The organism is Methylobacter sp., from assembly GCF_036845245.1.
Classification (GTDB): Bacteria; Pseudomonadota; Gammaproteobacteria; order Methylococcales; family Methylomonadaceae; genus Methylobacter_A.
The window spans coordinates 1-57,671 of the sequence record NZ_DAIUEH010000036.1 but is presented as its reverse complement, the minus strand read 5'-3'; the positions used below and the strand labels follow the sequence as shown (position 1 = coordinate 57,671).

Here is a 57,671-nt window from a genome sequence, read left to right as displayed (position 1 = left end):
AAGTGGGTGTTAAAATTAGCCATGTGAGGCGATAATCCATTAAATTATAATAGTGTAACCGATTACATTTAAGCCGGAGTCAATAAAATAAACCCCGTAGCCCTATAGATTGCGCGGTGTATGCTATTTTAATAGCTTAACAAGACCGGGGACCTCACAATCAACCTGGCTTTTTAATCATCAGAATACCTTTGCCCGACCACGGCAGATTAAAGAATATCATCCGCAATGCAGCATTAAACATTTTCAAGCACACAGCAAACAGACGCTTAAACATCCTCTGTTTGCTGCGATTGAGGCTTGGCTCATCTAAATCCAGGATTTCAGCCTGCTGTCGGCCTAACCCTATCTTTATAATTTTCTAGATATCCGAGTATCCGGCAAAAACTCATGCTCATCACGCGTGGCCATTTCCTCATAAAGCGCCCATTTTTGATCGACTACCTTCTGCGCAAAATCCATCAGCTTGTCGGCTTGTTCCAGATTCGTACGCCTTAAACTGCTATAGCGTGTTTCATTGTAGGCATACTCTCTCAGCGGAATGGTCGGCCGTAGAGAATCCAACAAAAACGGGTTTTTGCTTTCGCCGCGCAAGGTCGGATTGTAACGATAAAGAGGCCAGTAGCCTGATTTAACGGCCATTTCCTGTTGTTCCAACCCGTTTTCCAGGTTTATACCGTGTGCTATGCAGGGGCTGTAAGCAATAATCAAAGACGGACCATTGTAGGCTTCGGCTTCGCGGAAGGCTTGCAGCGCCTGTTGCGGACTCGCACCCAGCGCAATTCTGGCGACATAAACGTTGCCGTAGGCGATGGCTTGCAGCGCCAAGTCTTTTTTTGCCGTTACTTTACCGCCCGAGGCGAATTTGGCGACCGCACCTGTAGGCGTGGACTTGGAAGCCTGACCGCCGGTGTTGGAATAAACTTCAGTGTCCATAACCAAGATGTTGATATCCGATCCGGTTGACAACACCTGGTCGATGCCGCCGTAGTCTATGTCATACGCCCAGCCGTCACCGCCGATAATCCAAATACTGCGGCGCACAAAATGATCGATGATCGACAATAATTCTGCGGCCTTGTGGTTACCCAGTGCATCCAGTTGCTCACGTAATTGCACAACCCTGGCCCGTTGTTTGCGGATATCGCTTTCTTTGCTTTGGGGCGCATCAAGTATTTCCTCAACCAGCGTTGCATCCAAGTCATCTTTTAATTCAGTCAACAGCCGTCGCGCCATCGTGACATGTTGATCGGTCGTCAGCCTGTAGCCATAACCGAATTCCGCATTATCTTCGAATAACGAGTTGGACCAGGCGGGGCCTTTTCCTTCCGCATTTTTTGACCAAGGCGTGGTGGGCAAGTTGCCGCCATAAATAGAGGAGCAGCCGGTCGCATTAGCCGCCAGGATACGGTCGCCGAATAACTGGCTGATCATTTTCAAGTAAGGCGTTTCGCCGCAGCCTGAACAAGCGCTTGAGAACTCGAACAGCGGTTCCAGAAATTGCACGCCGCGAATATTTGAAAAATCGACGCGGGCGCGGTCGTTGTAAGGCAAACTTTCAAAGAAAGCCACGGACCTTTTCTCGACTTCAAGGTGTTCAGCCTTGGGTGTCATGTTAATGGCTTTGATGCTTGCGTCTTTTTCCGACACGGCCGGGCAAGCTTTTACGCACAAATTACAGCCGGTGCAATCTTCCGGGAAAACTTGCAATGTGTAGCGGGTGTCGGGAAAGCCGCGCGAAGTGACATTGGCTGTTTTAAAGCCTTCCGGTGCTTGCTCCAAAAGGTCTTTTGTGTAGAACTTGGCGCGGATGGCCGCATGGGGGCAAACGGCTGAACAATTGCCGCATTGAATGCACAGGTTGGACTCCCAAATAGGAATATCCTGGGCGATATTGCGTTTTTCCCATTGCGTGGTGCCGGTTGGATAGGTGCCGTCGACCGGCAGGAAGCTGATCGGAATCCAATCCCCCTTCCCTGCGATCATTTGTGCGGTCACTTCCTGAACAAAACGCGGTGCGCCTGCAAATTTTCCGGCGCCGATATCGGCAAGCGCGGTGATTGCTGTCGGCAGCGTTACTTTTTCCAAATGCGCCAATGACTGGTCTATCGCTTCAAAGTTCTGTTGTACGACTTCAGGGCCTTTGCGGGCGTAGGTTTTTTCGGCGTATTGCTTGATTTTCTTGATGGCTTCATCTTTGGGCATAACGCCCGACAAAGCAAAGAAACAGGTCTGCATCACCGTGTTAATGCGTCTGCCCATGCCGGTTTGCCGTGCGACTTTGACTGCATCGATCACATAAAACTGGATGTCTTTGTCAATCAATTGTTTTTGCACGCGCGCAGGTAAATGCCGCCAAATTTGCTCGGCATCGAACGGGCTGTTTAGCAGGAAGGTTGCACCTTGTTTGGCACGCTCCAGCATGTCGGTGGTTTCGATAAAGTTAAAGTCGTGACAGGCGATGAAGTTGGCCGATTCAATCAGGTAAGGCGCTTTAATGGGTTCCGGGCCGAAACGCAAATGCGATATGGTTTGCGATCCGGCTTTTTTCGAATCATAAACAAAATACCCTTGCGCAAAATATTGCGGTTCGCTACCGATAATTTTGATGCTATTTTTATTGGCGCCGACCGTACCATCGGAACCCAGTCCGTAAAACATCGCCCGCACGACGTTGTCCGACTCTATATCCATATGTTCCGTAACTGCCAGACTGGTAAAAGTCACATCGTCGATGATGCCAATAGTAAAACCGTTTTTCGGCTGTTCGGCTTGCAGTTCCTGGTAGATCCTCGCCACCATTGATGGCGTAAACTCCTTGCTGGACAGGCCGTAACGGCCGCCGATAATACGCGGCATGGTAAGGAGTTGGCCGTGGGCAAAAGCCTGACTCAACTCGGTGATGACATCTTTGTACAGCGGTTCGCCGCTACTGCCGGGCTCTTTGGTTCTGTCCAACACCGCAATGTGGCGCACCGATTCAGGCAGCGCCGCCAGAAAGTTCTTCGTGCTAAATGGACGGTACAGACGCACGTTCAGCACACCGACGTTCTCGCCTTTCTGATTAAGTTTTTCTGCGGTAGTTACCGCCGTTTCAACACCGGAACCCATCATGATGATAATGCGTTCGGCCGTTTCCGATCCGAGATATTCAAACGGTTTATAACTGCGGCCTGTCACTTGTTCGAACTGTTTTAATACCTCGTCAAATACCTCAACAGTGCGTTCATAATAGATATTCGAGCTTTCGCGGGACTGGAAATAAGTGTCCGGGTTTTGCGCTGTTCCCCTCATCATCGGCTTATCGGGATTTAACGCCCGATCCCGGTGTGCAAAGACCAGCACATCGTCGATCATGGCCCTGATTTGCTCGTCTTCCAGCAGGAAGATCTTATTGATTTCGTGCGAAGTCCTAAATCCGTCAAAGAAATGTAAAAACGGAATCCGCGCTTTCAAGGTCGTGGCCTGAGCGATCAGGGCCATATCATGGGCTTCCTGGACATTACAGGAGGCCAGCAACGCAAAACCGGTCATGCGCACGCTCATCACATCCTGATGGTCGCCGAAAATCGACAGGCCTTGCGTCGCCAACGAACGTGCGGCGACATGAATGACGGTCGAGGTCAGCTCGCCGGCGATTTTGTACATGTTGGGAATCATCAGCAACAATCCCTGGGACGCCGTGAAAGTTGTAGCTAAAGCGCCGGTTTGCAGAGCACCGTGCAAAGCTCCGGCAGCGCCGCCTTCGCTTTGCATTTCGGCTATAGTCGGAATGCCGCCCCAAAGGTTTGTTTTATGTTCCGTCGTCCATTGGTCGCAAAACTCGGCCATCGAGGAAGACGGAGTAATAGGGTATATCGCACAGACTTCATTGGTTCTGTACGCAACATAGGCGGCTGCTTCGCCGCCGTCGATAGTCACTTGTTTGGTCATGGTAAGTTTCCTGTCAGCTGACGCTTATTTATCAATCATATGGATAGCAGCGGTCGGACACTGCAAGGTGCAGGCAGTGCAGCCAGTACAAAGCGCATAATTCACATCGTAATACTTTCCTTTACCCAGCTTGACAATGGCTCCTTCCGGGCAAGCGCCGTAACAACCGTCGCATTCGAAACAATTACCGCAGGAATAACAACGACTGGCTTCGTAAGTTGCCTCATCAAGAGTCAGTCCGCCCAACACTTCGTCGAAGTTTTTGTTGCGTATTTGCGGCGACATTGTAGGTTGTTCGGACTGCTCGGCATCGGTGCTGTACCAAAGATTGAGTTCTTCGTGAAGGACTATGTGTTTCTTGCCGGGATACTGGTATTGGGTTCCGCGCAGATAGGCATCGATATTTCTCGCGGCTTTTTTACCGTGTCCGGTGGCAATGGTAACGGTGCGTAAACTGGGAACCATGTCGCCTCCCGCAAAAACGCCTTCTGCAGCGGTCATCATGTTTTCGTTAACGGGAACCACACCGTCGCTTTGTGCTTCAATTTCCGGAAAGGTTTTTAATAACTCGGAATCGATATTTTGCCCAAGCGCCAAAATCAAGGTATCGGCTTCAATGATTTCAAACTCGCCTGTGGCTTGTGGACGACTCTTGTCATCCAGGGACATGATTTCAACCTGAATGTGGCTGCCATCAATACCTACGATGGAGCGCAACCAGTGAAACACCACACCTTCTTCCATTGCTTCGGCCGCTTCAAAATCATGCGCCGGCATGTTTTTGCGGTCGCGCCGGTAAATGACCATGGTTTCCGCACCCAGCCGTTTGGCGGTTCGCGCCGCATCCATTGCGGTATTACCGCCGCCATAAACGGCGACCCTCTTGCCGATTTTGGACGGTTTGCCCAAACCGATGTTGTGTAGAAAAGTGACCGCATCTCGTGTGTCGCTTTCTCTGTATAAGGGAATATCAATCGAGCGTCCGATATGGGCGCCGACAGCCACAAAAACCGCGTCAAAGCCCCCCGCTTCTCTTTCCGCTTTTAAATCTTCAACTTTTTGGTTCAGCGTGATCTTTACGCCCATATCTTCAATACGTTTAACCTCGGCCGCCAACACCTCGCGCGGCAAGCGGTAAGATGGAATACCGAAATGCATCATGCCTCCGGCTACCGGCCCCGCGTCCTTGATTTCAACTTCATGGCCCAAGCGTGCAAGATGATAAGCCGCCGACAATCCGCTAGGCCCTGCCCCGACCACTAATACTCGCTTGTTGGATTTTTCAGCAATAATCTGTGGTATCCAGCCTTGTTCAAAAGCCAAATCACCTAAAAAGCGTTCAACGGCATGAATACTGACTGCACCGTCTACAGCCACACGGTTACAGGCAGACTCGCAAGGATGGTAACAAACACGGCCATGCACGGCGGGCATCGGGTTATTTTCCAGTAAGCTATTCCAGGCTTCCTGATAGCGGCCTGCCTGAGCCAAATCCAACCAGGCCTGAATATTTTCACCGGCCGGACAGGCATTATTGCAAGGCGGCAGGTAGTTTTCGTAAACAGGCATACGCCCCTGCTGCGGCCCGGTACCGGAACTTAATGTCAAATCCGGTGGAGTGGTCATATCTTGGTATTTCATATGCGCTTAACTCATGGTGGCGTTGTTGAATAAATCGAATGCAATTAATATCTGATGTTACGCAGTTATTGGAATTTTAGGTTGCATTAATATTTTTATTCTTAAGGTGTCGCTACCGCGACGGCTATTTGGATCGGGTTTGTCGCACCCGAGGGCGAGTTACTTTCTTTTGCATCGCCAAAAGAAAGTAACCAAAGAAAAGGCGACCCGGTTGCCGCTTGCTTCCTGTGCTCCTCGCTTTCGACGGGGGTTGCCAGAAGGGCCATCCCTGGCCCTCTGACAACGCGCTGCATCCATGCAGCGCCCCTGCGGGCTATTCCCGTCGAAAACTCCGGTGCTCGGCGCGGCAAACGGGAGAAATACGGTCCCGTGCGTAACATCAGTTAATATTAATAAATCAAAATGTTGAATATCAATGAAAGCTCAGTGTTAAACACAATGAACATAATTTACTTATTTTTTATCATAGATCTAGTTTAGACTGAAATGGCCTGATTAAACAGGACAACTCTAAACACAGATTTATAATGTTATTAGAGATAGACATGAATTCTCCGCTTCGTGCAAAGGAGTTATATTGTTTGTAAACTACAAGCGATGATAACCAACAAGTAATTTTGGGGTATTGTTTATGACGAAACTATTGAAAATACTGCCCATTCTGTGGTTGCTTACCGGTTGCGCTGCCGCGATCCCGGCGCTCCCTGCGTTATCCGGACTGCTCCCTGCACCTGGCGGAACTCAGATATTAACGACTACGTCGGTTAATTTATCGAAAAAGAATTTTAAAGTCATAAAAGCTAACGCCGTGGGTCACAGTGTCGGGTTTAGCTTTCTGGGACTTTTCAGCCTAAAATCTCCAGGTTACGAAGAGGCAATCACCCATCTCTACCAATCTTCCGGTGTTTCCGAGGGAAAATCACAAGCTCTTGTCAACGTGATGCATGAACAAACCTCGACTTATTTCATTTTATTCGCTCTGCCCAAGATCACGGTTCGCGCGGATGTTATCGAATTCATCGATGACATGACGCCGATAAATGACCAAGACTCCCGGAACATGCGCTAAAGAAACCGCAAACGGAAAGGTATCCTCATCAGCTGTTTTAAGATTCAATGGCTGTTGCCGGATTACCGGCATATTAAGGGAGACACTTCGGATTAACCCTACAGTAATAGGAGACCCCATGTTGACCACCATCAGAAAACTCAAATGGCTTTTAGCGCTAGTGCTGATTTTCGGCGGATTTACAGTCCATAAGCTTTTTGATGAGCTGGCTGCCAATATTGCCTATCATGAATATCAATGGCTATTTAAAATCATTGCGGAATTTGGTCTGTTCGTATCCGTTATCGTTTCGGTCGGTTATTTCCATCACTGGTTTATCGCCGCCGAAGAAAGCAGGGAATACGAAATAAATTTACGCGAAACACTCGCCAAGTATGTCGATAGTATTCTATTGAATTCTGTTAAAAGAGGATTTTCCGGAATCACCAATAAAGAATTCGATTTCAGCCAGATCATGCACGGCTTAAAGCCGGGAGATTATGTCTATTGGCTCATTACCTTCGATCCACGTTTCAAAAACAAATCACGGGAACTGGAAAATGCGATAAAAAATGGCGTTCATTTCAGAATGCTGATTTTAAAAGCCGATTGCCGAATCGGCGAATTACGCGCAACGGAAACCACAGGATTTAATACTCACGAATTCAATCAATATTCCAAATTATTTAAAGTCTCATTGGAAGATGTGATTAGCCGTATAGACGAGACCATAACAGGCTCATTGGGCGTTTTTATCTATGATGGCTTACCCTGCATTCCACTGTTTATTATTATCCGCAACGAATCCAAAAAGATGGAAGTTTACAACAGCTTCTATTTGACCGAACCGGTTTCAAAAATGCCTTATCTGCATTGGGAAACGGAGCTAAAGCTCAATAGCGAAGCTTCGTTTGAATCAGATCAATGGAATATAGCCGACCTGTTTTTCGACTATTTTAAAAAACGATGGGAAATGGAAAAAGAAAAGCTGTCTGCCAACACCGGAAACGAAATCGCTGAAAACGGCGACTTTATCTATGCTCCAACCTCAGCCAGAAAAAAGTGCTCTGACCTTTTTTAGTCTTGTATGGGAACTGGGTGAGCATACGCCCGCGGGTACAGCAATAAACCATAGTCAATTTTTATTGCCGTTACCCACTGCCATCAATGCAATCATCAATAAAATAATAGCAAGCACCGGCCAGAAATAAGGCGCCATGATAAAGATCCCAATCAATGCAAAGGACATGGCGAACAAAAACATAAATATACCGACGCCTAAAAACAGCAGCACCATCAGTACGCCGGTAATAATCATGATCAACAAAAATGTAGGCGCAGCGGCAAAGCGAACCAGCGGCCCCGAAACCGGTTCGCCGTTGAGCATAATGCTGAACTGCCCGACGCCGGGATGAAACAAATAGCTCAAAATGGCAATGACTGCACCGACTACCAGCACTTTTACGATCAGATTTTTATTATATTTTTGTTTCATAAACAAACAGCCTACTCTGCCTTATGATGCAAGCTAATTTGAACCATCGACCAACCCAGAAAAACCATATTAATGCCTAACAACAGGCCTAACAGCCAATGCGCCGATTCAGCCCAACTCATCCAGATGACCAGTGCAAAAACCAATGCGGTAATACCACTAAACAGAATAAATCCCCAGTTAGCCAAAGGCCGCATCATGAATGCCAGCGAAATTTTGGCAACGCCTTCCAGAGCAAAGAATATCGTCAATAACATCGTTAATGTTATTGCACCCGCAACCGGTTTGGTGATAAACAAATAGCCGATGATAGCCTGCAAAAAACCCATAAATAACCACCAGCCGAAACCGGGCATATTCGACACAAAAAAAGCCCGGCTAATATGAACTATCCCGCCAAATAGTAAAAGCCATCCTAAAAATATGACTGTCGCCACCGTAAAAAGTTGGGGTATAACTATCGCGCAAATTCCAAGGAAAATGAAGAACGCACCTTCAGCTAGAAACAGCCGCCAATGCGTTTGCAAATAACTCTGCATTTGTTGTTGGATATGCTGTATTTCAATATTGATGTCATCTATTTTGTTCATAGTTTTTCTCCTGTCATATTTGAAAAATACCGGCAGCCTAATCGCAGGCCATCTTTAAAACCTTAACAATACAGTAAGTCATAATCATAATTCGGAACGCAGACAGTATCACGCATCAATACTGATTTGGAATAATAGCTGTATTTTTCAGCTAACTTTTGATTAACAGTGTTTTCCGGCGGATCCAACGAGCCGTCAAGCTGAGCGTATATTCGCCGAAATTTCAGCTTGGCTTATAGAGATCTCTTGCTAACGCCTAGCAAGAGATATTTAGGGTTGGCTTATTTTTGTTGTTCTGCTGCTGTTTCCCGTAATTTTTGCCGAGTTTGCTCGAATAATGCAGTCAAACCTACGCAAGAATTTGGGCTGTCCAGCGCTTTTAGTAAGGCGGCTGCTAAACCAAAATCGGGATCATTGCTCGTGGACTTGTTAGTGCCGCGCTTTGCAATACCTGCCGCAATTGCTGGATCCGAGCAAGCCAATTCGATCAGTTTAGGACGTAGCACGTCAGTACGATACCGATCCAGGTGCAACAAATTATTGTATTCGCATTCCAGTAAGGTTGAATTATCGCTGTAGCAGCCTGTTCGACTGACTGGTTTTCCCGACGGCAATTTCGTGGAGATCAAACTCATACGTGTCTGGAATGCGCTGAATTTTTCACTATCCAGTATCTGCTTGAGTGTCGATTCCAGCTTGCGTTGTTGGTTCTCGTTCCAATCCGACATCAAGCTTTCGGCAATAAATACGCCATCAAGATTGGCTTGTGCCCAGTCAACTCCCAGCAATTCCGCTTTGCGTAGTTCCGCACCCTGTAATCCTGCCAAAGCCAAGTCCGAGCCCTCTAATTTCGCATAAACCAAATTTGCTCCTTGAAAATTCGTCTCGCGCAAATTCGCACCCTGCAATTTTGCGCCGCGCAGGTCCGCGGCCTGAAGTTTTGCGCCGTTCAGGTCCGCACCTTGTAAATCCGCCCCGCGTAGATCCGCACTTTGAAGTTCTGACCAACCCAGGGCGGCGCCCTGTAGATTTGCCCCACGTAAATCCGCACCTTGCAGATCCGCCTCGATCAGCCCCGCACCCTGTAGTTGAGTACCCCCCAAAATTGCGCCCTGCAATTGTGTCTTGTCCCAGCCGATCACGCCCTGTAGCTTCGCTTTTAACAGGATCGCGCCCTGCAACTGGACATGGCGAAGATCAGCTTTGGGCAATACCGCACCAAAAAAATTGGCAAAACGCAGGTCGCGGTTTTGTAAATTGAGCCCGTCGAATTCCTTGAAAGCAGCGTCACGCACCTGTTTATCAGGGTCGATCGCACGGGTCAATAGCGACAAAGACACCTCTTTGGGCACCAGTCTGGCTTCTCTGAGATTCAGGTTGCGTGGAAAAAAGTCCAGATTGAACAATGAGCAGGGACCGAGCATTACCTGAAGAATAGACGCCTCCGACTTTTCAGCTTCCGCTAGCGAGGTACAGGAAACAACATCATATTTATGAGCGGCAACGCTCAGCCATGACTCAGGCACTCGGCGGATCAACCAATTCTCGAAGTAGCGGGGATTATCCTCTGATTTTTCTTTCTCTTGGGCATAATAAGTCTGTACGGTAACGCTACCGGGTATCACTGCGATGATACTGACCAAGACTATCGCCGGCACAGAAACTAGCAGGAAAATCATACCTTTCGGTTCAATTCCAGGTTGCAACATGGGCCGATGAGCAATTTCACGCGCGGACAGATTCGGCCAGAGACGCTGAATCAATTTCGTTAATCGGTTCCATCCGATGGTGCTCAAATACCGGAGCCAGGCAGGCCAATAACCAAGCAGCTGAAAACTAAAGTTTCGCCACCATTCCCTTGCCCGATCTTGGGGAGAGGCGATTAACGGCCACAAGGTCAGCAGCATGGCTGCATCGAACCAAACCGCAAGGCGTTGCGACCACGTGATCGCTTCGTCATGAAACGGCAGGAAGCGGATTTGCGCAGCCAGCAGCATTAATAAGGGCAAAGCAATGACAGTGATACCGACTACCAATGACAGCAGCCAACGAATCAGCCAGACTTCGGAACGTCCTACGATCAGATGAGTAAAAGGAAAGATAAACAAGCGGTTGCGCACTTGTTGCCCGGCCGGGGTATCAGGAAGGTCGCTGTCCAGATTCCAAAGTTTGCAAGAGAGCAACTCCAATTGCATCAGCAGGTTGAAATGCAATAAGACGACCATCCACGGTACGAAGCCGTAAAAAGTGGTGAGCGGCAGTTCCACATCAAGAATCGGCAGCTTGACCGGGCTGATGCGCAACAGGTCATCGTGTGTTGTGCCCCAGACGATGACGCCAAGATAGGTAACAAACGCCATAAATGCGACATGTAGCGCCGCCACCGTCTGAGACGCAGAATTAGCTGCCTCCAGAAGTTTCTCTATATGCGATGAGAGCTCGTCGTTGCTTTGCGGTACCGGATCAGGCATGGCCGTTGTTTAATTTCGTGAAAGATAAATCAACGGCCGTTGCTTATTTTCGGCAGACAATGTGCTCACCTCAGCTTGATGGGTTAGCACCATTCTCGCCCTGTTGAACAATCATTTCTCTTTATGAAAAAATTGCTCATCACAGTTCAAGCAAAAACCGAAATTAAAAACTATCAGCCTTTGCCCGCGCTTCTTTTGCTCCGGCAAAATCCTGTTGCATTTCCCTAGAGTGGGCTATCAACAACCAGCAATGTTTTTTCAAGGTATTATCTGTAGAGGCCAATAACGCGGATTTTTTTGCCAAGTCTTCCGCCAAACGAGGCTTTGACTGTTGCAACCTTAACAACGCCAACTTATAAAACAAGTTCGCATTTCTTGGTTCAATCCTGATGGCTCTCTCAATAGATGCAGCAGCAGAATCAAGATCACCGCCTTTACTATTTTGATTAGCCGCTGAAACCAGGGCGCCTACGACGGGCGACAACGGAACTGTAGGTCCTATTGGTTCAAACGGCGTTAATTCCGAAGGCTGCGGCGGGGGTGGCGAGGACGGTTCCAACGCTTCTAATGTAGCAGGCTCTGTCGGTACGGGTGTCGTCGGTTCCGGAAGCGGTAACTCTGGAGCCAATGGCTCGGATCTTATTGCCGAGAAATCTTTAAGAGGCTGAGTCTTAACAATTTCTTTAGACGAAGAGTCAGGTGTCTTGGCTTTACTTTGTGTGCCGACTGAAGGTTTTTGAGTCTTAGGTTGGCCACCGTACACTGGAGCGGGAGGCTGTGAACCATAGAACTCAGCGCAACCGGCAAGAACAGATGGCAGCGTACAAATTATAACTAATCGTTTGATTGACATCGTTTATTAAAAAAGCTCTATATTGTCGGACTGATCTTCTTCTTGATGCGCATTTTTTATCGCCAATGCTTCATTTACAGACTTACCTTTTACAATTGCATCGAACATCAGTTTTTCAGATTCCATCGTGTATCGAGAACGAATTTGATGTTGGAATTCCCGCCATTCAGCCGGATTATAAAGACGATCCGGATCTTGCACTAATTCAGACAAGCCCTTCAGATTTGAAGTGACATGTTGCAAACATTGCTGCATCCGGTCATAAAACTGGAAAGCAATAATGGAAGCCTGAATTCTGCCGGTTGTTTCCGAGCAGCAGGTTAGTGCTTCATCCCTTATTTCACAAGAATCAAGAGCGAGCAGATGATCATTAATAGCCTGCATATGTTCAACAATGGACGTAAATGACTCTGTCAGCGTATTGACCGATAAATCAGATTCATTCAGCATGTCTTCTACTTGAATGGCCGATAAAATGAGCATTTTTGATGTTTCCCTTACTTGGGTCCAATCAAGGTCAGGATTGTACGAGTTCGAATTAGACATGCTTTGACACCAAGTAAATATCTGTATAAGTAAAGACTGAAAAACATTGACGCTTTTTAGACTTAAATTATCGCTAAAAAAATTTGCCGGAATTATAGCAAGTTTAATGCCCTACGGTGCGATATAAATAACCTTGAATGTCCGGAAGATGATTAACCACATGGAACGTTGTTATTCATTATCGCTCTTTACATCAAAGTCGGCTTAATAGCATTTAAAATGCGCCTAGGTTTTAACCGGGCAGCCATTTACAATAGTTGCACTTTGTAGAAATTTTCTGTCGTTATATGTCCAAAAGATACCTCCTTTTATTAATGCTCTTAATACCTGCATTAATCGCCATTGCCGCTTATTTTGTCCCGACCTTGTCACAAAAAGCCGATATTACGCCGCCTGCAACCGTTTTTAACCGCTCAGCGGAAACCGCTTCGGTAGAAAAGCCCTGCTCTAATGAACATCCCGAATGGCGGCAGGCCCAAGTTATCGATGGCGTAAAAATCGATGAATCATTGTCATGCGAGCCGGATAATCCTTACGATATTGCCGTTGCCGTTAAAGGCGCCAACAACGTATCGATGCAAACCTTGATGCAGACGCATCTGGCCCAGGATGCTTTAACCATGACCGATGACCTGGATGGCGATGGTGATCCCGACATCATCCGTATCAAGCTGGAAGTCGTCGAGTTAAACGGCGCAAGTCCCGACGGCGATTTTCTGATTAACACTTACGATATCGCTCCGGGCATCCAGCCGGGGCTTTGGGTTTTCGCGCCCAAATCCAGCGGCATGGCGCTTAAAAACTTCAACTCGCTAGTCGCCAATCCCCTGCTGCGTGCACCATCGCCGGTGATCCGGGTTGAACAGGGCGACAAGGTTTATGTCACGCTGGAAAACACCCATTATTTGCCGCATACCATTCATCTTCACGGTGTCGATCATGCATGGCTAACCGCTGCCGGTGACGACAATGACGGCATGGAAGAACACCCGGTGTTCCCCGGAAAAAGCCACACCTATGAAATCCAGCCCCGGCATGCCGGAACCATGTTTTATCATTGTCATGTCCAAACCGCCCAGCATTATATGATGGGCTTGAACGGCATGTTCATCGTTGAAGAAAACCAGCCGAATAACTGGGTGCAAACCTTTAATATCGGCGCTGGACAAGTACGCCACCCAGCGGTTGCTGTGCAGAAAGCTTACAGCCAGGAATACGATTTATATTACCAGTCCATCGATAAAAAACTGGCGCAAATCATCCAGGGTGCGAACGACCCAAGGCTGATCGCACACCGGATGAGTCGCGAATACAACATGACCGAATCGTTTGAAAATTACTTCATGCTGAACGGCCATTCATTCCCGTACACATTAAGGGACGCGGTGGTTGTCGCTAATGGAAATGAAGACATAAAACTGCATGTCGCTAACGCCCAGCGTTCTTTGGTAGCGTTACATATCCACGGACATAAGGCCACCATCACGGCTTTAGACGGCGTTGACCAACCGGCAGCAACACAGGTAACGCGGGATGTATTCGATATCGCCCCGGCGCAACGGATTGATTTACGCCTGCGCACCAACAACAACGGCCTGGACAGTTACGGCCCCGGCCTGTGGATGTTTCATGACCATGTGCCGACCGGCACCACCACCGATGGCATGGAACCGGGCGGTAATATGGCAATCCTGGCCTACAAGCCTTTGCTCGACGGGCAAGGCATGCCGAAAATGCACGAAGCCCTGCTCGATCAAGTATTTAACAAAGATTACTACGCCAAAAAACAGGCAGTCTGGGGTGAAGGCGATTTTGCACCGTTACTCGGTGAAGCCGGATTAATTGCGCCCGACTATGTCCATATCATCATAAGCGGCTTGGCGGCCGGTTTGGCCCTAGGACTGATTATTTTTGTGGCGCTGGTTTATAAACGGAAACAAAAGCTATGAAATATTTAGTGGCACTCCTGATCATGCTGGGCTTGCATGCTCACCCGGCGCTTGGCGATGAGACCATGGCCATGATGCATTACGGCAGCATGATGATGGATGAAAAAGGCATGATCATGAATGCCAATAGCGACAATTTGCCCAAGGATTGTCCGAAGATTTCGGGCGATGTGAATATCACCATCCGTGCCGGTCAGAAACACGCCTTGAAATTCCCCGGCAAAATGTTCGCTTTCGACAACCAGCAATGGGATGTTAAGCCCTGCTCCCGGATCAACATCACTTTCATCAATGATGACCAGATACGCCATCAATTAATGATTCACGGCTTACCGGGCTATTTATACCCTCAGGGCATGTTTCACCTGGAACTCTACGGCCAGGGCGAGTTAAAGGCTTCATTGATTGTGCCCAGCCAGAAAAAAACCTATCTTGTGCATTGCGAATTGGCGCAGCACATGGAAAAAGGCATGAAGGCGCAATTAAAAGTCGACGGCGGCGATGTCGATTTACCCAGTATTCCCGGCATCAGCAAACCGGTCAAAGCCGATATTTATCCGGTAGATTGGCAGCAAATAACTTGGGCGGTATTGATTTTGTGTGTTCTGATAGGCTGTGTTATCCCGTTTTTTGTCATAAAAAATAAATTGCAGGAATAACTGCCCATATAATTATTGCTGCCGAGGATCTTATGAAACAGTTTTTGTCATTCATTGTAATTTTCATGATGCTTGTTGTTTGCCAGAACGCATCGGCGCGTGAACAAACCGCAAAACCTGCCAAGAAAGACGCGTTACAATGCGCCGCCTTTAGCCCTTATGTAGGCCAACTCAATCCCGATTACGGCGCGCATCCGTCCAAAGAGCTAATTGACCAACTGCTGGACAAATTAATCAAAGACACCCCATTCCGTTGCATTATGACTTACGGAGTCATGAACGGTCTGGAATACACTTTCGCCGCCGCCGAGTCCCGGCATATTAAAGTCATTGCGATCATCTGGCTGGATAATGATATCGCGGTCAATTCGCGGTCGATATCAGCAGGTATTGAAGTAGCTAAAGCCTTCCCCAAAACCATTATCAAATTAAGCTGCGGTTCCGAAGTCAGGACCCGTCACGATTATGCGTTTGATGGCGAAATCAGCCGTTGCATCAGCGCTCTGCGCGAAGCGGGCGTATCCCAGCCGATCACTACCATAGACACCTGGTGGGAATGGTGTAATCGCACTAAGCCCTGTCACCAGACCAATTTTGGCGCACAAGTCGATTGGATAGGAACCAATATTTTTCCTTGGTGGGAAAACAAGCATTCCGGCGTTTTTCCGTGCACTCCGGCAAACAAAGCGGCTGATTTCCATATTGCCCGGCTTGAAGATATTCGCCGAACTTATCCCGGCAAAGAAGTGATTCTGACTGAATTCGGCTGGCCGAACGGACCCGAAGGCGGGACTGATATCAATAAACGTACCCAGCAGCAGTGTAGTGTTGCCGGCAAGAAAAACCAAGTGCTAGTCGTTAAATCGACATTCAAAAAACTGGCTGAAAAAGGCTGGTCCGGCGTAGTCTTCGAGGCCTTTTCAGAAAGTTGGAAGCCCAGCAATGAAGGCGAATTCGGCAGCTTCTGGGGAGTTTGCCAGGGAGAGCCGCCATATACCTGCATAAATTTTTAGTGTGTGGATGTTACTGAAAACGCACTGAAGCTCATTAATATCAAATATCTATATAAATAATGCGCTTTTTGCCTCTGCGCGTCCCTATGCCCTTGCTCACTAAAAACTAAAATCCGATTATTCATTACAATCATCGCAGTTTATAATTAGTGCCTTCGAATCTTACCGTGCATAGGATGCGCTTGGGTGCCACGCATATCCTGTTGTACTGAATATTAACCCTTGAGATATGTGGCTTGACCTGCTGCTCGGATAACATGGCCAACCAAATGAAGCCGACACACGTGCTTTTGATTATCTCTTTTTTTGAGAACGGTTTTAAATGACTAAAGTTAAACTAACGCTACTTATCTTAAACGCCGTCTGGCTGCTTGCAGTATCCGAGGTCAGTTACGGCCGTCATGCAGCCATCATTATCGACGCAGATAACGGCAACGTCTTACATGAAGTAGAAGCAACTCAGTCATGGTATCCGGCCTCTTTAACCAAATTAATGACGCTGTATATGACGTTCGACGCATTGAAAGCGGGTCAAATCCAATTGCAGGATAGCTTAACCGCATCAACTCATGCTGCACAGCAACCCAATAGTAAGCTGGGCTTAAGACGCGGCGAACATTTGACCGTCGAAGATGCTATTTTGGCCATTATTACCCGTTCTGCGAATGACGCGTCTGTGGTTCTTGCCGAATACCTGGCCGACACGGAAGAGAACTTTGCCGCCGATATGACCGCAAAAGCGCACTCATTGGGCATGTACAATACCCATTTCATGAACGCGACCGGCCTTCCCAATAACTGGCAAGTCACCACGCCCAGGGATATGGCCGTTCTGGCATGGAAAGCACAGCGTAATTTTCCGGAGTATTATCATTACTTTGCTGCGCATAGCTTTAATTTTAAAGGTACAGAGTTGCGAGGCATCAACAAGTTTACAGCTAACTATCCCGGTGCCGAGGGCATGAAAACAGGGTTCACCTGCGGTTCCGGTTTCAACCTGATCGGCGCGGCGCATCAGAACGGTAAACATTTGATCGGTGTGGTCATGGGCGGCATGACCAGTAAAGAACGCTATCAGTTGATGATGCAAAAAATGGATGCAAGTTTTGCCAACCTGACCAGCTTTGATCCAGTCAGAAACATCAACACCATGTCCACAAACTCAGCGGGTACTCCGCCCTACCAGCTGGATTGCGGTAATGGAGCCGTTACACGCTCAATCCCAAGCACTCATCAGGTTAGCTATACACCTAGACACAAAAATATCAGCCATATCAAAACTACAGCCAGAGGCCTTAATACGGTTCACGCTGGAACGCTCACTCGAGCCAAGGCCGCCATCAAGCCCACCAACAAGAACAAGGCTTTGGCTAACGCTGTCAGACAAGCCAAGGTCACTATAAAACCAGCCGGCAAGCTCCCGGCTAAAAGCAAAAATTTTCATAAAGCCAAAGCCGACATCAAAGCAGCCGGTAAAATAAAGAATGTGCAAAGAGTTGCACTCCATTGAGCTAATGAGCCAATTTCAATAGACTTGTGTGAGAAGCCATGGATGGCAATACTAAATCGGTTCAGAAGGCCCAAATTATTAATGCATGGCTGATACCGCCCCAACAAATCAACCTATGTGAAAAATAAAGACTGAGCCCGTATTCTGCAAGATCCAGCTTTATTTCCTCTTCAAACAACCTTCCCTTTTCTAAGCTCTTCCCAGTTTTCCTGAAGACGCGCAAAGAACGACACGACGGCTGATTTTCCACCCCGTGTATTAAACAGTTTTTTATCGCCTACAATCGACCGACATTTTTATTTAAATAATTGTATTAGTTTACTATTTTGCTATAATATGAATATATTCATATCGAATGTGGCGTCTGTTTCCTGCTACTCATTCAGGATAAATAAACGGAAATAAGCGGGGACAATTTTCGAGGTCGTTGTTTTGTGGATTAAAGCGATTTGCAAGTCATCAGCCTCCCCAGCATATGAATATATTCATATGCTGTTGGATTCAAGTCTTCGGAGACTTTATGTTAGTTCAAATTATTGATAAACATCGTCACGCGGTCAATGTCATTAAATCCGCTCTTTTATCGGCCGGCATTAGCGGACGCGCTGTTTGCGTGCTAATTGATAATCCGCGCGATCAAAACGAAGCAGGAGAAAACTATTCCGTTTTTGTATCGGCACCTACCGGAGCCAATATTGAACCGTTTTATGTGACAGGAAAAACCCTTGTAGAGGCTGTTAAAAATATGATCTGTTCAATCAAAACAGGGAAAAACTGCATTAAAACGGAAGCGTCCGCTTTAGCGCCGTTCTAATGCATTTTCGTATGAGCCAGGGTAGCCGCCCTAGCCTGCGTTTCCCAAAGTTTGCTCATTAAAAACATTTAAATTATGTCATCCCGACACACCGATCAAGTTAACCAGCTTTCTCAATCAAGCCGCCAAAAATGGCTGCTGGAGAGGTCTGGACAAACAACCCCATGCTCAAACCCTGACGCTTGGTGACTGCGTTTTATCTATATGGAATATTCAACACACTGGCGGGCTTGTAACCGCTTGCCTGCCTTTTATTTCATCTGCACATTAGGTATTTGTCATGTATTCGACAGAACAATTCGTTGACCGGGCAACACCGGTTAAAGATCAAGATACACAACTCGCGGTTATTTCCGCCAACCCACTGGATCTTCCGGCGGCTACCTTTCAAGAAGGTTTGGATCGTCGCAAGCAAAACCGAGCCGCTCTCATGGTTTGGATTCGTGACGCACTGGTTGATGGTTCCGACTTCGGTAAAGTCCATACTGTCAGCCGTTCAAAATGTCAGGCCGGCAAAAACTGCCAAAACCCAAACCATTTCAGTAAATCGAGCCTATTCAAGCCAGGTGCTGAAAAAATATGCGGCATGTTAGGTGTGACTGTGCGTTATCCGTCATTACCGGAGTATGAAAAAGCCGCCCTCACCGGCACAAACCTAAGCCAAATCATCATACGTTGCGAAATTGTCGACGGTTCCGGCCGGGTAGTGGCGGACGGTGTGGGCGCCCGCATTATTTCCCAGGACAACGGCGACATTAACAAAAGTCTGAAGATGGCCGAAAAGTCCGCTCACATTGATGCCACGCTAAGAATGGCAGGCCTTTCCGAAGTATTTACCCAGGATATTGAGGATATGGTTCGGCTCCGCGAAGCCGAAAGCATCCAACGCGCCGAAGCCGAGCTGAATACCGGCTTTGATGGTATCAGTAAAACTCAGCATCAGCAGCTTGAAACCAAAATCAAGGAGCTCGGACTTGACCGGGCCAGGGTTAAAGAGTGGATGGCTAAAGCATCGCACAACCGCTTCACCAGCTTCTTAGAGCTCAACCAGGAGTTTTACCAAATTCTTTACAACAAGCTCGACCAATTCGCGGAGAGTGGCTCAATGAGCGTTAAAGAAGCCTTATCGATTTTGGGCCTTAGCGCTTTTGCCGATCAGGAAGCGATCAAAGCGGCTTACCGTAAAGCTTGTATTACATATCGTCCAAACAGGAATCAGGCAGGTCCGGAAATGATAAAAGCAGTCAATACCGCTTACCGTCTATTGAAAGAAATTGCTTATGACGGAGTCGAGCATCCGATCCAGGAAGAAGTAAACAGCGATTTCGGCGACATGTTAAACGATGCAATAAATGCGGTTATCGGCTTTGACGGTGTCAATGTTAAGACTTTCGGTGCTTGTGCTTGGCTCTTTGGTAACACCGAGGCACATAAAGAATCGATAAAAGCCGCCGGTTATCGCTGGGCTAATAAAAAATCCGCCTGGTACTTTAGCTCAACCGTTAACAGTGAAACGCCCCATAAAACTGTTTTAGAGCACTAAGTACAAATCAAGAGCGGCGTTATCAATCGCCGCTCGACCAAGCTGAGAAAATTATTATGAATAGATTATCTTTATACGAGTTAAGCGCAAACTATCTGCAAGCCTTGGATTTTTTGACAGACCCGGAAATGGATTTGCCCATTGAGGCTGTCAATGACACCTTGGAAGCTTTAGGTGGAGAACTTGAAGATAAAGCCATCAACGTTGCCAAATTTTTCCGTAATATGGAAGCCGCTGCCGATGCCATCAAAACTGCGGAGGCAAATATGGCTAAACGCCGGAAAGCTTTGGAAAACCGGGTTCAATGGTTAAAAAATTACATAAAAGGAAACATGGAACTGTGCGGCATCAGCGACATTGAATGCCCTCACTTTAAGCTTTCAATCCAAAAAAATCCGGCCGTCGTAAATATTATTGATGAAGACGCGATACCGGAACAATTCAAAGAGAAAGTAATTAGCTGGAAAATTGATAAAACTGCGATCAAAGACGCGATTAAATCCGGTTCTATCGTGCCCGGCACCGAGCTGATCAACGGCACACGCCTAGCCGTTAAGTAAGCGTTTCAACCTAAAAAGAGCCGCAACAGCGGCTCTTTTTTTTGCTCAAATTATGGATTCATTCATATAATAACCAAAATAATTCTAAAACTTCACTCATCAACGAGTACCCCTGATGCAAATAGGCGACATTGTAAAATGTAAGCGACTTGATCTTAGCTTGATTCAAAAAGAACTTGAATCCCGGTCCGGCGTGACTCAATCGATGATTAGCAAAATCGAAAACGGCAGTGCAGAAAATGTTTCCATTGATGTACTCAGAAAGCTGGCTAAAGCTTTAAACTGCGCCTTGGTTGATTTACTGCCCGAAGCAGACAAAAATACAAATAAAAAAGACTTTTTATAACACGGCACTATATACCGTCTTTTGTTTCGTATGCGTATCAGGCTCCGCCCCCCATTTTTTTAATGGCCGTTTAACTGGCGGCTCCCTCTCGACAAATTACTGTCAACTATTTCTAGGTCTTGTGCAGCAGATTAACAGCTTGTCCACGCACAACAAAGACCTGCCCTATTCCTCCCGATATCAAGAGGCGCGGCGATTCGATTATGCCGTTTAACCATAAATTAGGCGTCGAACGGAGTTGATGATGAAGTCAAAAATTAATCGTAATTTTTATAAAACCTGTGTTTGTTTGGCGTGTTTAAGCAATCTGGTTTGGGGAGTCGACACGGTAGCGGCTAAAAGCGGAGCCAAAGCACACCCCATTAAAAAAATCGATACCACCCCGAATACTCGCGATGATGACATATGGGCCTTTACTCTTGAATCAAATACTTATCGTAATACGGTATATTTAAGCCCGGTGCTGGATTTTTCCTCAAAAAATGGCTGGGACATACAGATTGCCTCCTATAACATACCGGTTTACGGCGGCGGCGCACAGAACTATGAATGGGACAGCTATATCAACCTGTCGAAGACCTTTGATATTAATACCCAGTTTAAAGCGCTTTTGGGAACCCAGAATGGCACGACGTTATTTTCATCGCAACGCCAATTTCATAACGTAGAGTATGCATTGGCACTCTATCAGCCCATTCCTACCGCGAATATTCACGCGGGCCCTTACTGGGCGAATAAAGCAATCACTACAACTACCGATGTATTCGCGTATACCGTTGGCTTTGGTGTGGAGCTCATCAAAAATAAGCTGGCGGTTCAAGGCGATTACTTTAGCGGTAACAGCAATGTATCCGGCGCTATTGTCAACGTGATTTATCGAGTATTACCCAAAGTTCAAGTCTATGTCGGCGTCGGCGTACCTGAAAAGGATTCCGGCAATGAGTTCTATGGCACCGTGGGCCTGAGCTTGTTCTCAAAAGGTAGTGCCGAAGAGCTTGATAACTCAACAGTTGCCCAGTAAATCGGTATTAACCCTGCCCTTCTTTTCAAGATAATTTTGCCCAGTTGACCTCCTCAAATATATGCAGTTTACTATCAGCCCTCTCTGTATCTCACGCAATCGGTGGGCTATACAAATTTCATTTCACCCTCTAAAGAATAATTAAATGATGTTGCGGCATATCAAGGTTCGTCCACGACTGATGTCTACCCTAATGGTTATAGGTACTCTTCATTTTTTATTGTTGCCGGAAAGCTGGCGAACCGTAACGCGGTTATTAACGGCATGGGATTTTGGCATTTTCCTTTACCTGATACTGATATCAGTCATGATGAGTAAATCGGATGTAGATACGATACGCTCACGTGCAACGGCACAAGATGAGGGCGCCATAATAATTCTTGTCTTCACCATCGTGACTGTCATGGCAAGTCTGGTTGCCATTGTGGCAGAACTGGCCACCGCAAAAGCACAAAACGATACCAGCCACGCCCATATTATTTTAACGGGTGTTACGGTCATCTTATCGTGGATGTTTATGCAAGCCATGTTTGCACTGCATTACACCCATGAGTATTACATTAGGAGTTCAAAAACAGACAATGGCGGACTGGAATTCCCCGATAAGAACCTGCAACCCGATTATTGGGATTTTATTTATTTCTCGTTCATCATCGGCACGGCGGCACAAACGGCTGACATAAACATCGTCTCGCAAAGCTTTCGCCGTCTGGTCACCCTTCATTGTGTGATCGTATTTTTTTTCAACCTCATCATTTTAGCCTTGACGGTTAATATAGGCGCAAGCTTACTCGCTTAACCGGCGCATCTCTCTCGACAAATTACAATCAACTGCTTTGGTTGTTGCAATGTTAGTACAGGCCCTTGTCTTAATGCATATTCTTTCGTTGCTGTTTGTTCGGTAGCGAACTGATCTTAATCTTATCGGAAGCTATTATTCGCTTTTGTAACCAAAGGGCGTCATTAACACGAAAAATCCTCATCGGGCATGTGAGCAGAACTTAATCAACCAACCTGCTCGAAAGCCTCTTCACCAAAGGCTTTGCTGAAAATATTTTCGAAAACGACCGTTTGTGAGAATTTTAACTGCGAACTTTTGAAGAGATAAAACAATGGCACAAGAAATTGAACGAAAATACTTGGTGCAGTCAGATGCATGGCGCGACCAATCGCAGTCAAAAGCAAATATCCGGCAAGGCTATTTGTCCATCCATGAAAAGCGCAACGTGCGCATCCGCATCGAAGAGGATCAGGCCTTTTTGACCATTAAGGGCAAGCCAAATGGGCATACGCGCGCCGAGTACGAGTATCCGATTCCAATCGAGGATGCCAAACAAATCGTCGACAACCTCTGTCTCAAGCCGCTGATTACCAAAACCCGCCACAAAATCCCGATGGGTAAACTTACTTGGGAGGTCGACGAATTCGCAGGGGAAAACAGTCCGCTGGTGTTGGTCGAGGTCGAAACACGTACCCAAAAACCGCCGCCGGGGAAGCCGGATTGGGTAGGCGATGAGGTTTCTGATGATTCACGCTACCTGAACATCAACCTGGTCGATCATCCCTATAGCGATTGGGCAGACAAAGCGGGTCAGCAAAAAACCAAGTTCTATTTAAAACGAAGCGAGTCGGTTGCGCATGGGCTAAAACGCATTTTGACAGAGCAGCTGGAAGCCGCAATCGATCAACTGAAACAATATGAAAGCTCACCGGAAGAGTCGGTTCACGAAGCGCGCAAATCGATCAAAAAGGTGCGCTCCACCCTCCGTCTGATGCGCCCTGTGTTCAACTCGGGTTTTGCCAAGGAGAACGATGCGCTACGCGACATCGGCCGCAAGCTCTCTGAAATTCGCGACGCCTACGCCCTTATCGAAACTTTTGATTACTTGAATGCCAACTATCGCAATGAACTCGGCGATGATAGCCTGACGAACCTGCGGCAAGTGCTGGTCGACCAAAGACAAGCTCAAACAGAGGGCTTCGACAGTGCGTACCGGATTCCACAGCTCGTTGAAGATCTGCAACAAATTTGCAAACACGCAAAAACTTGGCCATACAAAGAGGCCAGTATTGATTTGCTGGCCGAAGGAATTGCTACAACCCTGCGTCGCGGCCGTAATCGATTTCACGAGGCCTACGATACTCAACGCCCGGAGATTTTCCACGAATGGCGCAAACGCACCAAAGACCTGCGTTACCAATTGAGTTTGCTTCAAAAGCTATGGCCGGACGTGTTTCAGGGCTACTTGGAATCGACCAAAACGCTGGAGAAGCTATTAGGCATGGATCACAATCTGGTGGTATTACGTGACACGCTGCTCAAGTCCGACAATAGGGTGGAATTTGATCAAGAGCGCCGGCAACTGCTGCCGATCATTGACCGGGAACAGAATGCCGGCAGGAAGAAAGCAAAGAAGCTTGGAGCGCGCATCTACAGCGAGAAGCCGAAGCAGTGGATAAGACGTATCGAGCAGAGTTGGGATGCTTGGAAAAAGAATTGATTCGAAGAACCCACTTAATGACGGGATCGTATTTGCGCTCAACTGAGACTATCGAAGGATTTAATCAGTCCTTTCCTAACATAGGTTTTCGTTTCGTTGGACTTCACCCCTCTATTTTGCAATGGTGATATCAGGTACACCGGCTTTGGGAAGCTCGGACATCGTCATCTGAAAAATCTGTGAAAGTACCCGAAAAGCTGTTTGATTCCAAGATGAAGAGCGGCTCGATTGAACAGCGTAATAGTTATCCCGATATTTCACAGGAAGCTCGACATCCGCCGGTTCACTGTCGGATTTTAAAATGGCGATGACCGAGACTGGATTTTCAGTTACCGGTGGTGTTCTCGGATCTTTAGCAACATCTATTTCGGGCTCTGTGGTAAAAGTGCGTCCGATGAAATACATGATATTACTAAAGCTGCGCAACCTGAATTTGCCGTGCAAGGGATACTCGCCGCCAGGAAAACCCGGTCGAATATCAACCAGAAGATCGTTAAGCGCGTTTTTCTCAGCCTCATCGTTCAGGGCGATTCTCTCCTCGTTACTCAGGATAGACGGATCGTAGTTCGTTAGAACCGTTCGGCCGATGACCTGCTTGGTCAATTTATAGATCGATTCTTTTGGATCGCCGGTGATCGAATATTTCGGTTCCAATGCCTGGAAGGCCTTCCCGTCGAGCGATGAAGAAGGCAGTGACCAGCGTCGCTCGAAAATCAAAGGTTCTGCGTACAACTGGTCTTGATCCTGAATAGAAGACAGATGCAGTACGATGCGTCGAAAAGTGGCGTAATCCTGCAAGTTTCGTGGACGATTGTGGTATACACCTTCCTTGCTTTGAGTGCGAAACTCCAGAGTCACCAGACGCAGCAACAGATCGACATCAATGTTCTGACGCAAAAGTAAAGTCAGTTTGTCTTCGGTTAACGGGGTGAGCATGCGTTGCGTAAACTCCTCCCCTTCCATGGGTACAATACTGATGGTCGGATTTTCCGAAACGCTACCGCCGAAAATCGGCATCAGAATGGCGCCGTTATTCCCGGCCAACGCCGGAGTGGCTCCCGCATTGGCCTGAAAGTTCAATGTCGCGGCAATATTCGAGATACCCGAAAAATAGATCGGCTGATTAAGGCTGGCGCGAGCAATATTGAGCAGCAATTGCTTCGATACCACGTCAGAGATCGATTCGTTGTAGGCAATCGCCACATGATCAAGAGCCATCGGTGAAAAACAGCCTGGAAGCCAGGAAGCGAAAAAGAATAAAGCAAGAAGGCGAAACCGGGCATCCGCTTTTAGCCTGCTACGAACATAAGAATGCGCTTGAAGAATCAGTTCAATCATGAGGGCTGTCAACTTAATGCTCAATTTAGAATAGATGGATCACAGTCAGCTCTATCCTATCATTACAACATTATTTATTTTCATATTTCCTTATTGCCGGTCTAGTCTGCCTACATCGGTTATGTGTGCCATCGTACAGACGGATACTTAACAAATTTAGTATTGTTGCCAAGCAGGCTAATTATTGGCTTATAACACTATTCATTATTTATTCCGGGAAAAGAAATGACACAAGGACAAAGCAAAGCTCACGATCAAACGACGCCACAGCAACAACAGCAGGAGCATCATCATTATCATCAGAACGCGGCACAGTCGCATGATCAGGCAGCCGAGCACCATAAGAAAGCCGCTAAGTGTCACGAATCCGGGGATCATAAAACAGCGGCACACCATGCTCATATTGCGCATGGGCATTCGATTCAGGCGACAGAACACGAAGCGGAATGTTGCAAGGAATATTCAAAAACGCACAGCTGCTGTGAAAACTCGCAAGATGAATGAAACAGGTACACAAAGTTAGGAAATAAGTAGGCGTTTATATGAAAAAATTTGTGCGCGGCTATAGCGCACTAACCACGATTATTCATATGGCGGCAGATTTTCAGAAACACTTCCAGATCTCGCCTTTGCGCCGATGCTGTAAACATTACCGGGAACGCGGCGGGTCGTCCGGGTTCATTAAAAAACTCATCATTTACCAGTACCGGAGCGGGATTTTACGATTTTGGATTGTGTTGGTTTAGAGGCGGTTACTTGCAAATGTGCTCAAACGAATAAAGAAACCTACCAAAATATTTTAGGTAAGGCTCACAGATAATCACTTAAAACATGTCGAAGCAAAAATGAAAGATCCTGATGATATTGCAAAAAAATTCTTTGGTGCGTCTTATGAATCATTGGATGAAGCTCATAAAAAGGTTGCAGAACATGTTACCGGACAAAAACACATTGCAAAAAATACCGCAAAGGAATTTGATAAAAATACAACTTTTGGTCAGCGAGCAGCAGATGCGGTTGCGGCTTTCGGAGGTTCATGGACTTTTATTATTCTGTTTGCGCTAATCCTGATTGTCTGGATTATTTTGAATTCGTTCATTTTGGTTAAGTACAGCGACAGTTTTGATCCCTACCCTTATATCTTACTCAACTTGTTTCTTTCCATGCTGGCGGCTATACAGGCTCCTATCATTTTGATGTCGCAAAACAGGCAGGCGGAAAAAGATCGGCTTAATGCGGAACATGATTATGAAGTCAATCTAAAATCCGAACTCGAAATCATGATGCTACATGAAAAAATGGACTTATTGCGAGAAAAACAGTGGATCGAACTGTTGGCAATTCAGACCGAACAAATCAGGTTGCTGAGCGGGTTGATACAGCAGAAGATCGTGACTAAGTGAAATTTGTCCAGGCGATCAAAGAGGTTAGCCCCACGAACAAAATATCAACATGATTGACATGCGCATAGAATCACATCGCAATTCCGCTGGCAGGCGAAAGCCGGGGATCCGAAGAAAAGTCTCAATCTATATTTCTTGATTAGGAAAAATCATGTCATCTCAAAATGAAACGGCAACCAGAATATTTTGCCGAGCTACAGTTGTTATTATAGGATTGGTCGCTTTCATTCCGATATACGCAGCAAATCTTCTTGACTCGCAAGAATTAATTCAACTGCTCGGCATCGGACAACAGGAACTGAAGAATCTGGATCAAGGAAAAACCGTTTTCTTTAATGTTGCGGAGGATGATAAGAAAGAGCTGGCCGCCGGTGTTGCCATCTATTTGCCCATAGCGCCATCCAGAATCATCCAGTTTATCCATAAAAAGGGCTTGTCATCTCTCGACCCCGATGTCACTGCGCATGGCATTATTCCACTGCAGGCAACGCTGGAGACGTTTAAAGGTTTCGGTTTCAAGGCTGGGGATGATGAAGCCGAGGACTTTTCGCAAGAAGCGCCGGAAAGGCGATTTAATCTGTCAACTCAAGAATTCCACACTCTTAAGGCTACCGGTTCCACGCGATCTGATGAGGCGTCGCAGGCCTATCGGAAGATATTATTGGAACGCTGGCAAAATTATCGTAAAAACGGTTTGAAGGGCATTGCAAGCTATGACCGTGATAATGGCCCGAAAGCCAATCCTTCGGCAGAACTGCGCTTAGCCACGCTGGACAGCAAGATTCTGGCGCGTTACTTTCCAGAACTTTATCAGGCTTGGCTTAATTATCCAGCCGCATTGCCGGCAGGCGCCGAGGAGCTGTATTTCTGGATTAATCGTAAGGTCGAAGGCCGTCCTACGGCGATTCTTGGGCATCGAGTCATGCTATCTGCGGGTGCCGGCGAGGTAATCCTTTCACGGCAGTTTTATGTCGGACATTCCTATAACGCCAATCAACTCAGTATTGCCTGCTTGCCTTATCGCGACGGCTCGTTGGTTTTTTATACAAACAGAAATTTTACCGACCAAGTCGCCGGTTTTGGCAGCGATCTGAAGCACTCGATCGGACGCGAGCAAATGCAGGGCGAAATCATTAAGCAGCTGACCAACTTGCGCAAGGCCCTCAAATAAGTTGCCGTGCCAACCAGCTCAATACTTTACGCGAGTGCATGAAGCAAACAAATATTAATTATTCGAGGAGGATTCTATGTTGGTGACATTTTCAACCAATGCTTATTCCGACATCACCCTATTTGGGGATGTCGCGCTGACCCTGCTGAAAATGATGGGGCATAGTGCAACCGTACCCGGTGCTATTTTGTCAGATGATGTTCCTGAAGCGTTGCGTCGGTTAACAGCCGCTATCAAGGCAGAACAATCTTCCCCGTCAGATGAGGATAAAGATGGGCATGAGCCGGTGGTGAGCATCGCAAATCGAGCACTGCCTTTAATTAATCTACTGACTGCGGCAGCAAAAGCAGGCCATAATGTCATGTGGGAATAAATCAGGGGCCATCATGAAACTGGCATCGCTCTGAAAGCGATGGACACAGCCTTGGACGTTATTGCAACGCCATTGCCAAATTAAATGAGCGACAGTTACAGATAAAGGAATTATGAATCGCGAAGCTAATATTATAAACCTTGGCAAGGTTGTCTCTGTACGAGGCAGTGTCGTGGATATTCAGTTCGATGAAAATTTGCCGCCCATCTACTCGTTGCTCCATGCGAATAAGGGAGACATTGTCATCGAGGTTTTAGCTCAACTGGATGTGCATCGGGTACGCGGGATTGCATTGACGCCAACGCAAGGTCTCGCCCGCGGCATGGCCGTAGAGGATACCGGCGGGCCTTTGAATGCGCCGGTCGGCAAAGGAATTCTCTCGCGTATGTTTGACGTGTTCGGGAACGCGATCGACGGTCAGGCGGTACCGGTCGATGTCCAGCGACGTTCGGTGCATCGCGCTCCGCCACCGCTGGCACGCCGCTCTACCCAGTCGGAGATATTCGAAACCGGCATCAAGGTCATTGATGTGCTGGTGCCGCTGGAGCGCGGCGGCAAGGCGGGACTGTTTGGCGGGGCGGGCGTGGGCAAGACGGTGTTACTTACCGAAATGATCCATAACATGATCGGGCACCAAGAAGGCGTCAGCATTTTCTGCGGTATCGGCGAACGTTGCCGCGAAGGCGAGGAGCTATACCGTGAAATGAAGGAAGCCGGCGTATTGCCGAACATGGTGATGATCTTCGGCCAAATGAATGAACCGCCTGGCGCCCGTTTTCGAGTCGGCCATGCGGCATTGACGATGGCCGAGTATTTTCGCGACGACGAGCACCGCGATGTATTACTGCTTATCGACAACATCTTCCGCTTCATCCAGGCAGGCATGGAGGTCTCCGGCTTGATGGGCCAGATGCCCTCGCGTCTGGGCTATCAGCCGACCATGGGTACCGAGCTGTCGGGCTTGGAGGAGCGCATCGCCAACACCGATACCGGTGCAATCACCTCAATCCAGGCAGTCTATGTCCCTGCGGACGATTTGACCGATCCGGCGGCAGCGCATACCTTCTCGCATCTGTCCGCATCCATCGTGCTATCACGCAAGCGCGCCAGCGAAGGGCTTTTTCCGTCCATTGATCCGCTGCAATCCAGCTCCAAAATGGCCACGCCCGGTATCGTCGGCGAACGGCATTACCGCTTGGCGCAGGAAATCCGGCGGACACTGGCGCAATACGAGCAACTTAAAGACATCATTGCCATGCTTGGCCTGGAGCAGCTTTCGCCCGAGGACCGCAACGTAGTCGCACGAGCCCGTCGCTTGGAGCGTTTTCTTACCCAGCCTTTTTTCACTACCGAGCAGTTCAGCGGCCTCAAGGGTAAGCTTGTCAGCCTCAAAGATTCACTGGACGGTTGTGAGCGTATCCTGAACGATGAATTCAAAGACTATCCGGAGAGCGCTCTTTATATGATCGGTACCGTGGATGAGGCGAAAGAAAAAGTAAAAACCGCCAAGCCGGATTCCAAAGACTCGTCCGAGCCTATCGCGAAGCCTGCCGCTGATGCCGAACCCAAAGCTGCTCCCGAACCTCAACAAAAGGTCGAACATGCTGCCGATGCTGATGAATCTTAAGATTCTCCTGCCGTTCAAAATCTTTGCAGAAGAAACCGGCGTGTTGCGTATTGTGGCGGAAACACGCGAGGGTTCCTTCGGACTCCTGCCCCACCGGCTTGACTGTGTCGCAGCACTTGAGCCGGGAATCCTGATCTACGAAACAGAATCCGACGGGGAAGTTTTGCTGGCGGTGGATGAAGGGATATTGGTCAAAACCGGCCTGGACGTGCTTGTTTCCGTGCGTCGGGCATTGGTCGGAACCGATCTCGGCCAATTGCGCGCTGCGGTGGAGCAGGAATTCCTGATCCTGGACGAACAAGAGCAAAGCATGCGCTCGGTCATGACGAAATTGGAAGCCGGATTTCTACGCCGTTTTGCGAGCTTTCATCATGAATAACGAACCCAAAAAAACTTCGAAGAACGCGCCAACCTTGGCCTCTCAAGTTGGCGCCAAGGCGGCGCGCAAACTCAGAGCCAAGCGTAATGCCACGCCGGGCGTTTGGTTCGGCTTAGGAATGATGGGGCTGATCGGCTGGTCGGTGGTTGTACCGACGCTGCTCGGTGCAGCGCTGGGCATCTGGTTAGACCAGCGCTATCCGGGAGGCCGCTCCTGGACCCTGGCTTTGTTGGTGGTCGGCCTCATGATCGGCTGTTTCAATGCAGGGCATTGGGTTGTTAAAGAAGATCAGGCGATGCGGGATGAGCAGGAGGACAACGATGAATGAAATACTGATAGGGCTGCTGGTCTGGCTGGCGGGATTACTGCTTGGCGCGATTTTCTTCGGCGGCCTTTGGTGGACGGTTCGTAAATGCGTGTCGTCTCAACGGCCGGCGCTGTGGCTGCTGCCCAGCCTGTTGTTAAGGATGGGCATTACGCTGGCTGGATTTTATTTTATAGCCGACGGTCATTGGCAGCGGATGCTGCTATGTCTCCTTGGCTTTCTGATGGCACGCCTTGCCATGACCAGGCTGACCCGGTCGTCAGGAGAAAACCTGACTCGTTCACCGACGGAGACCCGCCATGCACCTTAGCCCCGATCAGATGATATTCTGGCAACACGGCTTTCTCAAGCTCAACGCGACCATTGTCTTTACATGGGGATTGATGTTTGTGTTGGTTGTCGGTTCAAAGCTCGTTACCCGCTTACTTTCCACGGATCTGCAACGTACCCGCTGGCAGAACCTTTTAGAAATTGTCGTCACCGCTATCGAAAAACAAATCGAAGAGGTTGGCTTGAGTGAGCCACGCAAATATCTCGGTTTTCTGGGTACGTTGTTCCTGTTCGTCGCTACCGCCAGCCTATGCACCATTATTCCCGGTTACGAGCCGCCGACGGGCTCGCTTTCAACCACGGTGGCACTGGCGCTATGCGTATTGGTGGCCGTGCCGTTCTTCGGCATCCTGGACCAGGGCTTGGGCGGCTACCTCAAGTCTTACGTCGAACCCACAGTTATCATGTTGCCTTTTAATATTATCAGTGAAATCTCCCGAACGCTGGCGCTTGCCGTCCGCCTATTCGGCAACATGATGAGCGGGGCGATGATTATCGGTATTTTACTGACTATCACGCCCTTCATTTTTCCGGTCGTCATGACGGTGCTCGGTCTGCTGACCGGCATGGTACAGGCCTATATCTTCAGCATCCTGGCCGCAGTCTATATTGCGGCCGCTACGCGCACCCGCAAACCCAAGCCTGAACCGGTATCCAAAACTTGAAACAACAAACCAACCAAAGGACACATTATGGATAGCATGACTATTATCGCGGTGGCATCGATTGTCATCGCCGGCATCACCACCAGTTTCGGCTGTATGGGGCCTGCGCTGGCCGAAGGAAAAGCGGTCGCGACTGCGCTGACTTCGCTGGCCCAGCAGCCCGACGCCTCCGCTACCATTACCCGGACCCTGTTTGTCGGTCTGGCGATGATCGAGTCCACGGCCATCTACTGTTTCGTGGTCTCGATGATTCTTATTTTCGCCAATCCGTTCTGGAATCACGTCATCGCGCAAACTACGGGACATTAACCCATGCTGATTGATTGGTTCACCGTCGGTGCCCAGGCGCTCAATTTCCTGATTCTGGTGTGGTTGATGAAACGTTTTCTTTACCAACCCATCCTTCATGCCATCGATGAACGGGAAAAGCGAATCGCCGCTGAACTGAGTGACGCCGATACGAAAAAAGCCGAAGCCCAACAAGAACGCGACGAGTTCCAGCACAAAAATGAGGAATTCGACCGGCAGCGCGCGGCACTGTTGAGTAAAGCGACAGACGAGGCGCAGGCTGAACGTCAGCGTCTGCTCGACCAAGCCCGGCAGGCAGCCGACGCCTTGACTGCCAAACGACAGGAAACACTGCGCAACGATGCGCATAATCTAAATCAAGCCATCACCCGACGGGCCCAGCAGGAAGTGTTTGCGATCGCCAGAAAAGCGCTGACGGATCTCGCTACGACGGATTTGGAAGAACACCTGGGCGAAGTGTTCACTCGCCGCTTGCGCGAGCTGGACGGCCAAGCCAAACAAAGCCTTGCCGAAGCGCTTAAAACAGCGACTGAGCCCTCGCTGGTCCGTAGTGCGTTTGACTTGCCTGCGGAGCAACGCGTGGTAATACAAAATGCGCTGAATGAAACCTTCTCGGCCGAAATCCACATACGATTCGAGACTGCGCCAGACCTGATCAGCGGCATTGAGTTTACTACCGGCAATGGGCAAAAGGTGGCGTGGAGCATCGCGGATTATCTAGTGTCGCTGGAAAAAGGCGTCGATGAACTTCTGAATGAAAACGACAAGCCTATAGCTAAGGTCGAGCCTAAGCCTGACGTCCAAACCGAGCCTAAGCTCGAAACGAAGAGCCAATGAATAGGGAACCTGAGAGTCTCCAGAACGTTTTCGACAACGCTTTCGCCGGAATAACACAGGTGCGGGAAGCTTTCACGCCGCAACTGACGCAACGGGAAGTGGGCACGATCACGACGGTGTCCACCGGCATAGCCAAAGTCTCCGGTCTTCCCGGCGTAGGCTTTGAGGAGTTGATAAAGTTTCCAGGCGGCGTGTTCGGCATCGCATTCAACGTAGACGAGGACGAAATCGGCGTCGTGCTGCTCGGCGAATACTGGCATCTGCATACAGGTGATGAAGTCGAGCGCACTGGCCGGGTCATGGATGTGGCCGTGGGCGATGGCTTGCTGGGACGCGTCATTGATCCTCTAGGCCGGCCGCTTGACGGCAACGGATCGGTGGCCTCCAGTAAGCGCTTGCCCATCGAACGTCCCGCTGCATCTATCATGAACCGCGCGCCGGTAACTGTGCCGCTGCAGACAGGCCTCAAAGTTATTGATGCGTTGATCCCCATCGGGCGCGGTCAGCGCGAATTAATTCTGGGCGACCGGCAGACCGGCAAAACCGCCATTGCACTCGATACGATTCTCAACCAACGCGACCAAAATGTGCTATGTGTTTATTGCGCCATTGGCCAGCGCGCTTCCTCTGTAGCGAAGACTGTGGCTATCTTGCGCGAGAAAGGTGCGTTGGATTACACCGTCGTGGTTGTGACAGAGGGCAACGACCCGCCAGGTCTCGCCTTCATCGCTCCTTACGCCGCGACCAGCATCGCGGAGCATTTTATGGAAGCGGGACGCGACGTACTGATCGTTTACGATGACCTCACCCAACACGCCTATGCCTACCGAGAGCTTTCCTTGCTGCTCCGCCGGCCGCCCGGACGCGAAGCCTTCCCCGGCGACATTTTTTATATTCATTCGCGGTTACTGGAACGAGCGACGCATCTTAGCGATGAGCTTGGGGGCGGTTCGCTGACCGCCTTGCCTATCATCGAAACCGAAGCGCAGAATATTTCCGCTTATATACCGACCAACCTGATTTCCATCACGGACGGGCAGATCTATCTTTCGCCTTCGCTGTTTGAATTGGGCGTGCTGCCCGCTGTCGATGTCGGCAAGTCCGTTTCGCGCGTCGGCGGCAAGGCGCAGCGGGCAGCCTACCGTGCGGTGGCGGGTAATCTCAAACTCGCCTATGCCCAGTTCGAGGAACTTGAAACCTTTGCCCGGTTCGGCGCTCGCCTGGATGAAAACACCCGTAAATCCATCGATCATGGGCGTCGAATCCGCGCCTGCCTCAAGCAGCCGGAATTCGCACCGGTGTCGGTGCCGGCACAAATCGCCATATTGCTGGCCTTGACTGCGGAGCTTTTCGACGCTGTTCCAATTGACCGGATGACGGAGGCCGAGCTCGCTGTGGACAAAGCCGCTGTGAATATTCCTGTTGAAGTTTGCGCGCGAATGAATACCGCTGAAAAATTGAGCAATGAGGATCGTGATACGATCATCGAAATCGCCCGCCAAGCGCTCGAAGAGTTTCAACCCAAAGCAGAGCAAGATCAAGAGACTAAAGAAGTTACGGCACTTAAAGCCAAACCGAAGCCCGACATTAAGCCGGATGAGTCCAAGCTTGAGCCTAAACCCAATGAGCAGAAATCATGAACGATACGACAGCGAGCTTGAGCAGAAAAATCAGCAGCGCCGGGGATCTCCAGTCCGTTGTCCGCACCATGAAGGCCCTGGCCGCTTCGAGTATCGGCCAATACGAACGATCAGTGCTCGCGTTGGCTGACTATTACCGTACCGTAGAACTTGGGTTAAGTGTGTGCCTTCGCAAAATTGAGCCAAGGATCATGAGCCCAAAGCAGAAGGAAAGATCCGCTCACAATGTGATCGGCGCCATCGTGTTCGGTTCCGACCAGGGACTGGTCGGCCAGTTTAATGAAGTGGTGGCCGATTATGCGATTAAGAACCTCGCAGCCCTGCCTGGAAAAGTCCAAGTTTGGGCCGTCGGTGAGCGTGTGCATGCGCGATTGGCGGACACGGATCTGCCGTTAATAGGCCTATTTACGGTCCCGAATTCCGTCAAAGCTATCATTCCTCTGGTCGGGCAGATTCTTGTGGAGAGCGAGATGCTCCACCGCCATTCGGCTATGCTGATGACCGGCCAAGGGGAAGCTACCGAACTTCATCTTTTTTACAACCGTCCCACATCCGGGGCTGTTTATGAACCCGTTAGTCAACGCCTGCTGCCGCTGGATGAAGACTGGTTACGCAAACTGGCCGAACACCCTTGGCCGACAGGAAACTTGCCCGAGATTATCGGGGATGGCACATCAGCTTTGCGCGCGCTCATTAGCGAATATCTTTTCATCTCGCTGTTCCGTGCGTGCGCCGAATCCCTGGCGAGCGAGAATGCGAGCCGCTTGGCGGCGATGGAACGCGCCGACAAAAATATCGATGAATTGCTGGAGAATTTCCACGGCGCTTTCCATCGTTTGCGCCAGAGCGGCATAGACGAGGAACTGTTCGACGTAATTTCCGGCTTCGAAGCGTTGTCAAAAGGAAAAACGCATCGAAGCACAGAGTGAGCAGGCAGATTCGATCCGCTGTATGAAACACTGGACTTTCTACGACCGGAATTGATCGGCCACCCGTCTGACTTCAGTTTAATCTGTTTTTTGAAGCAAGATAATGGTGTCGATGTTCGTAGCAATAGAGTCGCGCACGCGACTGGCCTAGTATTCTTGGCGCTACAGTTTCTACGTTCTTAGGTTGCCAAACTGCGCGAATCTCTGATCGGTCTTCGTACTCTTCCGGGCGTTTTATTAATGCAGGATGGATTCCTGTCAGCGTGGAGGCGCTGTCGATTTTGTCGGTGTAGAACACTTCACCGTAGCCCAGGAATTCATATTGAGGACCCAGAGCCTCGCTAATTGCACGAAAAAATAAGCGAGCGGATGTTATCTTATAGCAGCTATCATAACCTTCATGATTTTTCAAAAGCCTATGCGTTTCCTTGCAATAGGTTCTGTAGGTTGAGAATATTAAAAAATTCGGTAATGATGCCGTATATTCATTGACCTTGATCTGACCGCTTTCTCCATCGCCTTCAACATGAACTAATCGCTCTAATTCAGGATAGTTTCCGATATTTTGGGCATTCACATTTGATATTGATTTAGCCGGTTCATTCATCCATTCCGGATCGTATGATGTCAGTTCACCATATTTATCAGTCTCTCTGTAGTCAAATAACAAACCAATTCGAGCGGAACCGGAATTTTTCATTGCCAACCAATGTTCATGACTACAGTATTTAAAAAGTTCCATGTTAGTTACTCCTCAATATTTACCACGTTCAGCGCCTGCTTTTTAGTTAAGCCAGGGATTGTGGGGGTTAAACACCTTCTAAACCGCATGAGAAGGCAGTGTCTTGGTAAGAGGTTGTGCTTCTTCGGTGCTAATACCCTCTTCCACGTCATTAAGTTCAGTCGGCCTGCCCATGCAGAGTCTTTGGAACACGCGCGCAGCAGCGATACCGTTAATCACGAAAGCGATAGTGATCGGCAGTGCAAACCAGGGCGCGTGATTACTGGCATGGGAAAGCAATAAGTCTTCACCGAGGAAGGCCGGAGAGATCGGGAATCCGACGAGACCTAAGAAACTCAAAAATAATAGTAAGGAAAGTTTCGGTTCTGTTTCCGCCATCGCCCGATAGGCGAAAGGGGTAGCGGCAAAGTTGTCATTTTTGAGCAGTCTGGCTAAGACCACTATCCCTAAGATCCAGGCCGGAATAATACCGCTGGCAAATATTATTACATCGAACCAAGATTCCGGATTTAAAAGCCAAACGGCCACTCCCGCCAAAATTGAACTTAAGCTGATTGCATTCCAGACACCGAAAGGACTGTGCTTTTGACTAAAAGCGCTTAACGATGCCAGCACCATAAATACCGATATCGGGATCGATAGATATTTAGTACTGACGCCGATCATTACGATGATCAACCCAAACAATGTAAGGCCGCCTACGCCATAAAGAAGTTTCACCCAGAGGTTCAGTGCGTTGATAGTTGCACCTATGCGTTTTAATGGCGACCAAAGTACGGCGCGCACCAACAGTTCCAAATTACCTTCTTGCAGCGAAAATACATAAAGTGTGTTTTGTAGTACCTCCGGCAGCGTACTGCGTAGCGAGGCCGGCAGAAACTGAAATCGTGCATGGTTTCTGATATAAAAATCGGTGTCGGTTGAACCTTCGACTCGTAACAGATGCGCTACGATTGAGGGCGAAACCAATAATTGGTAACAACGTAAAAAAGCGTTACCGAGGAAATGTATCAGTACCAGTGTTTCAAGACCCAGGGCCAGCTCCATGAACATGAAGCCCACCTGGGTAATCGAGGCATAAGCGATTTGCCCTTTAATATTCGACTGCGTTTTTTCGGAAATGCCGGCCACGATAACCGTCAGTAAACCGATGACAAAAACGCTAACGCGGGTTAAATAATGGTAAGACCAAATCGGTGTCGTCCTCAGCAACAGAAATACGCCCAGATGCACCGATAATGCCCCGTAAAAAATAGCGCTGGATGGCGTCGGCCCTTCCATGGCTCTGGGTAGCCAGAAGCAGAAAGGGAACTGCGCCGATTTACCGGAGGCCGCAATCAGAATTAAGGTAGATACCAGCCACAATGAAGCGTAGCCCGCAGGAGGCATGGCCGGATTATTGAATAAATCGGCCAATTGACTGAAATGCTGGCTTTCGTGAAACAACAAATGGCTCATCCAGGCGCCCAGTAATAAGCCGATGTCGCAAAACCGGTAAATGGTATACGCTCTTAACGCGTTACGCACCGGTTGTACGCGGTGCCGGTAGAAGGCGATTAACAAAAACGAAGCGATGCCGACCATTTCCCAACCGGCAAACAGCATGTCGATAGAGCCGGCCAAGATGACCAGATTCAGTCCGAACACGAAGCCGAAAATGGTCAGAAAGAAGCGCTTGTAACCGGCTTCCCTGTGTAAATAGACGCGGCAATATTTGACGATAATCGAGAAAATAGCCCAGACGCAAAACAGGTAAACAGCCCCTACCCTATCCAGATAAAACAAGATCGGGAAACGGTACTCATCGGTTTCATACAGCGTGAACCACTCGTATTCATGATTCGGGAAACCTGCAATGGCCCATAGGATCAGCAAAGCGATAATACTGAGCCCCATCGCGTGGCTGCACCAGAAACTGATGGTCGCGATTTTTTTCTCGTTCCTGTCGGACAGGAAAATCAATAAAAAGCCCAGTAAAGGCAGAGCCAAGCTGGTTAAGATTAATCCGTTCATGCTTGTCTCCTCATAAATTGATGTACCGGTATTGTTTCCGTTTGCCCCACAATGATTTGTTCCGAGAGAGTCGCCTGAGGAGTTTTTGAGTCGTCCGCAAACTTGACTTTTTCCCAACCGTTAACGGAATACAAAAAAAGTTCACGATTCTCAGGGTGGCAAGCGACGAATCTGACCCATTCGTTATCGAGCCACTCTTTAAGGGCACCCAGTTTGGCCAGTGTTTTATCCAGGATAGCGGGAGTTTGTTCAACCACGATCAGCAACCGTGCGGGTTGATGAACCTCGATCATTTGCGACGGTAAACCGGTGCGTAAATCGCCTTCGACGCCGTTGGCGACGCCGAGCAAGCCGATTACGTTGTGAGGCAGCTTGGTACCTGCGCCATAAACCGAATTATCGATACGAGAGAACAGATATTCCAGATTGATGCCGCCGCAGACCGGAATAATTGCGGACAGAATTCTGGCCATGATGTCGCCTTGCGCATCCGTTTTAGGGTCGTAGGAGTGTAAAAAAGCGCGCCGGTCCATAAACAAATCACGGGTTAAGGCTCTTCGACCGACGATAGCGTATAGATTATTGGAATGATTGTATTCCGGGCGTGGTTCGAATATTGATGAGGCACGTTCGATAACATGTTGATGCGCTTCTTCACTGGATTGCGATTGCGGGCCCAGCTCGAACCAGCGGCAGCGTTCCCCGGCATTTTCCTGCAAAGCCTTTTTCATCGCCTGCTGAAAAGCAGGTAAGCCGGGAGCGGGGTGTTGCTCCAGTAAATGGTTGTCGAAATAGGTGATTTCATCGCGGCTGGTATTATGTAGCGCCGCTATGAACCGCGTATCGTCCGGAATTTCAATGCCGCGTTCATGCAGAATGGCGCGTACCGATTTATGGTTAGCCATCCAGGCAAAAGCACGGGCATTCGGTGCGCCCGGCTTGCCTGAACAGGCGCCGCAATCGTATGCGGCAAAATGCGGATTATTGACGCTGCTGGAACCGTGCGCAACGATAACCACCAGCGGTGCAAAATGTTGAGTCAAGCCGATGTTGCGCAGTAACCCGCCCACACGATCCGCCATTTCCGTGAACGAGAACCCCAACAAATAACCGTCTTCGGTCGGTTCTTCGGATTCCCGGAGCAAATGCAGATGCGTGTGTGATTCAACTTCGCTCAAGGTTCGGATATTCGGCAATTTCGAGCCCGGACGGAATACATTCCAGGCCATCCGTACCGCATAGCCAATACCCAGGGTTTGGGTATAAAGCCACCCTCGGAACATGGAATGCGCCGTAAAATGCATATGAGCCCGGTTGCCGGACTTGGCTTTATCGTTCGGTTTGCTGCTCGCTTCTTTGATCAAATGCTTGGGAACGATAATATTAGGGCATTGGGCAACCGGGTAAGCATCGTCCAAGCCTTGATAAAGAAAGTCGATGCCGAAAAATCCGGCTGCACCGAGCGTTTCTATGGCTGGATTACTTTCTTCCAGATGACGTCTTAGCGAACATTCGCGGTCATCGATACAGAATAGCGCCTGGGCTTCAGGCAAGGGCTTCATGGCCGGATTGGGTACGGCAGTCAGCGTAGTTTTCGGTTTCAGCGCCAATAGCAACTCACTATGTAACGACCATTCCATGGCTTCGTGCCAGACTTTCAAATGCAACGGAATTTTCGGTTTGAGTGCTCCGGCCTTGAGCAGTGGGGTGTCGTCCGAATGGGGAAATGCGGTTATACCGGCAAAGTGCAACCCTCTTTTCTTATGCAGAAAGGCCAGTTCGATGGCTAGTTCCACCGCAATCATTTCTTTGAGCGAAATTTCCCGACGGGCGAGCAGCGATTTCGGGCTATGTTCAATGACATGAACCATACCGGCCCAGCCGGGATGGGCCAACAGCATTTCCAGCAGATATTGTTCGTAAAGCTGCTCATCGCCGACTATTTTTTTCAGGCATGCTTTGATGACATGATCCGGATTTTCAGATAGCAATTCGCTGACTTCCGGCTCATTTAAAGGATAGAGCGGCAACAAACTGTTTTGCGCTAAGCGCAATACACAATCCCAGAAGTGTTCACCGTTTTTGGGTAAGCTCCAACGGCTGATGCCTTGATCAAGAAAATTGCCCAACAACCGAAACAGTACCGGATGCACCAGCGCATTCAGGTCGACTTCAAGTCGGGTCAGCCACGCGTTGCGAATGCCATGATTGGCTAGCGAAACCGGCGGATAATGGCCGGTATCGTCTCGCTCGAACAAGGTTTTTCTAAGTTTTTCGTGCTGTTGCTGCGGATATCCGGAATGTTCGATAGCCCAATCAATTGCAGCGTTTTTAATTCGGCCTTGTTGATGCATTTGCTGATAATCTTCCAAAGGCAGATAACTGCGAGCCCCGAAAATCTTTGCAGCGACAGCCACGCCTTCATGAAAAGGATGATGCTGGACGGCGTGCAAGGTATTGTGGTGAATAAAATCCTTGATCGGTCCTTGGGCCGGTAGCCAGTGGGCGATATGTTCTATCGACGCATTCAGATCAAACTCAAAATTTTGGACTGTTTTATTGGAGTCTTTCAAAATCGTTTGGGTATGTTCACGATAAGCCATGTTGTTATCTTTTAACCTCGGCATTGTTACTAAAATGTTAACGTACTGCGGATTCATATCTAAGGCATAGATTACAAATTGATATTTTAGATACAGCATAAGCCGTGCCAAGGTATGGCGGCCTTAATGTCAAAATTCCTGTACCTTTTAGTTTAAGAAGAAAGAACATTTTTAATATCAACGACATTGAAGCGATATCGACGGCCGTGTAGTGACGTAAAAAGAACGATAGTATTCGCTTTGAATGGAAGGAAGAGGAAGGAAATCGATGATGAGATTGTTTAAATCAACCAAAAATTTTGGTTGAAAACCCCCGGTTCGAGCTTTTCAGAATTATTGAAATGTTATTTTGCGTGTGCCTCTGATATCAATCGATGTTATGCAATGGATATAAAATTTCCGTCGCCAGGGCTAGAGTAATCGCACTTTGAATTGGCTACACTAAACCGAACACACAATCTAAAATAATCTGAAATTAGAAAGAGTGTCGAAAATGGATCAAGAAAAACAAAAAGTAAAAATATATAACGCCGAATTTAGAGAATCTTCAGTGAAGTTAGCCATAAATTCAGATCAGCGGATCACCCAGACAGCCAGGAATTTAGGTGTTAATCCCAACACGCTACATACTTGGATCAATAAATATAGCCAGCCCAAGAAGCACAGGAGCACAACAAAACCGTGCGAACCGACGAATATTTATATGAAGAATTGAAACGTCTGAAGAAGGAAAACGCCCGGTTAATAGAGGAACGTGACCTGTTAAAAAAAGCAGCGGCGTACTTTGCCAAGGAGCAACGGTGAAGTACGCCTGGATTAAGCAACATGAGAGCGAATTTTTGGTTAAGTCGATGGCCGGTTCATAGCCTTTCTCGTAGCGCTTACTATGCTTGGCTGGAGCGCCCTCAGACAGCCATTGAAACAGACGATGCCGAGCTGATTGAGGTCATAAAGACCCTGTTCAAAAAGAGTCGAAAAAACTATGTTACGCGCCGCATCAAGGAAGCCTTAACAAATAATGAGAAATCCCCCGGCTCTGCCAGGGAGACAGCAAAAGTTTTACATTTTTTGTTTCGACGGTTGGTCGGGATGAGACCATGATCCGAGAATACATCCGCCACCAAGAACAAGAAGACTAGAGGATTGAACAATTGAGTCTTTGGAACTGAACGCCACCTTAGGTGGCTATTAATATTGGGGCCGCGTTAGCGACCTCGTTTACCGCTTTAAGCGGTTCACAACATAAAGCCCCCGGCTTTGCCGGGGGATATTTACTTAAAAATACTTTAATTTTGAGCGGGAACGTCTGCCTTAAAAACAAAGCAAAATATTTATGTCGCCTAAGCGTTGAAAGGAACTTTAGTGAAAGTGAATCCAGTTTCTTACTTAAATCTCCCTCAAAAAGTACACGCTGAGATTTTGATTCGCTTGCATTATCTCCTCTAAATATATTTCACATTGTATTACTAAACAATATATAAGGCTTTAAGAATCGGCAACTGATATTCCAAAAACTCGGCAGCTTGTGAAGTAAGCTCAGCGATGTTTTCTTCAGCCGATTCGAGAACATTGCCTTGATGAATAAGCCTGCGGCCTTGGGATGCAAGAATCTGCCAAACAGATTGAGCCAACTCGACGGCGGAACTTCCGCCTTGCTGTGTCGATAACAGAAACAACTGCTGATTGAGCCCGACCGAAAAACCGCCGCCGGTAACGGGACTTGCCAGATAAGTAATGTCATTGCTTCCCCGCGATTTATTAATAAGATGGGAATTCAACTTATCGGTGTGCTGTTTTGCCTGATTGATAACACTTGCTTCCTGCGCTACAGCCAAATACCCGGCACTGATTAGAATCATAATCGCTTCCAGCAATTGTCCAAAAGACATGTTGGCTTTGCTTAATTCAGTCTCAAGTTCACCAAGCGTTTTGGGCGTATGATCTGCGAGCAAATCAATAATAGGATCGTAAATCGCCTCATTCATCACAGAATCACCTAAACGGCCCCTGATTTTATAGCGGATGGATTTCTTGTGAGTAACTAAGACTACTCGCAATGCTTTAAGCGCATCCGTTCGCTCCAGATTTGAAAGTTTAAGTCCACCCTTGACCCAGAAGTCGCGTCTAAATTGCTGATTGACAATAAAATCACGCACACTTTCACGGAATATCGGATCGGCAATGTCATTCAAAAAAGACAATTGCTCAGGGTTTAAGTTCAAGATGTTCACCTGCTCAAGGTAGTTGCCTGAGCAAACATAGGTGAGTTTCGCCGGCTCTAAACATTCAGCCAGGGTTGCAAAATGCATGGGCTGCCAGTCGTGATTAAAATATTCATGGGCTAAATAGTGACGATTTTGTTGCTTAATACTTTTAAGGCGATCGGCAATCAAAGGATTTAATTTGGTATAGTCCGGATTGGTAAGTAATAACTTTTCCATGAAATCAAGCGCACCATCGACGCGGCTGACGATGCCATGCCCTTCCACACCGATGGTATTGGCATGTTCTGTCATCAAATGGCGTACAGGAGCAAATGTCGACCAACCGGGAAGCGTATTGTAACTAATATAAACCACCCCGCCCACGCGCAGTTTCCGGCGAATAAAATCGACAATAATGGCTCGATTTTCCCCGCTGACCCAACTCCAAATGCCATGCAGGCCGATGTAGTCAAAGTCGGGTAGATCCTGACGTGAACAGAAGTCTAAAAAAGATTCATCGTACAATTTAACATCCGCCCCGGAAACGGCGGCCAGGTTTTGCGCATAACAGGCATGCGATGGATTGAAGTCGGTTCCATACCAGGAACATGCTGAAGCGGCGGCATGAAAATTAATACTCATACCTTGTCCAAAACCCAATTCACAGGCAGTATTAATCTCGGGCGGCATATACCCCCCATATAAAAACGCCAATTTATTCCATAACGGATTTAATTCTTGGTAGTAGCCGAAAGTATAATTAATATCTGCAATGTAGCCTGCGGTCCAATCATTCATGTAGAGTAATCCTTGGGGGTATATTATTTTTCTCTGTGATATTGCTTACATAATTAAGCAAAATAACGTGTAAAGTGAAATATTTTAAAAATAGTATTTATCCAAATTGTGAAGAGAAAAAATTTGATTGACTCATCTCAATTAACGCCAGACATTAGCTTAAATTAACAGAAGTTTCCAGATACCTTTCAAAAATTGTAATAAAGATACTATATAGTTTTGAATTATAAAGATTATGGCTTATTAAATAAATCCATGAGATGCCTATCTCAGAAAACATAGAACTACCAAATAAAAATACCTGTTAAAGCGCCTAACCGATATGGTCGAAGTATTCCCTGAGGTACAATTTCTTTACGCGAACTTTGTTAGGTTTTTAGACAGCTTCTAGGGTCAGTGTGACGTTGATATGACTTACTACCATTCTTAAAATCGTCTCGCAAATTCACATATCCTGTATATAATTAACCGACAAATTTTAGTTTAAGCGATTGTGAATAGTGCCCGCTAAAACGCTGAAGAAATACTTGCCTAGACTATGAAGTAATTACACTATAATTATGCTGAATTTAAATATTCATTATGCTATTGATTTATTTGTAAATTAATTAATATTTTGTTTTATACCCAGAGTTTTCACGTTAATAGCAATAGCGGAAGAATATTTTTTATTTATGCCCGCTATATAATTTTGCTTGTTTGGCAAGAAATTAAGTGATTAATGAACTCCGAATTGAACATACAAACATTACTTAGGTAGCTCGATTGATTAACCAAAAATTCTTTTTCATTTCAGGATTACCTCGGTCAGGATCAACCTTACTGTCCGCAATTTTGCTGCAAAATCCGCGTTTTCATGCAGGCATGACCAGTCCATTAGGAAGCTTAGTCAGTGCGGTATTGGCGCAAGTAAGCGCTGGAACTGAATTTGCTCCCGTAGTCGATAATCTCCAACGTCGCAGATTGTTGATAGGACTATTCGAATCTTTCTATGCTGAAACCCCCAAACCAGTCATATTTGATACCAATCGTATGTGGTGTGCAAAATTGCCAATATTGTTGGATCTCTTTCCCGATACCAAGGTGATCGCATGTGCCCGCAATGTGGCCTGGGTGATGGACAGTATCGAGTGCAAATTTCGCAGCAACCCCTACGAGAACACCAAATTGTTTGGCGGTATGACGCGCAGTACGGTGTATCAGCGACTGGAGGGCTTGGCGCAGCATGACCAGTTGGTGGGCTTTGCTTGGGCTGCGTTACGCGAGGCATTTTATGGCGAACATGCAAAACATCTTTTGGTCATTGACTACGAATTGTTGACCCAGGCGCCACAAAAGGTCATGGAACTGGTTTATGACTTTATCGGTCAACCCCACTTTACACACGATTTTGAGCAAGTGGAGTATGACGCACCGGATTTTGATTTAGAGCTTGGTATGCCGGGGCTGCACCGAGTCAAGCCTAAAGTTGAATTCAACGAGCGGCGCACGATCATCCCGCCCGATTTATTTGAGAAGTATTCGAAAATGACGTTTTGGACTGACCCTAGCGGAAGCACAGCCAATGTCATTGCCCCCAAGTCCAATATGAAGGAAAACCAAGCATGAGCACCACAGACAGCAACAACATCTTTGATTTAGAACTGCTCTCTGGCAACCCAGGCCCGCTGGTTCCGGCCGATCTGACTGTGCGCGATCCTTCGGAATTAATCATCGCGTCGGACCCTTTGCTCGGTCAAAGCATGCAAACCTCCGCAACTGGAAATGCGCCGCGGACGGAAATTGTTTTTATCGAAAGCAATGTGGCTGGCATAGATATGCTGCGCGATGGCATTGGCGCGGGCAAAGAGGTTTATGTGCTTGACGCTAACCAAGACGGTTTACAGCAAATTGCCGCCATATTGGCTGGGCGAAGCGGTATTGACGCATTGCACCTGATTTCTCACGGAAGCGAAGCTTCGGTGAACTTGGGTTCGCTTTTGCTGGACGGATCCGATCTCTCTGCCCACCTAAACGAGTTGCAATCGATTGGACAAAGCCTAAGCAAAGATGCGGACATATTGCTTTACGGTTGCAATATCGGTGCGGGAGAAGCTGGCAGGCAGTTGATTGATGATCTGGCCGTAGCAACAGGTGCAGATATCGCCGCATCCAACAATTTGACGGGTTCCAGCACCCTGGGAGGCGACTGGAATTTGGAAGTAATGCAGGGCAATATTGATGAGCCAACCATTGTTACGCCCGTGTTGGCACAGTTGTATCAGGATGTGCTCAGCATTAGCAGTACCACCGTCTCATTTGAAACGGCGGCCAATGTCACCGATAAAGGTGGTTATAAGAACGCATCTTCCGATGTTACCTATAAAGTCCAAGGTGATGCCAACTACAAGCTGGTCATCAATGGATTGAAAAGAGGGGTTGATTACGAAAGAAACACTACGTATGGCTATAGTTATGTGCGAATTGATCCTTATGGCACACTGAAAGATGAAACACAAATCACCTTGAGTTTTCTCAATGGCCAAATATTTACACCAACGAGCCTAGAAATTAATAATGGTAGCAAGGCACAAGACTTGGTGTTTACCGGGCTGGCGGCAGATGGCACGACAACCATCAAATCGCAAAATGTTACTATAGGTGAATATACTGGCAAGATGGGCGTCGTGGCTGGCGTGGTCAACTTGACCAGCTTTACCGGCATTACCACCCTGAAAATCACCGCCACTACCACCGAGTACAGCAGCACACTCCGTTATTTCAGGATAGATGACATTGCGATGAGCAATATCCAGTCTGCTGCAGTTGATCCATCTATCAGCAGCGCCACCTATAACGCCAGTACCAATGTGCTGTCTGTCACTGCGGCCGATATGACCACCGGCGACACGATTGTGCCGAGCAAACTAACGGTCAAAGGCGAGAACGGCAATACCTACACCTTGACTTCCAGCAGTGTCACCGCCAGTAGCGCGACCGCGTTTTCGATTACGCTGAATGCGGCAGATCAGCTCGCGGTCGAAGGCTTGCTCAATAAAACAGGGACCGTTTCCAACAGCAGCGGCACCACTTTTAACCTGGCGGCGGCCAGCGGCTGGGATTCCACCGCGTCTTCCGCCCCCGCGGACGGCACCAACCTGATTACCGTCTCCAGCGTATCCTCGCCGATCGTCTCGTCCGCCGATTATGACGCCTCCACCGGCGTGCTGACCGTGACCGGCTCCGGGCTGGTCGCCACCAGCGGTTCGACCAACGATATTACGGTCGGCAACCTGACGCTGAAAGGCCAGGGCGGCGGCACCTTTACGCTGACCTCCAGCAATGTCGAAGCCACCAGCCCGACCAGTTTCTCGGTGACCTTAAATGCCGCCGATCAAGTGGCGATCAATGGTTTATTGAATCAAAACGGCGGCTCGTCGCTCGATTCGACCACCTACAACATCGCTGCCGCCACCGGCTGGGATTCGACGCTGGCCGGCGCCGATTTAACCGGCAATACTCTCACCGTCACCAATGTCACGTCGCCGGCCATCAGCGGCTCCGCTTATGATGCGTCCACCGGTATTTTGACGGTCACCGGGACTCGTTTTGTCGGCACGCTGGGCAGCACCAATGATATTACCGCCTCCGATCTGACCATCACAGGCCAGGGCGGCGATACTTATACCTTGACCAGCAGCAATGTCGAAGTCACCAGTGCCACCGGTTTTGCGATTACGCTTTCCAGTACCGACAAGATTGCGGTCAACGGGCTGCTGAATAAAGTCGGCAGCAAGGCGATCGATTCGACCACCTTCAATCTGTCGGCAGCGTCCGGCTGGGATTCGACGCTGGCTGGCGCCGATACCAGCAATGCCATCACCGTCACCAATGTCACCGGCCCGGTGATCAGCAAGGCCACCTATAACGCTAATACCGGCAGCCTGGTCGTCACCGGCACCAACTTTGTCGGCAAGGTCGGCGCCGCCAACGATATTACGGTCGGCAACCTGACCTTGAAGGGTGAGGGGGGCAATACTTATACATTGACATCGAGCAATGTCGAGGTCGATAGTGCAACCAAGTTCACTGTCGCGCTGAATGCGGTCGACGAACGCTTTATCAATGGTTTGATGAACAAAGTCGGTACCCAAGCGGTCGATTCCACCGCTTACAATATCTCGGCGTCCAGCGGTTGGGATACCGCGCTGGCCAGCGCAGATACCACCAACGGCGTTACCGCCAGCAATATCCAGACACCGTCGATTACCTCCTCCAGCTACAACACCGTGACAGGTGTGCTCACGGTGACAGGCACAAATCTGGTTGCCACTGTTGGCTCCATCAATGACATTATCGCCAGCTATCTGACGTTCACGGGAAAGGGTAATAGCACCTATACGCTGACCTCCAACGATGTCGATATCACTGACGCTACCAGTTTCTCGATTACGTTGAATAGTACCGATATTGCCGGTTTGGCGGCGATTATGGATAAGAACGGCACCAAGGCGTCCGACAATGTCACCTATAACTTGGCAGCAGCTGACGATTGGAATACCGATATCGCCGATGACGATATCTCAGATGCCACGAATGGCATCACAGTGACGACACCGGGGCCTAGCATCACCAAGGTGGTGCAAACTTCCGGCAATGGCTATTACAAAGAAGGCGACACGGTCACGATGGCGATGTATTTCGACCAGAACGTCACCGTCAACACTGGTGGTGGCACACCACGGATTCTGCTGGAAACTGGCGACACCGATCACTACGCCACCTACACCTCCGGCTCCGGCAGCAAGATCCTGACTTTTTCGTACACCGTGCAGGCAGATGACACCAGCAGTGATTTGCAATACTTCGATACCAGCGCGCTGGCGGTGAACGGTGGCACCATGAAGGCAACCAGTGACAGCGCGGTCGATGCCACCTTGACGTTGCCCGGTCTTGCCAGCGGCAATTCGCTGGCTGAACTCTCAGCGGTGATTATTGACACTACCGCGCCAAATGACTGTCCGCCTGACCTTGATGCAGCCTCTGATAGTGGCGTCTCCGACACCGACGACATCACGAATGACAACACGCCGACCTTCATTGGCACCGCTGAAGCGAACGCCAGCATCACGATGTATATCGGCGCGACCTTGGTCGGCACCACCACCGCCGATGGCAGCGGCAACTGGAGCCTCACCGCCACCACGCTCGCAGATGGCGACTATACCGCCAAAACCACGGTTACCGATGTGGCTGGCAATGTGAGCGGCGAGGCAAGTCAGTTATTCACGATAGACACCACCGCACCAAGTGCGCCGACGAGTTTGGATTTGGTAGCAGCTTCCGATAGTGGTTATTACAATAACGACAATATCACGAATAAAACCACGCCGACAATTAACGGCTTGGGTACGGCTGGTGATACCGTTACGTTGTATGACACCGATGGCTCGACCGTGCTGGCGACTAGCACTGTCAATGGCCAAGGCAAATGGACTGTAACCAGCAGCAAGTTGAGCGAAGGCACGCATTCCCTTACCGCTAAAGTCAGCGATGTGGCGGGCAATTACAGCAGCGCTTCGACCAAGCTTGATGTGAAAGTTGACCTCACTGCGCCCGTCGGCACACCCGGCACACCAGTAATGGCTAGCGCCAGCGATACGGGTAGCTCGAACAGCGATGGCATCACCAATAACGATAGCCCTTCTATCAGCGGCAGCGGCGTCGAAGCGGATGGCTATGTTGAAGTGTATGACGGTGCAGACCCGACGCCTATCGCCACCTTCGCAGTCGATGGCAGTGGCAAATGGAGCAATTCCTTAAGTGGTTTATCTGAAGGCACCCACGTCCTCACCATCAAACAATATGATGCGGCCGGCAACCAGGATAGCACCGCCTCGGACAGCCTCACGATTGTGGTGGACCAAACCTCGCCGACTACCCCAGGCGCACCGGATTTGGCCAGCGGCAGCGATACCGGAGCCTCCAACACCGACGATATCACCAGTACCACTACGCCAACGTTCAATGGCACGACCGAAGCCAATGCTGTCGTCAACCTTTATGACACCGACGGTTCGACCGTGCTCGGCACCACCACCGCCGATGGCAGTGGCAATTGGAGTATCACCGCGTCAACCCTGACTGAAGGTGCGCATACGGTGAAAGTGAAGGCGGTTGACCTAGCCGGCAATGAAAGCATCGTCTCAAGTGGCCTGACGGTAACAATAGACACGACGGCACCGACCGTGCTGGTCGATACAGTGAAGTTTTCAAACGATACCGGCAGCTCCAGTACCGATTTCATCACTAAAACAGCCGCGCAAACCATTTCCGGCACGGTTGATACCAATCTGGCGGTCGATGAAACGGTGCAAATCTCACTCGACAATGGCTCGACTTGGGCTGATGCCACCGCTGCTTCTGGGCAGAAAACCTGGAGCCTTTCAGGTCAGACCTTAACCGGCAGCAATACGCTGAAAGTACGAGTGGTTGATACAGCAGGCAATGCCGGCACCGTCGCCTCCCAGGCTTACGTACTTGATACCACCGCAGCGAGTGCGCCCACTACGGCGCTGGACAGTGCCAGCGATAGCGGCAGTTCAAATAGCGATGGCATCACCACTGTCACGACACCCGCCATTACCGGCACCGCGGAAGCTAACGCTACAGTGACGCTGTATGACACCGATGGCACAACCGTGCTGGGTACCACCACCGCCGATGGCAGTGGCAAGTGGAGCATCACCAGCAGCACACTGTCTGAGGGTAGCCACACCCTGACAGCAAAAGTGACCGACACGGCTGGCAATGTCAGCAGTGCTTCCACCGATCTGGAAATAAGCATCGACACCACCGCACCAAGTGCGCCAGGCACGCCCGATCTGGCCTCAGGCAGTGACAGCGGCACCAGCAACAGCGATGACATCACCAAAACCACCACACCGGTTTTCAACGGCACCTCGGAAGCGAATGCCAGTGTGACTTTGTACGATACTGACGGCAGCACGGTGCTCGGCACAGCTGCCGCCGATGGCTCAGGTAATTGGTCTATCACCAGCTCTAAACTCGGTGAAGGCTCGCATACGCTCACCGCCAAAGCCACTGATACAGCAGGCAATGTCAGCATTGCCTCGAGTGGCCTGAAAGTGATGATTGATACCACCTCGCCAACCCAACCCGCCGCGCCGACGCTGGCATCTGGCAGTGATACCGGTGTCTCCAGTTCAGACGGCATCACCACCGCCAATACGCTCGATTTCTCGGGCACCACGGATGCGCTGGCGATCGTGAATCTGTTTGATACCGGCGGCAAAATTATCATCGGCACCACCACCGCCGATGCACAAGGAAAATGGTCTGTCACCACCTCCTCGCTCACGGCTGGTGCACATAACATCACGCTGAAAGCCACCGATGTGGCAGGTAATGTCAGCTCAGCTTCCAGTGCTGCCGCTATCACGATTGACAACACTGCGCCAGCGTTATCCAAGGCGATCACCATCTCTGATACGGCATTGAAGATTGGTGATACCGCAACCGTCAAATTCATCTTTACTGAAAAAGTGAGTGGCTTTACCACCGCTGACCTGAAAGTGGAAAATGGCAAAGTCACCGGCTTAAGCAGTTCTGATGGCGGTACCACCTGGACCGGGACATTAACGCCCTCGACCAATATCACCGACACCACCAATATGATCACGCTGGATAACACCGGCTACACCGATCTGGCTGGTAATGCGGGTGTTGGCACCAGCAATTCACCGAACTATGCGATTGATACGGTAGCGCCTACGCTGGCCTCCTCGATCACGATCTCCGATACCGCGCTGAAGATCGGCGACACCGCCACCACGACCTTTGTCTTCGACGAAGCCGTCACCGGCTTTACCGCCGCCGATGTGACGGTGCCCAACGGCATCCTGACGAACCTGACTACCGGCGACGGCGGCATCACCTGGACCGCGACTTACACGCCCAGCTCGAATATCGAAGACGCCACCAATGTGCTGACCTTGGACATGACCGGCGTGACCGACCTGAACGGCAATGCCGGGACCGGCACTCAAGACTCGGGCAATTACGCGATCGATACCAAGCGCCCGGCGTTGGTATCCAGCATGAGCGTTTCCGATACCAATCTGGCCGTCGGCGAAACCGCCACCGTCACCTTCAGCTTCAATGAAGTCGTCAATGGTTTTACGGTGGCCGATCTGACCGTGGAAAACGGCGTCTTGTCGAACCTGTCCAGCGGCGATGGCGGCACCACCTGGACCGCGACGTTGACGCCGAACGCCAGCGTCACCGACAGCACCAATGTCATCACCGTCGACTACACCGGCATCACCGACAATGCCGGCAACGCCGGCACCGGCACCGATAGCTCGCCGAATTACGCGATCGATAGCGTGCGGCCGGATCTGGCATCCAGCATCACCATCTCCGATACCGCGTTGAAAATCGGCGATACCGCCACTGTCACCATCACCTTTACCGAAGCGGTCAGCAATTTCACCACCGCCGATATCACGGTGCCAAACGGCAGCCTGTCGAATCTTTCCAGCGGCGATGGTGGCATCATCTGGACTGCCACCTTAACGCCAACTGCCAGCATCACCGACAGCACCAATGTCCTGACACTGGATATGACCGGTCTGGTCGATCTGGCTGGCAATGTCGGCACGGGCACCAAAACCTCGGGCAATTATGCCGTCGATACCGTGCGGCCAAGCCTGGCGTCGTCCATCACGATTTCCGATACTGCCTTTAAAATCGGCGATACCGCGCTCGTGACCTTTACCTTCACCGAAGCAGTGACAGGCTTTACGATTGCCGATGTCACCGTACCGAATGGCGTGTTGTCAAATCTGACCACCAGCGATGGCGGCATCACTTGGACCGCGACCTTGACACCGAATGCCAGCACCACTGCCGCCAGCAATGTCTTGACACTGGATTACACTGGTGTGCAGGATCTGGCGGGCAATGCCGGCACCAGTACTGCCACCTCCGGCAATTATGCGGTCGATACCTTGCGTCCAAGCCTTGCCACGGACATCTCGATTTCCGATACCGCGCTCAAAATCGGCGACACCGCGACCGTTACCTTTACGTTCAACGAAGCGATCAGCGGCTTCACCACCGCCGATGTGACCGTCGAAAACGGCACGCTGTCCAACCTGTCGTCCAGCGACGGCGGCATTACATGGACTGCGACACTGACACCGACGGCCACTACCACCAGCGACACCAACATCCTGACGCTGGATCTGACCGGTGTCACCGATACTGCTGGCAACACCGGCTTTGGCAGCACCGAATCGGACAATTATACGGTCGATACGGAGCGTCCAAGCCTGGCTTCCAGCATCACGATCTCGGACACCGCACTGAAGATCGGCGATACCGCCACCGTGACTTTCACCTTCACCGAAGCGGTGACCGGCTTTGGCACAAACGATGTGAAGGGTGGAAGCGGCTACCTGAGCAATCTGTCATCCAGTGACGGCGGGATTACCTGGACCGCGACGCTGAACCCAACCGGCAACGTTGAAGACACCACGAATATCCTGACGCTGGATTTGACCGGCGTCAAGGACTACGCCGGCAATGCCGGCAGCGGTACCGTCGATTCGGGCAATTATGAGGTCGATACGCTGCTCCCCAATCTGGCGTCAGGCATCACGTTTTCCAATACGAATCTGAAGATTGGCGATACCGCCACCGTGACCTTCACCTTCACCGAAGCAGTGAGCGGTTTCACCACCGCCGACGTGACTGTACCGAACGGCACACTGAGCAACCTGAGTTCCAGCGACGGCGGCATTATCTGGACCGCGACGCTGACCCCGAGTGCCAGCACCAGCGACGCGACCAATATCCTGACACTGGACAGGAGCGACGTGCTTGACGCGGCCGGCAATGCAGGTATCGGTACCGCCACCTCCATCAATTATACGGTTGATACCGTGCGGCCAAGTCTGGCTTCGTCGATCACGATTTCCGATACAGCGCTGAAAATCGGCGATACTGCCACTGTCACCTTTACCTTCACCGAAGCGGTGACCGGCTTTACAACTGCCGATGTCACGGTACCAAATGGGGGCTTGTCGAATCTGAGCACCGGCGATGGCGGCATCACCTGGACCGCCACCCTGACGCCGAATGCCAGCGCGACAGCGGCCAGTAATGTGCTGACACTGGATTACACCGGCGTGCAGGATCTAGCCGGCAACGCGGGCACCGGTAACGCCACTTCCGGCAATTATGCGGTCGATACCGTGCGGCCAAGTCTGGCTTCGTCGATCACGATTTCCGATACAGCGCTGAAAATCGGCGATACTGCCACTGTCACCTTTACCTTCACCGAAGCGGTGACCGGCTTTACAACTGCCGATGTCACGGTACCAAATGGGGGCTTGTCGAATCTGAGCACCGGCGATGGCGGCATCACCTGGACCGCCACCCTGACGCCGAATGCCAGCGCGACAGCGGCCAGTAATGTGCTGACACTGGATTACACCGGCGTGCAGGATCTGGCCGGCAACGCCGGCACCGGTAACGCCACTTCCGGCAATTATGCGGTCGATACCGTGCGCCCAAGTCTGACATCCAGCATCACGATTTCCGACACGGCATTAAAGATCGGCGACACCGCGACCGTCACCTTTACCTTCACCGAAGCGGTGACCGGCTTTACCATCGCCGATGTGACCATACCGAACGGCGTCTTGTCGAACCTGACCACCGGCGATGGCGGCATCACCTGGACCTCGACCCTGACGCCGAATGCCAGCACCACTGCGGCCAGCAATGTATTGACACTGGATTACACCAGCATTGCAGACCTGGCCGGCAATGCCGGAACGAGTACCGCCACCAGCGGCAATTATGCGATCGACACCGTGCGGCCAACCTTGGCCAGTTCCATCACGATTTCGGACACGGCATTAAAGATCGGCGACACCGCGACCGTCACCTTTACCTTCACCGAAGCGGTGACCGGCTTTACCATCGCCGATGTGAGCGTACCGAACGGCGTGCTCAGCAATCTCACTACCGGCGATGGCGGCATCACCTGGACCTCGACCCTGACGCCGAACGCCAGTGCGACCGCCGCGACCAACGTATTGACGCTCGATTACACCGGCGTCGCCGACCTGGCCGGCAATGCCGGCACCGGTAATGCCACCAGCGGTAATTATGCGGTCGATACCGTGCGGCCCAGCCTGGCCAGCAGCATCACGATCTCCGATACCGCGCTGAAAATCGGCGACACCGCGACCGTGACCTTCACCTTCACCGAAGCGGTGACCGGCTTTACCATCGCCGATGTGACCGTACCGAGCGGCGTGCTCAGCAATCTCACTACCGGCGATGGCGGCATTACCTGGACCTCGACCCTGACGCCGAGTGCCAGTGTCGAAGATGCCACCAATATCCTGACCCTGGATAACACCGGCATTACCGATCTGGCCGGCAATGCCGGCACCAATAGCTCGACTTCGGGCAATTACGCGATCGATACCGTGCGGCCCAGTTTGGCCAGTAGTATCACGATCTCCGATACCGCGCTGAAAATCGGCGATACCGCGACCGTGACTTTCACCTTCGCCGAAGCGGTGACCGGCTTTACCATTGCCGATGTGACCGTACCGAACGGCGTCTTGTCTAACCTGAGCACCGGCGATGGCGGCATCACCTGGACCTCGACCCTGACGCCGAACGCCAGTGCGACCGCCGCGACCAACGTATTGACGATCGATTACACCGGCGTGCAGGATTTGGCAGGCAATGCCGGAACGAGTACCGCCACCAGCGGCAATTACGCCGTCGATACCTTGCGACCCAGCTTGGCATCTTCGATTACGATCTCCGATACCGCGCTGAAAATCGGTGACACCGCGACCGTGACTTTCATTTTCACCGAAGCGGTGACCGGCTTTACCATCGCCGATGTGACCGTACCGAACGGCGTCTTGTCGAACCTGAGCACGGGCGATGGCGGTATCACCTGGACCTCGACCCTGACGCCGAGCGCCAGTGCGACCGCTGCGTCCAACGTGTTGACGCTCGATTACACTGGGGTTCAGGATCTGTCCGGCAATGCCGGCACCGGTAATGCCACCAGCGGCAATTATGCGGTCGACACCGTGCGCCCCAGCTTGGCCAGCAGTATCACGATTTCGGACACGGCATTAAAGATCGGCGATACCGCGACCGTGACCTTCACCTTCACCGAAGCGGTGACCGGCTTTACGATCGCCGACGTGACCGTACCGAACGGCGTGCTCAGCAATCTCACTACCGGCGATGGCGGCATCACCTGGACCTCGACCCTGACGCCGAACGCCAGTGCGACCGCCGCGTCAAACGTGTTGACGCTCGATTACTCGGGGGTTCAGGATTTGGCCGGCAATGCCGGTACCGGTAACGCCACCTCGGGCAATTATGCGGTCGACACCGTGCGGCCCAGCTTGGCATCTTCGATCACGATCTCCGATACCGCGCTGAAAATCGGCGACACCGCGACCGTGACTTTCACTTTCACCGAAGCGGTGACCGGCTTTACCATTGCCGATGTGACAACACCGAACGGCGTATTGTCAAACCTGTCCACCGGCGATGGCGGCATCACCTGGACCGCCACCCTGACACCGAACGCCAGTGCGACTGCCGCGTCAAACGTGTTGACGCTCGATTACACCGGCGTCGCCGACCTGGCCGGCAATGCCGGCACGGGTAACGCCACCTCGGGCAATTATGCAATTGATACCAGTGCGCCTAGCACGACCATCAATGCAGCCGCTTTCTCAGCCGACAGCGCCGCTAACGGTGGCAGCAATACCGACTTTATCACTAAAACGGCCGCACAAACCCTGAGCGGCAGCTTATCGGCGAACCTTGGCGCCGATGAAGCGGTCTACGTCTCGCTCGACAACGGCAGCACCTGGACCGTGGCCACCACCACCGTCGGCCAAAACACCTGGACTCTGGCCGCTCAAACCTTGACCGCCAGCAACACGCTCAAAGTCAAAGTCACCGATACCGCCGGTAATGACGGTACGGTGTTCAGCCAGGCTTACGTCCTTGACACCACGGCGCCGACGACGTCGATTGCGACGGCTGCTTTCTCCACCGACAGCGCCGCTAACGGCGGCGGCAATACCGACTTTATCACCAAAACGGCGGCGCAAACCCTGAGCGGCAGCTTGTCGGCGAACCTTGGCGGCGATGAAACGGTTTACGTTTCGCTCGACAACGGCAGCACCTGGACCGTCGCCACCACCACCGTCGGCCAAAACACCTGGACTCTGGCCGCTCAAACCTTGACCGCCAGCAACACGCTCAAAGTCAAAGTCACCGATACCGCCGGTAATGACGGTACGGTGTTCAGCCAGGCTTACGTCCTTGACACCACGGCGCCGACAACGTCGATTGCGACGGCCGCGTTCTCAGCCGACAGCGCCGCTAACGGTGGCAGCAATACCGACTTTATCACCAAAACGGTCGC

Annotated in this window: 42 protein-coding genes and 2 pseudogenes (1 of these 44 running past the window's edge); 31 read left to right on the top strand and 13 right to left on the bottom strand. The window is 49.8% G+C overall.

The annotated features are described in order from the left end of the window. From V7051_RS16005 to V7051_RS15995, 3 genes are all read right to left on the bottom strand, one after another. Positions 1–23 carry the start of a metal-dependent hydrolase gene (locus tag V7051_RS16005; RefSeq protein WP_333876488.1) on the bottom strand. It extends 688 nt beyond the left edge of the window, so the window shows 23 of its 711 coding nt (coding positions 1–23); its start codon is at positions 21–23; its stop codon lies off the left edge, out of view. Positions 24–351: 328 nt separating this feature from the next. Continuing rightward, positions 352–3,933 carry a pyruvate:ferredoxin (flavodoxin) oxidoreductase gene (nifJ, locus tag V7051_RS16000; protein WP_333876490.1) on the bottom strand — a complete coding sequence of 1,194 codons (3,582 nt, stop codon included), beginning with the start codon at positions 3,931–3,933 and terminating at the stop codon, positions 352–354. Positions 3,934–3,957: 24 nt separating this feature from the next. Next, entirely contained in the window at positions 3,958–5,574 is a 1,617-nt protein-coding gene (locus V7051_RS15995) for an NAD(P)-binding protein (RefSeq protein ID WP_333876492.1), read from the bottom strand. 631 nt (positions 5,575–6,205) lie between these two features. Between V7051_RS15995 and V7051_RS15990 the strand changes: the two genes are divergently transcribed. After that, positions 6,206–6,643, top strand: a complete 438-nt coding sequence (locus tag V7051_RS15990) for a DUF6567 family protein (protein WP_333876493.1) — start codon at positions 6,206–6,208, stop codon at positions 6,641–6,643. Positions 6,644–6,761: 118 nt separating this feature from the next. After that, a complete protein-coding gene (locus V7051_RS15985; protein ID WP_333876495.1) occupies positions 6,762–7,703 on the top strand; it encodes a hypothetical protein in 942 nt (313 codons plus the stop codon). Positions 7,704–7,757: 54 nt separating this feature from the next. Here V7051_RS15985 and V7051_RS15980 read toward each other — a convergent pair whose 3' ends face one another. The 5 genes from V7051_RS15980 to V7051_RS15960 form a co-directional block, all read right to left on the bottom strand. Further along, positions 7,758–8,117 (bottom strand): hypothetical protein, encoded by a 360-nt coding sequence (locus V7051_RS15980; RefSeq protein WP_333876497.1) that lies wholly within the window; start codon positions 8,115–8,117, stop codon positions 7,758–7,760. Positions 8,118–8,128: 11 nt separating this feature from the next. After that, positions 8,129–8,707: an HdeD family acid-resistance protein gene (locus tag V7051_RS15975; RefSeq protein WP_333876499.1), complete on the bottom strand. Its 579-nt coding sequence runs from the start codon at positions 8,705–8,707 to the stop codon at positions 8,129–8,131. 281 nt (positions 8,708–8,988) lie between these two features. Next, a complete protein-coding gene (locus V7051_RS15970) occupies positions 8,989–11,178 on the bottom strand; it encodes a pentapeptide repeat-containing protein (RefSeq protein ID WP_333876501.1) in 2,190 nt (729 codons plus the stop codon). A gap of 163 nt (positions 11,179–11,341) precedes the next feature. Continuing rightward, positions 11,342–11,806 carry a tetratricopeptide repeat protein gene (locus V7051_RS15965; protein ID WP_333876502.1) on the bottom strand — a complete coding sequence of 155 codons (465 nt, stop codon included), beginning with the start codon at positions 11,804–11,806 and terminating at the stop codon, positions 11,342–11,344. 231 nt (positions 11,807–12,037) lie between these two features. After that, positions 12,038–12,577 (bottom strand): hypothetical protein, encoded by a 540-nt coding sequence (locus V7051_RS15960; protein ID WP_333876504.1) that lies wholly within the window; start codon positions 12,575–12,577, stop codon positions 12,038–12,040. A gap of 314 nt (positions 12,578–12,891) precedes the next feature. On the opposite strand from V7051_RS15960, the gene V7051_RS15955 reads away from it, so the two are divergent. The 11 genes from V7051_RS15955 (at position 12,892) to V7051_RS15905 (ending at position 24,493) form a co-directional block, all read left to right on the top strand. Beyond that, positions 12,892–14,526, top strand: coding sequence for a multicopper oxidase domain-containing protein (locus V7051_RS15955; RefSeq protein ID WP_333876506.1), 1,635 nt, complete (start codon positions 12,892–12,894; stop codon positions 14,524–14,526). After that, on the top strand, positions 14,523–15,185 hold the full coding sequence (locus V7051_RS15950; protein ID WP_333876507.1) for a copper oxidase: 663 nt from the start codon (positions 14,523–14,525) through the stop codon (positions 15,183–15,185). The genes V7051_RS15955 and V7051_RS15950 overlap by 4 nt, the downstream gene beginning before the upstream one ends. Before the next feature lie 32 nt (positions 15,186–15,217). Continuing rightward, positions 15,218–16,198, top strand: a complete 981-nt coding sequence (locus tag V7051_RS15945) for an exo-beta-1,3-glucanase (RefSeq protein ID WP_333876509.1) — start codon at positions 15,218–15,220, stop codon at positions 16,196–16,198. Between the two features lie 322 nt (positions 16,199–16,520). After that, positions 16,521–17,708 carry a D-alanyl-D-alanine carboxypeptidase family protein gene (locus V7051_RS15940; RefSeq protein WP_333876511.1) on the top strand — a complete coding sequence of 396 codons (1,188 nt, stop codon included), beginning with the start codon at positions 16,521–16,523 and terminating at the stop codon, positions 17,706–17,708. Positions 17,709–18,228: 520 nt separating this feature from the next. After that, on the top strand, positions 18,229–18,522 hold the full coding sequence (locus tag V7051_RS15935; RefSeq protein WP_333876513.1) for a hypothetical protein: 294 nt from the start codon (positions 18,229–18,231) through the stop codon (positions 18,520–18,522). A gap of 280 nt (positions 18,523–18,802) precedes the next feature. Further along, positions 18,803–20,065: a J domain-containing protein gene (locus V7051_RS15930; protein WP_333876515.1), complete on the top strand. Its 1,263-nt coding sequence runs from the start codon at positions 18,803–18,805 to the stop codon at positions 20,063–20,065. 56 nt (positions 20,066–20,121) lie between these two features. Further along, positions 20,122–20,625, top strand: coding sequence for a siphovirus Gp157 family protein (locus V7051_RS15925; RefSeq protein ID WP_333876516.1), 504 nt, complete (start codon positions 20,122–20,124; stop codon positions 20,623–20,625). A 115-nt stretch (positions 20,626–20,740) separates the two neighbouring features. Then, positions 20,741–20,971 carry a helix-turn-helix domain-containing protein gene (locus tag V7051_RS15920; RefSeq protein ID WP_333876518.1) on the top strand — a complete coding sequence of 77 codons (231 nt, stop codon included), beginning with the start codon at positions 20,741–20,743 and terminating at the stop codon, positions 20,969–20,971. 241 nt (positions 20,972–21,212) lie between these two features. Next, positions 21,213–21,992, top strand: coding sequence for a hypothetical protein (locus tag V7051_RS15915; RefSeq protein ID WP_333876521.1), 780 nt, complete (start codon positions 21,213–21,215; stop codon positions 21,990–21,992). 145 nt (positions 21,993–22,137) lie between these two features. Next, entirely contained in the window at positions 22,138–22,791 is a 654-nt protein-coding gene (locus V7051_RS15910; RefSeq protein WP_334168756.1) for a DUF1345 domain-containing protein, read from the top strand. A 313-nt stretch (positions 22,792–23,104) separates the two neighbouring features. Continuing rightward, positions 23,105–24,493, top strand: a complete 1,389-nt coding sequence (locus V7051_RS15905) for a CHAD domain-containing protein (protein ID WP_333876522.1) — start codon at positions 23,105–23,107, stop codon at positions 24,491–24,493. 111 nt (positions 24,494–24,604) lie between these two features. On the opposite strand, the gene V7051_RS15900 is transcribed toward V7051_RS15905, so the two are convergent. After that, positions 24,605–25,831, bottom strand: a complete 1,227-nt coding sequence (locus V7051_RS15900) for a hypothetical protein (protein ID WP_333876524.1) — start codon at positions 25,829–25,831, stop codon at positions 24,605–24,607. Between the two features lie 225 nt (positions 25,832–26,056). Here V7051_RS15900 and V7051_RS15895 point away from each other — a divergent pair, with 225 nt between their 5' ends. From V7051_RS15895 to V7051_RS15830, 14 genes are all read left to right on the top strand, one after another. After that, positions 26,057–26,335 (top strand): hypothetical protein, encoded by a 279-nt coding sequence (locus V7051_RS15895; protein ID WP_333876526.1) that lies wholly within the window; start codon positions 26,057–26,059, stop codon positions 26,333–26,335. Between the two features lie 38 nt (positions 26,336–26,373). Continuing rightward, complete coding sequence (locus V7051_RS15890) at positions 26,374–26,577, top strand: hypothetical protein (protein ID WP_334168755.1); 204 nt, start codon at positions 26,374–26,376, stop codon at positions 26,575–26,577. 99 nt (positions 26,578–26,676) lie between these two features. After that, the gene (locus tag V7051_RS15885) at positions 26,677–27,234 is read left to right on the top strand and encodes a DUF1003 domain-containing protein (protein ID WP_333876528.1); all 558 of its coding nucleotides are present in this window, start codon (positions 26,677–26,679) and stop codon (positions 27,232–27,234) included. Between the two features lie 151 nt (positions 27,235–27,385). Beyond that, a complete protein-coding gene (locus V7051_RS15880; RefSeq protein ID WP_333876530.1) occupies positions 27,386–28,405 on the top strand; it encodes a hypothetical protein in 1,020 nt (339 codons plus the stop codon). A 76-nt stretch (positions 28,406–28,481) separates the two neighbouring features. After that, the gene (locus tag V7051_RS15875; RefSeq protein ID WP_333876532.1) at positions 28,482–28,778 is read left to right on the top strand and encodes a DUF1840 domain-containing protein; all 297 of its coding nucleotides are present in this window, start codon (positions 28,482–28,484) and stop codon (positions 28,776–28,778) included. Positions 28,779–28,890: 112 nt separating this feature from the next. Further along, positions 28,891–30,405 carry a F0F1 ATP synthase subunit beta gene (gene atpD, locus V7051_RS15870; RefSeq protein ID WP_333876534.1) on the top strand — a complete coding sequence of 505 codons (1,515 nt, stop codon included), beginning with the start codon at positions 28,891–28,893 and terminating at the stop codon, positions 30,403–30,405. Beyond that, positions 30,380–30,784, top strand: coding sequence for a F0F1 ATP synthase subunit epsilon (locus V7051_RS15865; RefSeq protein ID WP_333876536.1), 405 nt, complete (start codon positions 30,380–30,382; stop codon positions 30,782–30,784). The genes atpD and V7051_RS15865 overlap by 26 nt, the downstream gene beginning before the upstream one ends. Then, complete coding sequence (locus tag V7051_RS15860; RefSeq protein WP_333876538.1) at positions 30,777–31,112, top strand: AtpZ/AtpI family protein; 336 nt, start codon at positions 30,777–30,779, stop codon at positions 31,110–31,112. The genes V7051_RS15865 and V7051_RS15860 overlap by 8 nt, the downstream gene beginning before the upstream one ends. Beyond that, complete coding sequence (locus V7051_RS15855; protein ID WP_333876540.1) at positions 31,105–31,419, top strand: ATP synthase subunit I; 315 nt, start codon at positions 31,105–31,107, stop codon at positions 31,417–31,419. Before V7051_RS15860 ends, V7051_RS15855 begins: the two co-directional genes overlap by 8 nt. Then, the gene (locus V7051_RS15850) at positions 31,409–32,104 is read left to right on the top strand and encodes a F0F1 ATP synthase subunit A (RefSeq protein ID WP_333876542.1); all 696 of its coding nucleotides are present in this window, start codon (positions 31,409–31,411) and stop codon (positions 32,102–32,104) included. Before V7051_RS15855 ends, V7051_RS15850 begins: the two co-directional genes overlap by 11 nt. 27 nt (positions 32,105–32,131) lie before the next feature. After that, entirely contained in the window at positions 32,132–32,413 is a 282-nt protein-coding gene (locus tag V7051_RS15845; protein WP_333876544.1) for a F0F1 ATP synthase subunit C, read from the top strand. 3 nt (positions 32,414–32,416) lie between these two features. After that, complete coding sequence (locus V7051_RS15840; RefSeq protein ID WP_333876545.1) at positions 32,417–33,250, top strand: F0F1 ATP synthase subunit B family protein; 834 nt, start codon at positions 32,417–32,419, stop codon at positions 33,248–33,250. Then, positions 33,247–34,890, top strand: coding sequence for an alternate F1F0 ATPase, F1 subunit alpha (locus V7051_RS15835; protein ID WP_333876547.1), 1,644 nt, complete (start codon positions 33,247–33,249; stop codon positions 34,888–34,890). The genes V7051_RS15840 and V7051_RS15835 overlap by 4 nt, the downstream gene beginning before the upstream one ends. Next, positions 34,887–35,819, top strand: coding sequence for a F0F1 ATP synthase subunit gamma (locus tag V7051_RS15830; protein ID WP_333876548.1), 933 nt, complete (start codon positions 34,887–34,889; stop codon positions 35,817–35,819). Before V7051_RS15835 ends, V7051_RS15830 begins: the two co-directional genes overlap by 4 nt. A 73-nt stretch (positions 35,820–35,892) precedes the next feature. Here V7051_RS15830 and V7051_RS15825 read toward each other — a convergent pair whose 3' ends face one another. The 3 genes from V7051_RS15825 to V7051_RS15815 all read right to left on the bottom strand — a co-directional run bounded on the left by V7051_RS15825 (position 35,893) and on the right by V7051_RS15815 (position 41,177). Further along, positions 35,893–36,561: a hypothetical protein gene (locus tag V7051_RS15825; protein ID WP_333876550.1), complete on the bottom strand. Its 669-nt coding sequence runs from the start codon at positions 36,559–36,561 to the stop codon at positions 35,893–35,895. 78 nt (positions 36,562–36,639) lie between these two features. After that, a complete protein-coding gene (locus tag V7051_RS15820) occupies positions 36,640–38,574 on the bottom strand; it encodes a proton-conducting transporter transmembrane domain-containing protein (protein WP_333876552.1) in 1,935 nt (644 codons plus the stop codon). Continuing rightward, positions 38,571–41,177 carry a YbcC family protein gene (locus tag V7051_RS15815; RefSeq protein WP_333876554.1) on the bottom strand — a complete coding sequence of 869 codons (2,607 nt, stop codon included), beginning with the start codon at positions 41,175–41,177 and terminating at the stop codon, positions 38,571–38,573. Before V7051_RS15815 ends, V7051_RS15820 begins: the two co-directional genes overlap by 4 nt. Positions 41,178–41,670: 493 nt before the next feature. Here V7051_RS15815 and V7051_RS24700 point away from each other — a divergent pair. Together V7051_RS24700 and V7051_RS15800 are read left to right on the top strand one after the other, a co-directional pair. Next, positions 41,671–42,203 (top strand): annotated as a pseudogene (locus V7051_RS24700) (transposase); the annotation flags it as partial. A gap of 38 nt (positions 42,204–42,241) precedes the next feature. Next, positions 42,242–42,316: pseudogene (locus V7051_RS15800) on the top strand (IS200/IS605 family transposase); the annotation flags it as partial. 327 nt (positions 42,317–42,643) lie between these two features. Here V7051_RS15800 and V7051_RS15795 read toward each other — a convergent pair. Further along, positions 42,644–44,179: a class I SAM-dependent methyltransferase gene (locus tag V7051_RS15795; RefSeq protein ID WP_333876557.1), complete on the bottom strand. Its 1,536-nt coding sequence runs from the start codon at positions 44,177–44,179 to the stop codon at positions 42,644–42,646. Between the two features lie 765 nt (positions 44,180–44,944). On the opposite strand from V7051_RS15795, the gene V7051_RS15790 reads away from it, so the two are divergent. Together V7051_RS15790 and V7051_RS15785 are read left to right on the top strand one after the other, a co-directional pair. Beyond that, positions 44,945–45,787, top strand: a complete 843-nt coding sequence (locus V7051_RS15790) for a sulfotransferase family protein (RefSeq protein WP_333876559.1) — start codon at positions 44,945–44,947, stop codon at positions 45,785–45,787. Continuing rightward, positions 45,784–57,671, top strand: an 11,888-nt coding sequence (locus tag V7051_RS15785) for an Ig-like domain-containing protein (RefSeq protein WP_334181157.1), incomplete at its 3' end; no start/stop codon positions are given. The genes V7051_RS15790 and V7051_RS15785, both read left to right, overlap by 4 nt.

Coding starts and splice junctions, on each gene's coding strand:
- V7051_RS15985 (WP_333876495.1), top strand. CDS start 6,762: ATGTTGACCACCATCAGAAAACTCAAATGGCTTTTAGCGCTAGTGCTG.
- V7051_RS15900 (WP_333876524.1), bottom strand. CDS start 25,831: ATGATTGAACTGATTCTTCAAGCGCATTCTTATGTTCGTAGCAGGCTA.
- V7051_RS15835 (WP_333876547.1), top strand. CDS start 33,247: ATGAATAGGGAACCTGAGAGTCTCCAGAACGTTTTCGACAACGCTTTC.
- V7051_RS15930 (WP_333876515.1), top strand. CDS start 18,803: ATGTATTCGACAGAACAATTCGTTGACCGGGCAACACCGGTTAAAGAT.
- V7051_RS15855 (WP_333876540.1), top strand. CDS start 31,105: ATGAATGAAATACTGATAGGGCTGCTGGTCTGGCTGGCGGGATTACTG.
- V7051_RS15970 (WP_333876501.1), bottom strand. CDS start 11,178: ATGCCTGATCCGGTACCGCAAAGCAACGACGAGCTCTCATCGCATATA.
- V7051_RS15820 (WP_333876552.1), bottom strand. CDS start 38,574: ATGAACGGATTAATCTTAACCAGCTTGGCTCTGCCTTTACTGGGCTTT.
- V7051_RS15945 (WP_333876509.1), top strand. CDS start 15,218: ATGAAACAGTTTTTGTCATTCATTGTAATTTTCATGATGCTTGTTGTT.
- V7051_RS15990 (WP_333876493.1), top strand. CDS start 6,206: ATGACGAAACTATTGAAAATACTGCCCATTCTGTGGTTGCTTACCGGT.
- V7051_RS15890 (WP_334168755.1), top strand. CDS start 26,374: ATGAAAAAATTTGTGCGCGGCTATAGCGCACTAACCACGATTATTCAT.
- V7051_RS15980 (WP_333876497.1), bottom strand. CDS start 8,117: ATGAAACAAAAATATAATAAAAATCTGATCGTAAAAGTGCTGGTAGTC.
- V7051_RS15875 (WP_333876532.1), top strand. CDS start 28,482: ATGTTGGTGACATTTTCAACCAATGCTTATTCCGACATCACCCTATTT.
- nifJ (WP_333876490.1), bottom strand. CDS start 3,933: ATGACCAAACAAGTGACTATCGACGGCGGCGAAGCAGCCGCCTATGTT.
- V7051_RS15925 (WP_333876516.1), top strand. CDS start 20,122: ATGAATAGATTATCTTTATACGAGTTAAGCGCAAACTATCTGCAAGCC.
- V7051_RS15960 (WP_333876504.1), bottom strand. CDS start 12,577: ATGTCTAATTCGAACTCGTACAATCCTGACCTTGATTGGACCCAAGTA.
- V7051_RS15795 (WP_333876557.1), bottom strand. CDS start 44,179: ATGAATGATTGGACCGCAGGCTACATTGCAGATATTAATTATACTTTC.
- V7051_RS15865 (WP_333876536.1), top strand. CDS start 30,380: ATGCTGCCGATGCTGATGAATCTTAAGATTCTCCTGCCGTTCAAAATC.
- V7051_RS15975 (WP_333876499.1), bottom strand. CDS start 8,707: ATGAACAAAATAGATGACATCAATATTGAAATACAGCATATCCAACAA.
- V7051_RS15905 (WP_333876522.1), top strand. CDS start 23,105: ATGGCACAAGAAATTGAACGAAAATACTTGGTGCAGTCAGATGCATGG.
- V7051_RS15915 (WP_333876521.1), top strand. CDS start 21,213: ATGATGAAGTCAAAAATTAATCGTAATTTTTATAAAACCTGTGTTTGT.
- V7051_RS15940 (WP_333876511.1), top strand. CDS start 16,521: ATGACTAAAGTTAAACTAACGCTACTTATCTTAAACGCCGTCTGGCTG.
- V7051_RS15910 (WP_334168756.1), top strand. CDS start 22,138: ATGATGTTGCGGCATATCAAGGTTCGTCCACGACTGATGTCTACCCTA.
- V7051_RS15935 (WP_333876513.1), top strand. CDS start 18,229: ATGTTAGTTCAAATTATTGATAAACATCGTCACGCGGTCAATGTCATT.
- V7051_RS15850 (WP_333876542.1), top strand. CDS start 31,409: ATGCACCTTAGCCCCGATCAGATGATATTCTGGCAACACGGCTTTCTC.
- V7051_RS15995 (WP_333876492.1), bottom strand. CDS start 5,574: ATGAAATACCAAGATATGACCACTCCACCGGATTTGACATTAAGTTCC.
- V7051_RS15880 (WP_333876530.1), top strand. CDS start 27,386: ATGTCATCTCAAAATGAAACGGCAACCAGAATATTTTGCCGAGCTACA.
- V7051_RS15860 (WP_333876538.1), top strand. CDS start 30,777: ATGAATAACGAACCCAAAAAAACTTCGAAGAACGCGCCAACCTTGGCC.
- atpD (WP_333876534.1), top strand. CDS start 28,891: ATGAATCGCGAAGCTAATATTATAAACCTTGGCAAGGTTGTCTCTGTA.
- V7051_RS15845 (WP_333876544.1), top strand. CDS start 32,132: ATGGATAGCATGACTATTATCGCGGTGGCATCGATTGTCATCGCCGGC.
- V7051_RS15825 (WP_333876550.1), bottom strand. CDS start 36,561: ATGGAACTTTTTAAATACTGTAGTCATGAACATTGGTTGGCAATGAAA.
- V7051_RS15950 (WP_333876507.1), top strand. CDS start 14,523: ATGAAATATTTAGTGGCACTCCTGATCATGCTGGGCTTGCATGCTCAC.
- V7051_RS15830 (WP_333876548.1), top strand. CDS start 34,887: ATGAACGATACGACAGCGAGCTTGAGCAGAAAAATCAGCAGCGCCGGG.
- V7051_RS15895 (WP_333876526.1), top strand. CDS start 26,057: ATGACACAAGGACAAAGCAAAGCTCACGATCAAACGACGCCACAGCAA.
- V7051_RS15885 (WP_333876528.1), top strand. CDS start 26,677: ATGAAAGATCCTGATGATATTGCAAAAAAATTCTTTGGTGCGTCTTAT.
- V7051_RS15955 (WP_333876506.1), top strand. CDS start 12,892: ATGCTCTTAATACCTGCATTAATCGCCATTGCCGCTTATTTTGTCCCG.
- V7051_RS15840 (WP_333876545.1), top strand. CDS start 32,417: ATGCTGATTGATTGGTTCACCGTCGGTGCCCAGGCGCTCAATTTCCTG.
- V7051_RS15920 (WP_333876518.1), top strand. CDS start 20,741: ATGCAAATAGGCGACATTGTAAAATGTAAGCGACTTGATCTTAGCTTG.
- V7051_RS15815 (WP_333876554.1), bottom strand. CDS start 41,177: ATGGCTTATCGTGAACATACCCAAACGATTTTGAAAGACTCCAATAAA.